Genomic DNA, 56,669 nt, shown 5'->3' with positions numbered 1-56,669 from the left:
GGTAGCTCGCGACCGCCGGGATGCGGGAGCGGCCCTGGCCCGACTGCCGGGGATCGAATTGCGGGCTGTCGTTCTTCAGGAGCTTGTCGAGATTCCAAACCACCGCGTCGGCGGTGAATTCCGAACCATCATGGAATTTCACGCCCTCGCGCAATGTGAAGAGCCATTTGGTCTTGTCGCTTTCGTCGGCGCTCCATTTCGTGGCAAGACCCGGCGACAATTCGGACGGCTTGTCGGCGGATGAGAGGTCCCAGTTGATGAGCGCATCATAGACCGTGTAGCCCATGAAGCGCTGGCCCTCGCCGCCCTGGTCGGTCTGACCGGTGGTGAGAGGGATGTCGGACGCGGTCATCCCGATGCGCAGGACGCCTTGCGCTGACGCTTGCTGTGCGGCGCCGGAGAATACCAGTGCAGCCCCGAGCGCGACGATACGGAAACCGATCATAGCCCCTCCACGACGGTTAGCACTTGCGGCGGCCGCCGCTCCGTTCCAGTGAAAGAGCAAGGCTTGTGCCAAGCGAAATGGAGGACGCGATGCGGCTGTTGCTTCTCAATGCGAATGCCAGCCAGTCCATTACCGATCTGGTGGTGGCCGCCGCCCGGCCGCTCGCAAAGCCCGGCACTGAACTGATCGGCGCAACCGGGCGTTTCGGGCCACGCTATATCGGCACCCGCGCCGCCTATGCGATCGCCAGCCATGCGGCGCTCGATGCCTATGCCGCATTCGGGCACGGCGCAGACGGGGTGGTGCTCGCCTGCTTCGGCGATCCCGGCCTCGGCGCGCTGCGGGAGGTTGCATCGGTGCCGGTTCTCGGAATGGCGGAGGCAGGATGCCTTGCGGCAGCGCGAGGCGGGCGCCGTTTTGCCGTTGTGACCGGCGGTGAGCGCTGGATCCCGATGCTGACCGAATATATCGGCGCGCTCGGCCTGTCGGCGCAGCTCGGCGGGGTGCATGCCGTCGCACCGACCGGCGCGGACATCGCCGCCGACCCCGACGGCAGCGTCGCGCTCCTCGCGGACGGATGCCGGACCGCGGTGAAACGTTTTGACGCGGATGTGGTCGTGCTCGGCGGGGCGGGTCTCGCACCGATCGCCCCGCGTGTCGCGGCGATGCTCGATTTTGCGGTGGTTGACGGGCTTGCCGCGGCGATCACGGCGGCCGAGGCCGCGGTTTCATCTCCCGACCCGTCCGCATTCCCGGATCGTCTGACCGATCCGCTGCCGGCGGTCGGGCTGACACCGGAGCTGAACGCGCTGCTGCAGGCGCCAAATCGCTCGACCTGAATACGAGCAGAATGGCAGCACCGCGCTCATCGCGCGGTGCTGCCGTACTTCAAAGTCAGTTCATCGTCATGGTCGAGAAATCGACGAACCAGCTCTTTGGCTGAACGAAGCCCTTGATCTTGGGCGACATGGCGCGCGGTCCGACGTCATGCGCGACATAGAGAAACGCCGCTTCGTCGACCGAACGTTCATGCAGCGCAGCCAGCGCCTTGTCGCGCTCCGCCGGATCGAAGGCGACACGCACGGCCGCGACCAGCTTGTCGTATTCCGGGTCGTTGATGAACCCCCAGTTGTTCGAGACCGGAGGCGCCATCTTGGAATCCAGGAACCGGATCATGGCGAAGAACGGATCCATCGCCGCATAGGTCACGTTGGTGGCGTGCGAGCCGCGGGCGGATTCGTCCTTCGCACCCTTGCGCCAGTTGGTGAACAGCGTGTTCCATTCGATCACGTCGAGCTCGACATCGAAGAAGCACTCCGCGAGGCTCTGCTGGATGAACTCGTTCATCGGCAGCGGCAGCATCTGGCCGGAGCCCGACGCCGAAGTCTGGGTCTTCACCTTCAGCCGCTTGGTCTTGGAGAAGCCGGCTTCGGTCATCAGCTTGCGGGCCTGTTCCGGATCGTACTTGATCTGGAATTTCGGATTGCCGCGCCACGGATGACCGGGCTCGAAGGTGCCGCTGGCCGGCGCCATCAGCCCGCCGAGCAATCCGTCCTTCATCGCGTTGCGATCGATGCAGAGATTGGCGGCCTTGCGGACGCGGATATCGTTCCACGGCGAGCCCTCGATCCGGCTGAACTGCCACGGCCAGACATGCGGCTGCTCGTTCGCATGAATGACGAAGCCGCGCTGCTTGATCTGCGGCAGCGCGTCGGGCGACGGATTTTCAATCCAGTCGACCTGCCCCGACAACAGCGCCGCGGTGCGGGCATTGGCTTCCGGCATCGGCAGAAGCACGAGCTTGTCCACCTTGGGCCGGCGGGCCGGATTCCAATACGCATCGTTCTTCACCAGCTCGAGCCGTTCACGCGGCACGAACCGGTCCATCTTCCACGGGCCTGTGCCGGACGCATTGCGCGCGAAGGCATCCCAGGCCTGCTTCGCCTTTTCCTTCGGATCAGTGGCGCTGGCCGCGTCATAAAGCTTCTGCCAGTGCGCAGGCGACGCCATGAACAGATTCGTCAGATTGATCGGCAACAGCGATTCCGGCGCCGATGTCGTCAGTTCCACGGTCATGTCATCGATCTTGCGGGCGCTGCGCAATGTCGGCATGCGCGAGGCGGTGACGCCGACCTGGCTGGCGTCGAAATGCGGCGCGTCCTGCTTCAGCACCTTCTCGACATTCCAGACCACGGCATCGGCATTGAAATCGGAGCCGTCGTGGAATTTCACGCCGGGCCGCAGCTTGAAGATCCATTTGGTATTGTCGGTGGGCGACACCGCCCATTGCGTCGCAAGACCGGGGATGATCACGCTCGGCTTTTCAGCCGAGGACAGATCCCAGAGGGTCAGACCCTCATACATGGTGTTGCCGGTGAAGCGGTTGCCTTCGAACCCCTGGTCCGGCTGGCCAAGGGTGCGCGGGATATCCGCCGCGGTCATGCCGATCCGCACCGTGGACTGGGCGGAGACCGGGCTGGCAAACACAGCCAGCACACTCGCAACGGCGAAAGCCGGACCGAATTTCAGAACAGACAGTGATCTCAACATGTTTCTCCCCTGGGACGCGAACCGTTGGAAGGCTGACAAGTCGAAGCATCAAGGAATGTGCCAGTTGCGAAAACGCGCTCCGGCACGCGGCAGACGGCACCTTGGCCGCGAGGCTATGCAGCGCCTGCCTATTGATTGAGCAGAGTGTAGAGAAAGCGCGGCGGACAACAAGCCGGATCGCTGAAGGCCTGATCAATTTCAGCGCCGACCCCAAGGCCTGGCGGGCAAGCGCGGAGAACGGGAGGGACGCAGCACCGCTTCCGGTGCGGCATAACCGCCCGTCCGGCTATCCCGGCAGGCTGGCGCGCTGGCTTTACAACGGTCCGGATCCCTTGCGCGGCGCTTGAGACCATGTTCGGGTTGGACCTATACCCGCCGCCCCGTCCCGCGAATTGATGCCCGGTCACCCTGTCTCATGAACGAACGAACCGCGTCGCCGCACACTCTCGGTAACCTCGCGATCGATCCGGATCGGCTTTGGGATGACATCATGGAGACTGCGGCGTTCGGTGCGACCGCGAAGGGCGGCATCTGCCGCCTCACGCTCAGCGAGGAGGATCGCAAGGTTCGCGACTGGTTCAAAGCGCGCGCGGAATCACTCGGATGCCACGTCACGGTCGACGACATGGGCAATATGTTCGCCCGGATGGAAGGCGGCCGCAAAGATATTCCGCCGATTGCGATGGGGAGCCATCTCGACACCCAGCCAACCGGCGGCAAGTTCGACGGCGTACTCGGCGTGCTGTCCGCACTCGAGGTGCTGCGCACGCTGCGCAATGCCGGTTACCAGACCTACGCCCCAATCGAGGTGATCAATTTTACCAATGAGGAAGGCTCGCGGTTTGCACCGGCCCTGATTGCGTCAGGCGTGTTCGGTGGAGTGTTCGACCGCGCCTATGCGGTGGCGCAGACGGACCGCAGCGGCGTGACATTCGGCGAGGCGCTGGAAGGCATCGGCTATCGCGGCCACGAGCGCTGTGGCGACCATGCGCTGTCCGCCTATTTCGAATTGCATATCGAGCAAGGCCCGATCCTCGAACGCGAGAACTGCGACGTCGGCGTGGTGATCGGCGCGCAGGGCGTGCGCTGGTTCGACGCCACCATGATCGGGCAGGACGCCCATACCGGGGCGACGCCGATGACCATGCGAAAGAATGCACTCGTCGGAACCGCACGCATGATCGAGGCGGTGGATCGCATCGCGAAACACCATCCGCCTTTTGCGGTGGGGACCGTGGGCTCACTCGAGGTCAAGCCGAACTCACGCAATGTCGTGCCGGGCGAGACCTTTTTCACCATCGACCTTCGTCACCCGGAAATGCCGGTGCTGGAGGACATGGAGGCAGAGATTCGCCATGCGTTCGATTCGACATTGCGCGAGCTCGACCTCACCGGCACGCTGACACGCATCTGGGAACAGCCGCCGGTGGCCTTCGATGCAACGTGTCTTGATGCAATCCGCAGCGCCGTCGCGCGCACCAGCTTCACCGCGCGGGACATCGTGTCGGGCGCCGGCCACGATGCGGTGTATGTGTCGCGCGTCACACCCTCGGCAATGATCTTTGCGCCGTGCAAGGACGGCATCAGCCACAACGAGGCGGAATTCTCTTCGCTCGAACAATGCGGCAAGGCCGCCCAGGTACTGTTGCTGAGCGTTCTGGAATACGACAGGCAACTGGCTGCGGCGAACACCAGGTAGCGGCCACAAAAAACTTACGCGGCAGCGTCATCGATTATCCTCTGCCGCCACGGCTTTTTTGTTTACGCCTTTGCGAAGCGCAACGGTATTCAGCTTCGTGTTGGCAGCCTTTTCCTCGTTCAGATTCGTGGTCAGGAAGCGCACCACATCGTCGTGGCCGAGTTCTTCGGCCCAAGCGATGAGCGTACCGTAACGGGTCATTTCATAATGCTCGACGGCCTGGCAGCTGGCGACGATGGCCGCATCCAGAACCGACTTATCGGCAACCTCGCCAGTGATCTCGTCCCCTTCCTTCAGGATGCCGTCGATCGCAGGGCACTGAGTACCCTTCGGCGTATGACCGAGTTTCTTGAAGACCTGATCGAGGTGCTCGATCTGCTTTTCGGTTTCCTCCAGATGAGCGCGCAGCCCGGCGGACAGATCGCGGTTGGTAGCAAGCTCGATCAGCTTTGGCAGGGCTTTGGTGATCTGCTTCTCGGCATAATAGATGTCCTGGAGCCCATGGATGAAAAGATCTTCCATGCTCTTGATGTCTTTCGTGAAGATTCCCATCGCTGCGCTCCCGGGTTGAAGGATTCAGAGCGACGAACGCCCGGCGCCGGCACATGTTCCGGGCAATCCCTCAGACGATCGGAGTCCGGACGCTCGGCGATTGCATCAGGAGACGGTTGTTGCCGCGGCCGGACCTGCCGACGCAGTCGGTCAGATGACGTTGACCGCACGAAGCGAGTGCTCCGTGAGCGGCCAGTGTCGACGCCTCCGATGAGCGCGAATTCGGGAACGTCCTGTGGACCGCAGTGTTGGCCCTGCGGATGGCTTCCATCCGTGAACCGCACAGGGAGATCACGATGATTCGCAAAATTGCCCTTATTGGAGCCGCGACCCTTTTCTCGATTTCGCTAGCCGCCGCTCAGTCCAGCGGACCGTCTTCGACCGCAGGCGGCGCACAAGGCACGTCGAAGTCTGGTGAGCTGGAAAAGCCGGCTGGCGGCATGCCCTCCGGCAACATGAAAGCAGCGCCGAAGAGCACGACCGGCGCAGGTCGCTCGGGCGAGAGTTCGCCCAGCTCGACCGCAGGCGGTGCGCAGGGAACCACTAAAGGCGGCCCGAACACGCCGGGCGCGCGCTAATCCATCCCTCAAATTAAACAGCGCAGGGCCCCGGCAACGCCGGGGCTTTCGCTCTGCAGCATGCGCAAGCCGCATTTCGACGGTGCGCGCAGAACAGGGGCGACAACGCGACCAACGGAAAGGCCAACCAAGTATCCGACCACCGTCACAAATACCGCTTCAGCTCCGCGGCCGCCTCTTCCGGCTTGCGCTTGAGATTGAACGGCGCGACGAAACGGCCCTCCTTGTCCATGAGATAGACCAGCGCGGTGTGATCCATGGTGTAGCCGCCGCCATCGAGCGGGATCTTCTTGGAGTAGACGCGATAGGCCTTCTCCATCGCTGCCACCGCGGCCGGATTGCCGGTGAGTCCGCGCAGCCGCGGATCGAAGCTCGACAGATATTCCTTGAGGATCGCCGGCGTATCGCGCTCCGGATCGACCGAGACAAAATAGGCCTGCAACTTGTCGGCGTCGCGGCCGAGCGCCTTGTAGAGCTGCGTCATGTCGAACAAGGCGGTCGGGCAGATATCCGGGCAATGCGTGAAGCCGAAGAACATCAGCGAGGGCTTGCCCTTCAGGTCGGCCTCGGTCACGGGCTTGCCGGTCTGGTCCACCAGACTGAACGGGCCGCCGATCGCCGATGGCGCCGGGATCGGGGTTGGCAGCCTCCCGGCCACCATGAAAATCGCCACGGAGAAGATCGCCAGCCCGCCCAGGAAGGCAGCAATGACGGTGACGATGCGCGTGGTCTGCTGGGTCATTGGCGGGTCACCTAGGCGAGACGGAAACGGCTCAGAAACACGCCGCAATCCCCGCGCGCACGATTTCGAAAAACACCGTCGTCCCGTAATAGACCCACAACGCGCAGGCCAGGGCAACCAATGCGCCTAACGCCAGTCCCACCGCGAGCAGCGGCCAAGAGAGGCGGCCAGAAGCCGCGTTCGGCAAGGTTTCGGACATGACAGCCAGATAAGCGCAGTGGGGGCCCGGATCAACTCCTGACGCGCAGGCGCAGAAAGGGAGCATCCGTAAGTGTCCGGTGCCGGTAGACCAAGGCTCCCAGGCATAACGAACCGGGGCCGGCAGCGGTCAATCCGGATGTCCGGCTCGCCGCCTCGCGACGCGCTCGATCGGGAAAGGGATCACCGTCACTGTCTCCGGCAGCGGCTCCTCCGCTTCGACAACCTGCCAGTTGGCCAAGCGGATGATATCGGCGACCGACATTTGCGGGCTGACGTCGGTGATGTCGCTGTATCCCACCCGGGTCTGGCACCCATAGCGATCAATCAGCACGGCGATGGCGTCACGGCAGAAAATGCGGCGCGCGTCGATCAACCCGTGCGCGGTCTCGACCATGCCCGGACTGCGGCTGCTGGCGAGCGCGCACAGCTTCGCCTTGACCCGTTCGGCGCGCGCATCGGTGAATGAGAGGACAGCACCCATGCCCGCCAACGCAGGCGCCGCCATGGCGGTTCCGTCGGCTGGCGGTGTGCCGAAACGGCACGATCAGTGCCGGCGCGGCCTTGCCTCGCCCCCGCCGGCACCCTGTGGCTGGTCGGTCTTTTCCAGCACGATATGGCCGAGATTGGCGATCACGTCCGCGAGCAGGGCCGCACGATCCTGCGGATCGGCCATGGTCACGAGATCTGCCAGCACCTCGGTCACCTTGGCCGCGATGGCCCCGAGATCGGCGCCGTCGCGCGTCAGCTCGGGCTCGAGCAGGTCATGGATATCGCAGTGGATACAATCGGACACGGCACAGCTCCTCGCGCCGGGTGGCGGATATCGCACTATACGCCGTGATGTCCACCGTGACGAATGGCAGCGCGTTCATGATGAACGCTGGCGCCTGGAGTGGCCCGTCCGGCTGCAGCCGGGACGGGCCGGGGGATCGTCAGCGGCTCGAACCGCTGGTGGCGGCGCCCTGGTCCTGCTTCAGCTTGCCGCTCATGTTGACCACCGGCTGCTCGCTCTTGGTGCTCAACTGCCGGATCGTCTTGGCGTCGAGGTCCAGCGCCTTGAGGTCGACCATGCGGATGGTCTGGTCGTCATAGGTCTTGTAGTAGTAGCGCTGTGCCTGCGGATCGCGCGCCACCGTCATCTGGGTGTAGTCGGAATAGACAACGCCGTTCACAACATCACGCGACACGCCGATCGGAATGTCGAAATTGTTGAGGATGTGGAACACCTGATCGATGCCCTTTCCGGCATTGTCGGCCGGGCTCGCGGTGGCGCTGAACACGGCAGCGCGGATGAAGCGCGCCGGCGGGGTGAAGTCACCCGGCAGGCCGAGCATGCCGGTGCCCTGGCCGAGCGCCTTGAAGGTATCGCCATCGATCTTCAGCGGCGGCACGTCGCGCGGATTGAGCGCGATGTAATTGCGCAGGTTGGTCATGTGCCAGTCGAAGGACGGTGAGTTCGTCAGCGTGCCGAGCGCATTGTCGTGCACCTTGAGCTTGCCGCCGACCGGCTCGATGACGAGACTCGCGCCCGTCTTGTCGTAGACGATATAGTGGAATGGCGGCGCCACCGGGCCCCAGCCGTCCAGAACGGTCGGCGTGATCACCACCGCGCCGCTTTCGACCGCCTTGCGCACCTCATCGACCGAACCGAATTGCGTCAGCAGCCAGTTCGGGAAGTCCGCCGGCGACAACCCCTTGCTCTGGTTCTCGGGCGTCACTGCGGCATATTCCGCGAAAGTCGGGAAGAAGAACGTACCCGCGGCGAGGCCGGCCTCGTTGATGCCGTCGAGCAGACGCGGATTGCCGAAGGCGGCGATCCCGGTCGCGCCATATTTCACCGTGTATTTGAGACCGTCGCCATTGGGCGTCACACCGGTGTACTGATATCCACGCGGGATCACCGCGATCGAGGTCTCGACCGGCGTGCCGAATTCCAGCGTGCGTCCATGCACGATCGCACCATCCTTCATCCTCAGCATGATGCCCGTGCAGGCCGAGACCTGCTGGGCGGTCAGTGCGAGGACGGCGGCGGCGATGGCGGTCAGGCCAAGTCTTCCATTGCGGCGCATGGCTTCGTCCCTTGGTTCAAGACATGAATTCGGGGGGTTCCTAAAGCGGGCTGCCTTAAGGGCCCCTAAAGCGCAACGGCCTCAGTCCCGCTTGGGTTAAGCGAGGATGAGTGCGGCGACGCAACATTGACGCAATATCGCGCGCCACGCGCTCCCGCGCGGGAACAGGCCTCGTTGCCGAAGCTTTATCCTCCGGAAACCCGGAGGAAGACCCATGACCTACGATCCGGATCGTGACGCCCGTGCTCCATCCGACGTCAGCCCGAACGAGCGGCCCTATTCGCGCCAGGGCGCGGGCCTCAGCACCGCGCTGATCCTGGGCCTGCTGGCCGCCTTTGTGGCTGTCGGCATCTGGTTCTATGCGAGCCCGGACGATCCGGCCGTCGTCACCGACAATCGCCCCGCCGAAGAGCGATCGACCACGGGGGCCGGCACCCAGCCGCTCCCGCAAACGCCGACGCCGCCGATTGCACCGGCGCAACCGGCTCGGTAATGCCAGGCCAAAGGAACCGAGACACCCGGCAGATGTTGTCGCTGAATTAGCGCTCGGAGTGAAGCAAATGGCAGCCCAGCCGAATCAAGACCCAGTCGAGATCAGCGACAATCCTCCGCTGCCGGGGGAGGTGGAGCGAGATCGCACTGACGTCCGCGTGGTATCACTCCTGGGCGCAGTCGCGCTTCTCGTGGCGGTTGGAATGTGGTTCTACACCAAGGACCGGGAAATGATTGCCGGCGACGGCACCACGGTGCAGCAGACCACCGGAACGCGGTCGCAGGATGCGCCGTTGGAGCCGCGAGCATTACCCGGTGCGACTACCACCAACCCGCTGGCTCCGTCTGCGCCCAACCAGTGACGTAAGTCCTGTGTCGCGGCGTAGACGCAGCGATCGGCAATGTGAATCTCAAGACAACAGCGACGCTCAGCGACAGCTCACACCGCGACGTCATCGGGCAGATGTTCACCCGCTGGAATCGTCGTCTTGCCGTTGAGCCAATCCTGTTCGACCGCAAGGATCAGCAAACTCTGCCGCATCCGCAACAGCCGATCTCGCTCATCGCCGCTGGCGCGCGGATCGACAGCCTGATCGTAGCATTCCATGGCCCATCGGCGCAGATCCGCAGAACTGATGGAATTGATTGGCTTCTGCATGATTGCGTACTCCTCGGCAAACGTAAGACAAACAAACGTCAGGCAAGAGCACGACCGGTCTCCCAAGCGCCGACAACCCGATTGTTCGTCCCGGCGACCCGCACAAGGTAGGAAAGCTTCGCGTCGATCCCAAGTCGAAAATTTGGCGTGCATGCGACATGCGCCGCCGAAACTATGTCAAATGACACATACTGTCGTCGCGTCATTGATTTAAAATTTTCGACTAAAAATTTTTCGCGGTGCCGGCTGCTTCCTTTGCCGATGCTTTGCGCGTCCGCCGACATTGCAACGATACACATTGCTTTGAGTGTCAAAGGCCTCGCGCGCCGGCGTCGCGGCACGGCTGGCGGCTGAGCTGCAATCCACTGTGGGAAGACTGGAGCGGGCGAAGGGAATCGAACCCTCGTATGCAGCTTGGGAAGCTGCCGTTCTACCATTGAACTACGCCCGCGCGCGCCGACCATAGCGAAACCGCCTGCCCTGCCGCAAGCCTGCCGCGTCCATCACGGAAATCCCGGCGCCAGCAGCACCAGGCCCGACAGCAGCAGCAGCACCAGGATCACACGGCGGAAGCCCGCTTCGTCCAGCCGGCCGTAGAGATGCACGCCAAGCCAGATGCCCGCGGCGACCGGCAGGAGGCCGAGCCCAAACAGCACCAGCAAATCGCGCGTGATCGCGCCCTCGACACCAAGCCCGATCGCGGTCATGACGAAAGCCGCAAGAATGACCGGCTGGAAGATGGCGCGCTGCGCCTGATACGGCACGCCGCTGAGCTGACACCAGATCACCACGATCGGGCCGGCGAGGCCCGTCAGTCCGCCGAGCGCGCCATTGAAAAAGCCGATCGCCCCGTCGGCCGGAAGGTTGGCGCGCAGCGGCGCGAGCCTTGGCCGCATCATCCCGTAGATGCTGTAGAGCACCAGCAGCACGCCCACCGCGCGACGCACGATGGCCGGATCGAGATGCGCCAGCAGCATCACGCCGAGCGGCACGCCGATGGCGCCGCCCGCGATCAGCGGCAGGACGCGGCGCAGGTCGACCACGCGGCGGAATGTCCAGACGCCGTGCGCCTGAACGAACAGCCCGTAGGCGACGATCAGCGCCGTGGTCTGCACCGGCGTCAGGATATGCAGCCACACGCCCGACACCACGAGCCCCATCGCGAAGCCGGCCAGCCCGGTGGTGACGCCGCCGATAAAGGCAGCGAGCAGAAACAGCGAAAGGGCGAATGGATCGAGCGGCAGCAAGATCAGCTTCGGAAATGCTTCGACAGCTTCAAGCTCTGCGCCTGATAATTCGAACCGATGCCCTGTCCGTAGAGCGTGTCAGGCCGCGCCATCATCGCCTCATACACCAGGCGGCCGACGATCTGGCCATGTTCGATGATGAACGGCACCTCGCGCGAGCGCACCTCGAGCACCGCCCGCGCGCCGCGCCCGCCTGCGCCGGCATAGCCGAAACCCGGGTCGAAAAACCCGGCATAATGCACACGGAATTCGCCAACCAGCGGATCGAACGGCACCATCTCGGCGGCGTAGTCGGGCGGCACCTGCACCGCCTCCTTCGACGCAAGAATATAGAATTCGTTCGGATCGAGGATCAGGCTCTGGTCCGCGCGCGCATTCATCGGCTCCCAGAATTCGGCGACGTCGTAACCGTTGCGCAAATCGACATCGATCAGGCCGGTATGCCGCTTGGCGCGATAGCCGATCAAACCGCCCGCGAAATCGCCGGACAGATCGACGCCGACGGCGACGCCGTCGGTGAGGTCGGCATCGTCGGCATCGACCAGCCGCTCGCGCTCATGCAGCGTGGCCAATTGCGCGGCGTCGAGCACACTGTCGCCGCGGCGAAAGCGGATCTGCGACAGCCGCGAGCCCTGCCGCACCAGCACCGGAAAGGTGCGCGGCGAAATCTCGGCGTAAAGCGGCCCCTCATAACCGGCCGCAACCTGATCGAAGCCGCGCGAGCGATCGGCGATCACGCGGGTGAACACATCGAGCCGGCCGGTCGAACTTTTCGGATTGGCGGTGGCGGAAATATCGGCGGGCAGCGACAGGCTTTCCATCAGCGGCACGATATAGACGCAGCCCGTCTCCAGCACCGCACCGCCGGTCAGATCGATGCTGTGCAGGCGCAGCGCATCGATACGCTCCGCCACAGTCGCCTGCGAGCCGGGCAGGAAGCTGGCGCGCACGCGATAGGCCACGGGACCGAGCCGCAGATCGAGCGAGGCCGGCTGCACCTGGCCGTCGGCATAGGCGGCGGACGGACGGATGGACCCAGCCTCGGTCAATTTGAGGATCGACCGGTCGGGAAGAATTCCGCTGCCGCTTCCGTCAAAGGTCCGCGCCAAGCGCTCCGTCTCCATTCGCACCATCGCTGCCCGAGCCCCGTTCGCGCCCGCGCAAGCGGGAGCCCAGAAAAAGTGTAGCTCTGGGTCCCCGCTTCCACGGGGACGCACGGGACTTCACGGGTCTAGATGATGATGCCGGGACCGCAAAGGCGCGATCCGCGCCTGTCCCCCATTATCCTGAAAAATGGCGCCTCAGCGGGCGTGCGCGGTCAGGGTCGAGCGGGTGGCCGCCTCCGCGATGGCGCCGCCGAGCAGCTTGGCCAGACAGCCATAGCTCCAGTCGTTCATGTGCAATTCGTCTTCCGAGATGAACGCCTCGAACGGAATGCGAGCGACCTGACGCCAGTGCCGCATCACGGCGAAGCGGCGGAACAGGTCGACATGCTGGGCCTTGGCCGTGGTCGCCAGCAACTCGACCATCGTCCCCGCGTCCTTCTTGGCCAGCACCTTGGGCGCGAATTGCGGATCGATCAGCACCACGTCGGCGCCCGACGACTTCATCCGGCGCAGGCCTTCGAGAATATCCGAGCGAACCGTGGGGATCGGGCTGTCGCGCAGCACGGCGTTGGCGCCGACCTGCCACAGGATCAGGTCCGGCCGCTCCGACAGCACGCCGTCGTCGAGGCGCTTGATCATGTCGCTGGCTTCCTCGCCATTGACGCCGCGATTGATGACGCTGATCCGATGGGCCGGGAAGCGGGCTCCAAGTTCGACCGCAAGCCGCGCGGGATAGGACTTGTCAGGCGCGCTCGCACCGGCCCCCGCAGTCGACGAAGAGCCGATCGCCACGATCTTGATAGGCTCTCCGGCCGCAAGCCGGCGGCCGGTTCGCGCCAGCGGGTTCGTCAGCCGCGTGACATCGTCAGGCGCGGCGCAGGGCGGCGGTGCCGCGGGCGCGGCCGGCGTCACGGCGGCCAGACTCGGCGTGCGGTCCTCCGCGTGAGCAGTGCCGGCGCCGAGCGCCAGCAGCGCGGCGATCAGGGCAAACGATGTCGGAAGACGAAAAGGGCGGGCAAACGCGCTCACTGGGTCGGTCTCGCTTTGATGCCGTCAAGATTGGACGCCTCGACCACCAGCGACGCCAGCGCACGGCCGAGGCAATCATGCACCTTGTAGGCGGTCGCCAGATCCTTGGTGGCAAGGTTGAGGTCGAAATTCCCGTTGTCGTTCCAGTAGCGCATGATCTCGCGCCGGTCGAACAGCGGCACCTCGCGATCGCGCGCCACCACCTGCATGATGTCGGCATAGTTCGACAGCGAGATCATGGTTTCGGTGCGCGGGCTGTACTGCATGTTCATGAGGATCAGGTCGGCACCGGCATCCACGATATGGTTGATCCCATCGTCGAGTGAAGTGCGAAAGCTCTCCGGGTCCACCCCCCGCATCGCGTCCACCGTGCCTGTCTGCCATATCACCAAATCGGGCTTATGGTCGAGCAGCGCCTTTTCCAGGGCCTGGCTCATGTCCGCGGCCGTCTGGCGCGATTTCGCAAGTGCGATGACCTTGATGTCCACGCCCGGAAAACGCTTGCGCAGCGCCTGTTCCAGCTTGCCGGGATAGGCCTTTCCGACCCCGTCGGGTCCGGGCATCACCGAGGAACCGGAACCGATGACCAGCACGGTCAGGCGCTTGTCCTCCTCCACCACTTTCCGAACATGGTCCAGCTTGCTCTCGCCGAAAAGGATATAGCCCGGCACCTCGCAGGGGTCGGACTCCGGAAGCGGCACGGTCACCGTATCGGACGTTTGGGGCTGGTCGGCTGGGGCCTGCGGCTGAATCTGGGCGTGCGCCGGGCCGGAGGCGGCGACCAGAACGAGCGCAAAAACCGTAAAAATCAATGCCCTCATGCCTCGCCTCCTAGCGAGGGTTTGGCGCCAGCGTCAACCGCGCGGGCGGCGACCTTCCGTGCCGTCGCCGCTTTGTACCACGACAGCAACCAGGCCACGGCGACCATTATAAAAATGCCTAACAGGCTGACCAGTACCTGCATCAGGATGCCGGGCGAGATTTCGACCAGCGCAAAATGGCCCGCGAAGGCCAGAAACACCCCCAGGCAGAAAATCTCCAGCGAATGCTGCCCGCACAGGATCGCCGGGTAGGCCCAGCGGGACCGCAGCGGCGGCCAGTCGCGCGGCACGAAATAGACCGTGACCGCCGCCACCGCCAGGAAATGCGCGAAGCGCAGCACGTCCAGGTTGGTCTTGTCGATGGGATAGATCTGCTCGGCGAGCCAGCGCGGCACGTAGGGCGCCAGCCGCGGAATATGCCAGGTCAGCGTGATCAGGAACGCCACGGCCAGATAGGCAATCGCGACGGTCAGCGTAATCCGCGACTGCAGCAGCCACTTGAGCTGCCCGGCGCCGCCCAGCCCGCACCAGGCCCCGAATACGAACAGGAGCTGCCAGGCCAGCGGATTGAAGAACCAGTGGCCGCTCGGATAGGCCGGCAGGTTCCAGCCGAACTCCCAGGTCAAGGCATAGAGCAGGACCGACAGCGCCAGCGCGATCGTCGGCCGATTCAGCAACAGCCACAGCACCGGCGGGAAACAGGCCATCAGCACGATGTAGAGCGGCAGCACGTCCATGTTGACCGGCTTGAACTTCAGGAGCAGCGCCTGAACCAGCGTCACGTCCGGCTGCTGCAGAAATTCCAGGACGTTCATTTCTTCCGCATAGAGCGGGTTCTGGAAGCCGCGCGCCACGTAGGCGATCTGGCCCATATAGATCACGAACAGAAAGATATGCGCGACATAGATCTGCCAGGCGCGTTTGAGGATGCGCGCGCTCGACACCACGAACCCGTAGTTCCGCATCGCCTGCCCATAGACGAAGGCGGCGGTGAAGCCCGACACGAAGATGAAAATTTCGGTGGCGTCGCTGAAGCCGTAATTGCGGATCGTGATCCAGGCGACGATATTGGACGGGATATGGCCGAGAAAGATGAACCAGAGGGCGACGCCACGAAACAGGTCGAGCCGCAGATCGCGGTCGGTCGGTATCGCTTTCGCCATTGCGGGTTCGTTCACACCAATCCGTTCGCGTCAGACATTCGCCGAGCGTGGTCCGGGTTGCAAGTCGCGAATTGAAGCTGTTATTGATCGCTGAATCTGGGCCGGACGCAGGATCGCATGTACCGCGCCACCACACGCAATATTGAAGTCACCGTGACGCCGCGGTTCATGTCCGATCGGTCGGCGCCGGAGAAGAGCCAGTTTTTCTGGGCCTATACCATCGAGATATCGAATAACGGCGGCGAGACAGTCCAGCTCAAGACCCGCTACTGGCACATCACCGACGCGTTCGGGCGCGTGCAGGAAGTACGCGGCGCGGGTGTGGTGGGTGAGGAACCGGTGATCCCGCCGGGCGAGAGCTTCGAATATACCAGCGGAGTTCCATTGCAGACCCCCTCGGGGATCATGGCCGGACGCTACGGCATGGTCACCGAGGAAGGCGAAAATTTCGACATCGATATTCCCGCCTTCTCGCTCGACTCGGTGCACACGCCGCGCACGATCAACTGAGCGCGAGCTCGGCGCGGAAACAGCGTCAGGCCACGCCCTCCACCGCCCGCACCCGCGCACCCGGCGCGATCGTTTGCGGCGCCTTGTTGAGGGTCTCGATCGCAAAGCCCGCCGCGGCCTTGTAGCCCGCCATGAACTCGGCGCGCTCCTGCGGCGGGATCACGTCGTCGATATTGTCGAAGGTTCCGCCGCAGCGCTCGTCGACCATGTTGAGCAGCCCGAACGGACCGGCGCCGCGATTGCGCAGCACCAGTTGCGAGATCGGCCCGCACAGCTTCGCATCGAACGCGGCCAGCGCCTCGGCCGTCGCGCCTTGCTCGACCATCGCCGCCCCCAGAAGGCGCGCGTCCATGATTGCCTGGCTGCCGCCATTGGAACCGGTCGGATACATCGCATGCGCGGCATCGCCGAGCAGCAGCACCGGGCCGTCGCGCCAGGTCGGAACCGGGTCGCGATCGATCATCGGATTTTCGAACACCGCTTCGGCATTCCGCAGCAAGGCCGGAACGTCCAGCCAGTCCCAGACCCAATCGTCGAAATGCCGCACGAAATCGTCGGTCTCGACCTGCCGGAACCAGCCGCTCTGCTTCCAGCCCTCGGAATTGTCCAGCGTGACCTCGGCGATCCAGTTGATCATCGACAGCCCGGTCTGCGGATCGGGATGCGAGATTGGATAGAACACCACCCGCTCGCGATGGGTGCCGAGGCCGACGAAGGATGCGCCCGATCGGATCGGCTTGCCCCAGGTGGTGCCGCGCCACATGATCGCGCCGCCCCAGTGGATCGGCGGCTGGTCGGGATGCATCTGCGCCCGGATCGCCGAGTGGATGCCGTCGGCGCCGATCAAGAGCGCGCCGCGCGTCTCCGAAGTCGAACCGTCGGCATGTTCGATCAGCGCGGTGACGCTGCCATCGGCATTGTTGCGATAGCCGTTGACCCGGCTGCCGAGCCGCACCGCCTGCGGCCCGATCCGCGCAACCACCGCATCATGCAGCATCATGTGGAACAGCCCGCGATGCACCGCATATTGCGGCCAGTGATAGCCGGCCAGCAGCCCGCGCGGTTCGGAATAGATGTCGTTGCCGTTGAGCCCGACCAGCGCCCATTCCTTCGCGGGAAGACCGACGCGGTCGAGATCGGCCTGGGTGAAGCCGAGATCGTAAAGTTCGCGCACGGCATTGGGCTGCATGTTGATGCCGACGCCGAGCGGGCGCATCTCGCGCACCGCTTCGAACACCACGCACGGCACGCCGATCTGATGCAGCGTCAGCGCGGTCGCAAGCCCGCCGATGCCGCCACCGGCGATGATCACTGGATTGTCGCTCACGCACCCCACCCGGTCTGGAACTCTCACAGCCCTTCCTCTAGCCGCTGGACGGCGGCCGGGGCAACCCGGGGCGTCGGGTCCGCCGCAGCCGGGCGCCCCGACTGGCCTTGCCGGCCGACATCAAGCGCGGGATGATCAGGCCAGACGCCCGCATGAACGCTCAGTGGAGACATCGAAAATGAAAGCTGTTCTGGCCGCCCTGATCGCGATCTTTGCAGGCACCGCCGCCTTTGCCGGCGATACCGTTGGCTACAAAGTCGACGGCGCGGATTTCGAAGGCTATTTCGCCAAGGCCACCGGACCTTCCAAGGGTCTCGTCCTGGTGATCCATGACTGGGACGGTCTCGGCGGTTACGAGCAGAAGCGCGCCGACATGCTGGCAGACATGGGCTACGACGCCTTCGCCGTCGATCTGTTTGGCAAAGGCAATCGGCCGGCAACGCTCGAAGCCCGGATGGCCGAAACCGGCAAGCTCTACAAGGACCGCGAGAAGATGCGCAGCCTGCTGCTCGGCGGCCTGTCGGAAGCGCAGAAGCGCAGCCAGGGCAATGTCGTCGTGATGGGCTACTGCTTCGGCGGCACGGCCACGCTCGAACTCGCGCGCTCGGGCAAGGCCGACAAGGTCAAGGGCTATGCCAGCTTCCACGGCGGCCTCGCGACGCCGGCGGGCCAGAGCTATGCCAAGGACACGCCGCCGATCTTCGTGGCGCATGGCGGCGCCGACACCATCATCAAGATGCCCGAGGTCGCAGCGTTCGTCGAAGAGCTCGAAAAGACCGGCGTCAAATACGACCTCGAGGTTTATTCCGGCGCCCCGCACGCCTTCACGGTCTTCGGCGCGCCGGTTTACCGCGAGCATGCCGACAAGAAATCCTGGGCGACGTTCCAGGATTTTCTGAAAGCAAATCTGGGCGGCTGATCACCCTCTCTTGTCTCGCCCCGCGACGGCGGGGCATCCAGCCTGCCAATGCCGACAATTTGCATTTACCGGATAGCCGGCCGAGCCTGTCATTGTTCCACTCTTCGCGCGGACCCGTTGGCGGGCGATGACAACGTGTGCAACGCGTCCTCATTCGCAGCACCATACTTCGCGCCGACTTCACCCGGCGCGAAGTCACAGGTGCGATTGCAGAATTCGCAGGTAACGGCAAAACAATTTCAGCAGAGATGTCGAAAGCTCGGCAGAGTGCAGCCATCCGGCGGCGACCTCTCCGTCACCATATCGGCCGTCAGAAACTGAAGGTCGACATTATCATGACGCCCAACCGCGGTTCGGTCTTGTAGCGGATCGAGTCACCAGCCGGCAGAGGCTGATTCGCAACCAGGCCGTCGCCGAGAACCTTCCCGTTAGGACTGACGCGCAGACCGACTCCGAAATTCCAGCTCGCCGTCGAAGTCGCAATGTTTGGCAAAAGATTGGGATGACGCATGCCCACCATCCATCCCATCGCATATCCGCTGATCGGGCTGTTTGCATTGGGGGCTGAAGCGCCTCCACCACCCACTTCAATCGCCACGAAGGGTCCATGTGCCAGTTCGGTGCAGTTATATGGGCTTCTGCCTTTTGAAGTGCAGGAATCTTTGCCATCGAAGCCGAATAGATAATCCCTCAGGAAATAATGCGCCTCCAACACAAAACTGACGCTGACGTTGCTTGTGCTGTCTTCGACTCGAACGATGTTGTTTACGACCGATGCTGTGTTTACGCGATTGCCGCCCACATCGAAGTTTGTGGCAATCCCAAGCCCCCAACCAAATCCAGCCCAATCCACGACTTTTGGCTGGACCTGGACTGGCACTGCCACCGGTACCGGGACTTCGACCACCTTCGGTTTGTCCGCCGCCTGCTGTGCCGACGCATGGTCAGTGATCGAGCAATCCACAACGAGACATGCCCCGATTGCATAAGCAAGTTGTTGGATTCTGCTTCGCTTCCGCAAGAATTGCCAAAGCATTTAGATCTCCCATTAACGTGGGAGGCGAACGCCTTTCGATACTGCCCGCAGATTTCGCGAAAGCGGTACGTGTCGCTACGCTGCCGTCAACAATATGGATTTCAAGCCGCCACCCCACTTAGCCACCCCTGTGGCAGGGAAATACTATTTTAGGTTGCACAACCAATGATAGCAAAACGGAACATTTTCCCCCGAATCCACATTGAAATAATTTACGTTTTCAATCGATAGCGCGCCGCCGCAACACACGTTAAAATTGCTCGGCACCCGGCAGGGCACTACGCCAAAGCTGGGCCGTTAACGCGCACCGAGGGCGTTCGTTAAGCCTGACGTAACTCGACGACGCAACAACGGACACCTAATTGTCTCGCTGCTGATGGTCATGACTGGCCTCGGCGCTGCGATCCGACCCGACTAATTCAACATCAAGTGTCTGGCAGACGACTGACGGGCATCACGCCTCATTCAGCGTCTTTCCCAATGCCGCGCTGTATCGCTTCTCATGCCCCACCCTTCGCACCGACTTCACCCGGAGCGAAATCATAGGTGCGATTGCAGAACTCGCAGGTGACCGCGATCTTGCCGTCTTCGACCATGTGATCGCGGTCGTCCTGCGAAAAGCTCTTCAGCATCGCCTCGACACTGTCGCGCGAGCATGAGCATTTCGCTTCGACAGGCGCGCTGTCGAAAACGCGCACGCCGCGCTCGTGGAACAGCCGGTAGACCAGCCGTTCGGTCGAGATGTCCGGATCGATCAGTTCGATATCCTCGACGGTTTCGACCAGCGCCTTGCCTTCGACCCAGGCATCATCCTCGTCCGGCGTCTCAATGGTGACACCCTCCGGCACGTTGCCGGGATCGAGATCGGGCATGCGCATGCGCTCGGGCGATTTGGGCAGAAACTGCAGCATGATGCCGCCGGCGCGCCAATGCGTGGTGCCGCTGTCGCCCGCGCGCATTTCCTCTGCGACCGCCAGCCGGATGCGCGTGGGGATCTGTTCCGAGCGCAGGAAATATTCATGCGCGGCATCTTCGAGCGAGCCGCCTTCCAGCGCCACCAGCCCCTGATAACGATTCATGTCGCCGCCCTGGTCGATGGTCATCGCGAGATGGCCGCGACCGAGCAACTCGCCGCCCGAAGCCTTGCCTTCGGCGATCGCTTCGGCGACGCGCGCCTTGTCAAAACGCGCGCAGGCGCGGATGCGGCCGCCGGTCACATAGTCGACCACCAGCATGCGCACCGGCCCGTCACCCTGCGTCTGCATGATGAAGCGGCCGTCGAATTTCAGCGAGGACCCGAACAGCGCGGCGAGCGCGACCGCCTCCCCGAGCAGCTTCGCAACCGGCAGCGGATAATCGTGACGGATCAGGATCTCGTCCAGCGCAGGCCCGAGCCGCACCACGCGGCCACGCAAATCGAGCGCCGACACTTCGAACGGAAGGATGGTGTCGTCGGCGGTGTGGGGCGAAGGCGTTCGGGTCGGGATGTCGATGGTCATGGGCGGGGCACTGAATCTAGAAGTTGAACCGCTCGTCCCCGCGCAGGCGGAAAACCAGAGCTGGAAAGGCTGGATTCCCGCTCTAAGCGGGAATGAACGGAGATTGAGCCAGTCAGCCTACCGCGCGCTGGCGTTCAGGCACCAAGTAAGAATGCCCTTCTGCGCATGCAAGCGGTTCTCGGCTTCGTCGAACACCACCGATTGCGGCCCGTCCATGACCGCATCGGTGACTTCCTCACCGCGATGGGCCGGCAGGCAATGCATGAAAATGGCGTCCGGACGCGCCTTCGCCATCAGCCTGGAATTGACCTGATAAGGCTGCAGCAGGTTGTGACGGTTGGCCTTGCTGGCCTCGTCGCCCATCGACACCCAGGTGTCGGTGACCACGCAATGGGCGTCGCGCACCGCCTCGTCGGGATCGGTTCCGACATGAATGGCCGCGCCCGAGCTTTCGATCCAGTCCAGCAGCCATTGCTGCGGCTTCAGTTCCGGCGGGGTCGCGATGTTGAGGCGGAAATCGAAGCGCTCGGCCGCGTGCATCCACGAGGTCAGCACGTTGTTGGCGTCGCCGGTCCAGGCGACGGTCTTTTTCTTGATCGAGCCGAGATGCTCCTCGAAGGTCATCACGTCGGCCATTACCTGGCAGGGATGCGATTGCTTCGTCAGCGCATTGATGATCGGCACGGTGGCATATTGCGCCAGTTCGGTGACCAGATCGTGTTCGAGCGTGCGGATCACGACCGCATCGACGAAGCGCGACATCACCCGTGCGGTGTCCGGAATGGATTCACCGCGGCCGAGCTGCATCTCCTGTCCGGTCAGCGTGATGACATCGCCGCCGAGCTGCTTCATTCCGACCTCGAACGAAATGCGCGTGCGGGTCGAGGGCTTGTCGAAAATCATCGCCATCGTCTGACCGGCGAGCGGACGCTTGCGCCGGCCGCGCGCCTTCTTCATCGCGCGTGCGTCCGCGATGATTGCGCGCAGGTCGGCGGGCCGGATGTCGATCAGGTCGATGAAATGGCGGACGCTGCGCCGGGCGTTGCTCTTTGCCATCAGACTGGAGCCGGGCTGACGGGCTTGGCCGCATGCGCAAGCTTTTCGCAGGCGCGTTCGATCATCGCGATGCCGTCGGCGACGCCGGCCTCGTCAAGGATCAGTGGCGGCAACAACCGCACGACGTTGTCGCCGGCCGCGATCGCCAGCATCTTTTCGTTGCGGAGCGCCGTGACCATGTCGCCATTCGGCACGACGCAGACCAGACCAAGCAGCAGCCCCTCGCCGCGCACATCGGCAATCACCGACGGAAAGCGATCCTTCAACTCGGCAAGCCGCTGCTTCAAGAGAAGCGACATCTTGCGGGTATTCTCGAGGAAGCCGGGCGCCAGCACCACGTCCAGCACCGCATTGCCGACGCGCGTCGCCAGCGGATTGCCGCCGAAGGTCGAGCCATGGGTGCCGGCGGTCATGCCCTGGCCGGCTTCCGCAGTCGCAAGGCAGGCGCCGATCGGAAAGCCGCCGCCGAGCGCCTTGGCCAGCGCCATGATGTCGGGCGCGATCCCCGCGTGCATGTATCCGAACAATTCGCCGGTGCGGCCGATGCCGGTTTGCACCTCGTCGAACACCAGCATCAGGCCGTGCTCGTCACACAGCTTGCGCAGTTGGCGCAGGAATTCCGGCGGCACCACGCGCACACCGCCCTCGCCCTGGATCGGCTCGATCAGGATCGCGGCGGTGGTGTCGGAGATCGCCTTCTTCGTCGCTTCGAGATCGGCGAACGGCACCTGGATGAAGCCGCCGGCCACAGGGCCGAAGCCTTCGAGATATTTCGGCTGCCCGCCGGCAGCGAGCGTCGCCAGCGTGCGGCCGTGGAAGGCGCCTTCATAGGTAATGATGTCGACGCGCTCGGGATGACCGGAGACGGCGTGATATTTGCGCGCGGTCTTGATCGCACATTCCATCGCCTCGGCGCCGGAATTGCAGAAGAAGACGAGGTCCGCGAAGCTTGCGGCGCACAGCCGCTGTGCCAGGCGCTCCGCTTCCGGAATCCGGAACAGGTTGGAGACGTGCCAGACTTTCTGCGCCTGGTCGGTCAGCGCCTCGACCAGCACCGGATGCGCGTGACCCAGCACGTTGACCGCAACGCCCGATCCGAAGTCGAGATAGCGCTCGCCATTGGTCGCGGTCAGCCAGGCGCCCTCGCCCCGCTCGAAGGCAAGGTCGGCGCGGTTATAAGTCGGCAGAAGATTGGAGACCACGGCAGAACATCCGGCAGAAACTGGACCGGCAATGTCAGAGCATCAGCAGACAATGCCGGAGCCTAAACGAAATGTGCCGCCCCCGCGGGCGGCACTGCAACCGGCATTCTAGGGGCGGGCCGTAGGCTGTCAACCGAACCGCCCGGCCACGCGATGCCGCAGCGCTTCGAATAAGGCGGGGAAAACCTTGCGCTCTCCACAGCGACGATGGGTGCGCAGGGGGGGCGGACTCTTGCGGGCGAGTCCAGCGATTGTGTAGTGTCGCCCCTGTCAGATACGACATCTCGTGCGGCGGACAGGCAAGTAAGTACATCTGCGTGTGTGGCGTCCCGCTGGCAGCCTCAGGCTGTCCGGCGACGGGAAAGGATTCTGCGGACGGTATTCCCCTCCGCGGGGCAACAAGGAGAAACCCATGACGTGGACCGACGAACGGGTCGAGCAGCTCAAGAAGCTCTGGTCCGACGGCCTCTCGGCCTCCCAGATCGCGGCCGAACTGGGCGGGATCACCCGCAACGCGGTCATCGGCAAGGTGCATCGTCTGGGGCTCTCCGGCCGCACCAAGGCGCCGTCGTCCAGCGCGCCGCGGCAGCGAAAGCCGAGGGCGACCCATATGTTACGGGTGTCTCGTCCCGCCGTTCGCGGCAATACCGCGCTGGCCCAGGCCTTCGCCTATGACTACGAGATGGACGTCGAACCGGCCCAGGTCGAGAATGTCGTGCCGATCGGACAGCGCCGCACGCTTCTGGAACTGAACGAGCAGACCTGCAAATGGCCGATCGGCGACCCGGCGACGTCGGAATTCTATTTCTGCGGCGGTCCGTCCGTTAATGGTCTGCCCTATTGCGCCTACCACTCGCGTATCGCTTATCAGCCGCCGGCGGCGCGGCGGGACAAGCGCTCGGCAGGCGGGCGCTGACGCGCTCGCGCAGGGCGCCGCGGCGACCGGATCGACCAGACCAAGTCGGACAAGGTCAGATCAGGTGAGGTCCGCGCGCCCGAAGCGATCGTCGATCGCATAACCGGAGCCGCGCACGGTGCGGATCGGATCCCCGTCGCGGCCACGGTTGAGAGCCTTGCGCAGCCGCCCGACATGCACATCGACGGTACGCTCGTCGATATAGACCTCACTGCCCCACACGCCATCGAGCAATTGTTCCCGGGTAAACACGCGGCCGGGGCGCTCCATCAGAAATTCCAGAAGCCGGAACTCGGTCGGCCCGAGCTCTACGTCGCGGCCGGCGCGGGAGACCCGCTTCTTGACGCGATCGAGTTCGATTTCGCCCAGCGTCAACACGTCGGCCAGCCGCTCCGGCCGGGATCGCCGCAGCAGCGCCCGGATCCGTGCCACCAGTTCCGGGACCGAGAACGGCTTGACGATATAATCGTCGGCGCCGGTCGAAAGCCCGCGCACGCGCTCGCTCTCCTCGCCGCGCGCGGTCAGCATGATGATCGGCAGCGACTTGGTCTCGGGCCGCGCCCGCAGCCGCCGGCAGAGTTCGATGCCGGACAGTCCGGGCAACATCCAGTCGAGCACGACGAGATCGGGCGTGCTCTCGCGCAGCCTGGTATCGGCATCGTCACCGCGCGCGACGGTCTCGACGTCGTATCCTTCGGTCTCGAGGTTGTATCGCAGCAGCAGCGACAACGGCTCCTCGTCCTCAACGATCAGGATGCGCGCGGTCTGAGCGTTCATGTCGCTGCTTCCGTTCATCCCTGCGCCGCCTGCGCCGCCAATGGCGCAAAGCTGGTGGTATCGGCCTTCGGGCGTTCGGAAGTGATCGGCTCGCCCTTGATCATGTAATAGACGGTCTCGGCGATGTTGGTGGCATGGTCGCCCATCCGCTCGATATTTTTTGCCGAGAACAGGAGATGGATACAGAACGTGATGTTGCGCGGGTCTTCCATCATGTAGGTGAGCAATTCGCGGAACAGCGAGACGCACATGGCGTCGATTTCCTCGTCACGCTTCCACACATCCATGGCCTCGTCGACGTCGCGGGCGGCATAGGCGTCCAGCACGCGTTTGAGCTGGGTCAACACCAGAGACCCCATATGGTCGACGCCGCGGATGAGCTTCAGCGACGGATATTCACCCTCGAGGTCGAGTGCGCGCTTGCCGATATTCTTGGCGAGATCGCCGATGCGTTCGATTTCGTTGGCGACCCGCAAGGCGCTCACCACTTCACGAAGGTCGATGGCCATCGGCTGGCGGCGCGCAATCGTCAGGATCGCGCGCTCCTCGATCTCCCGCTGCAGCGCGTCGATCTGGGCATCGGCTGCGATCAGCTTGTTTGCGAGATCGATGTCGCGGCGGGTCAGCGCCTGCACTGCGTCCGCGATCTCCTTCTCGGCAAGGCCGCCCATTTCCGCAACCATGCGGTTGAGCTCCTGCAGATCGACGTCGAACGCCTTGGCGATGTGGTCAGCCATTGTCTTGGTCCTTGTCTGCAGCCGGTCAGCCGAAGCGGCCGGTGATGTAATCCTGGGTGCGGCGATCGCCCGGCGTCGTGAAGACGGTCTCGGTCGGGCCCTCCTCGACAAGAATGCCGAGATGGAAAAACGCGGTCCGCTGCGACACGCGGGCTGCCTGCTGCATCGAGTGCGTCACGATGATGATGGTGAAATTCCGCCGCAACTCATCGATCAGTTCCTCGATGCGAGCGGTCGCGATCGGATCGAGCGCGGAGCATGGTTCGTCCATCAGAATCACTTCAGGACCGACCGCAATCGCCCGCGCGATGCACAGCCGCTGCTGCTGGCCGCCTGACAGGCTGGTACCGGAATCGTCCAGACGATCCTTGACCTCTTCCCATAGCCCGGCGCGCTTCAGGCTGGATGTCACGATCTCGTCGAGTTCGGATTTCGAACGAGCGATCCCGTGGATGCGCGGACCATAGGCGACGTTTTCGTAGATCGATTTCGGGAATGGATTGGGCTTTTGGAACACCATGCCGACACGCGCGCGCAGTTGTACGACGTCCAGCGACTTGTCGTAAATATCGAGGTCGTCGATATCGATCTTGCCGGTCACCCGCGCAACCGGGATGGTGTCGTTCATCCGGTTGATGCAGCGAAGGAAGGTCGACTTGCCGCAGCCGGACGGGCCGATGAAAGCCATCACCGACCGCGCCGGGATATCCACGTTGACGTCTTTCAGGGCGTGCTTGTCGCCGTAATAGACGTTGACGTTCCGCGCCGTGACCTTGGGCTTGGCCTGCGTACCGGCGATATCGATCGCAGCGGCCGAGGCGGCGGGTTGAACCATTGCGTCCATAGCCAGCATCTCCTAACTCCCAATGACTTACCAGCGCCGCTCGAAGCGTTTGCGCAAGAGAATTGCGGTCCCGTTCATAAGGAACAAGAACGCCAGCAGCACCATGATCGCGGCTGCCGTTCGCGCCTGGAAACCGACTTCCGGCAGATCCGACCAGAGATAGATCTGGACCGGCAACACAGTCGCGGCGTCGACAATGCTCGTTGCAGGCTCGACGATGAAGGCGACCATGCCGATCATCAAGAGCGGCGCCGTCTCGCCGAGCGCGTGCGCCATGCCGATGATCGTGCCGGTCATTATTCCGGGCATCGCCAGTGGCAGGATGTGGTGGAAGATCGCCTGCTGTTGCGAGGCGCCGACACCCAGCGCCGCCTCCTTGATCGAGGGCGGAACCGCCTTGAGCGCGGCACGCGAGGCGATGATGATAGTCGGCAATACGAGCAGTGCCAGCACCAGTCCACCGACGAGCGGCGCCGATCGCGGGAGTCCGAAGAAATTCAGGAACATCGCCAAGCCCAGCAGACCGAACACGATCGACGGAACCGCCGCGAGGTTATTGATGTTGACCTCGATGACTTCAGTGATCCGGTTCTTGGGGGCAAATTCTTCGAGATAGATGGCGCCAGCGACACCGATTGGGAGACACAGCACGAGGGTTACAGCGAGCGTGAGCAGGGAGCCCACCAGCGCACCGCGAATACCAGCCAGTTCCGGCTCGCGGCTGTCGCCCGCAGTAAAGAAGCGCCAGTTGAAGCGGCTCTCGATAACGCCTTTCGCCTTCAGGCTCTCGAGCCAAGTGACGACGCGATCGTTAACCCGGCGGCTCGCCTCGGGCGTCTCATAAATCACGACCTGCCAGCTTTTCGGAGTCGCCGGGTTGGCGGACGTCAGCGGAATGACAGCCTCGCCCTTGATGGATCCCGAACTGACCTCCGCGACTTTCACGACGCCGCCATTGATGGCGACCAAAAGGCTCGGAAGACGCTCGTTTAGCGTTTCCGGTGCGGATGCGTTCGAATAGCGGGCGCGCATCTCTGCAACACTATCGAGCAATTCCTTGGCGCGGCTTCCGAGAGACGTCGCCTCGTCGGCCGCTGCGGCGATCTGTCCCTCAAGCGTTCCGATGCGACCGGCGTCGTTCGATGCCCTCGCGGCTGCAAGCGTGGTTTCCAGTTCCGCCTTGCGCGCGACGGCGCGGTTCGACAAACCCTGCAGCCGCTCCGCCTCCGACTGCTCGGCGCGGGCACGGGTGGTCAGACCTTGCTTCACCAGCGCAAGCGTGTTGGCGAAGTCGCTGGACGTGGAAGTGATTTCGATCTCGCCGTTTGTAGCGCTGGGTGTGGCCGTCCCGACCCCGGGCGTCCTGGCAATCCGGGTCCCGATTCCCTTGAAGTAAAGGTCAGCGTCCGATGACATCAGCACCGGAACGGTGATCGTTTGACCGATCAACGCGGGATCCGCAACAACGCGTTCCCTCAGATAATCGGCGGCGCCAGATGACAGGAGACCATCCAGCTGGCGGCGCTGGATTCGATCCTTTGCATCGGGAAACTCGGCACGCAATGCGTTGCGCACCAGTGCCTGAAAGTCGCCCGCCCTGATATCGGCCGGATTGCGCGAGCCCTTGGGGTCGATCTCCGCCGCATCGACGGTGATCTTCATCATCATCACATTCTGCGTGAATGCCGGGTAGCCTTTGATCACGATGTCGGTCAGCACCACGACCAGAAAGAGAGCCGTTATGCCGATCGCGGCGAGACCATAGAACCGGAAGCGGCTCTCGGCGCGATAGCGGGCCTTGATGCGCGCGCGAGCAGCGTCGGTTCCAAGGTCGATCGAGCGGACGCCCGGAAGGCTGGTGTCAGTCATATTGTTCCCGATACCGTTTTACGATCTGCATCGCGATGACGTTGAGCGTCAGCGTGAAGAAGAACAGGACGAAACCGAGCGCGAAGGCGGCAAGCGTCTTTGCACTTTCAAATTCCTGGTCGCCCACCAGAATGGTCTTGATCTGCACCGTGAAGGTGGTGACCGCCTCCAGCGGGTTGAACGTAAGATTGGCGGCGAGCCCGGCAGCCATCACCACGATCATGGTTTCGCCGACCGCGCGGCTGATTGCCAGCATGAATGCCGAGACGATACCGGGCAGCGCCGCCGGCAGCACGACCTTCTTGATGGTTTCGGAGTGGGTTGCGCCCATCCCATAGGAGCCGTCGCGGAGCGATTGCGGCACCGCGTTGATGACGTCATCCGACAGCGACGACACGAACGGGATGATCATCATGCCCATCACGATGCCCGCGGCGAGCGCGCTTTCGGAGGCGACATTGAGGCCGAGCGCTTCGCCCGCGGTGCGCACCCAGGGCGCCAGGCTGAGCGCGGCAAAGAAACCGAGCACCACGGTCGGGATGCCGGCCAGGATTTCGAGGAGCGGCTTCGCCCAGGCCCGGAACCGCGGCGTGGCGTATTCCGCCATGTAGATCGCGGCAAACAAGCCGATCGGCCCGGCGATCAGCATCGCGATGAACGTAATCAGAAGCGTGCCGGTGACCAGCGGAATAATGCCGAAGGCGCCGGACGAGCCGGCCTGGTCGGCCCGGATCGCGGTCTGCGGAGACCATTGCGTCCCGAATATGAAATCGAGCGGCGAAACCTTCTGGAAGAAGCGCACGGTCTCGAACAGCACCGAGAACACGATGCCGATGGTGGTCAGCACCGCGACGCAGGCGGCGGCCAGCAGCACATATTTGACGATGGTCTCGACATGGTTGCGGGCGCGGAACTGAACCGACAGCATACGCAGGCCATAGGCAAGACCCAGCAAACCAAAAATCCAGCCGCCGCCGACGATGATGGTATTGGTCCATGAACGAAGCGACGCATAAACGTCTGCTGCGTTCTTCAGCGCCACGCTCGGCTGGCCGGAATAGCGGCCGGATGCCACCGCGATGATGTCGCGCAAAGCGGCGCCGCGCTTCAGATCGTCGTCGAGCAATGCCGGATCGAGCGCGCTGATCGCCTGCGTGTTCACAATGCGGTCGGCGATCGGCACTGCGACCACCAGGATCAGCAACATCGGGATCAGAATGCTGATGACGACAAACGAGCCGTGATAAGAGGGGCGCGAATGCAGCGAGGCTGATCGTTCGGCAGTCGCGGCGCGCGACCGGCCGAACAGATATCCGACGACGACCAGTACGGCCAAGCCCAGGAAATACAGCGACGTCATCGCCTCAACCCTTCAACAGACAAAACAGATGGTATCGGCGGACTTCTTTCGGCCGCCTGAAGAGAGAGGGCGGTCGCGCATGGCGACCGCCCCTGTCACGTTTTGTCAGGAACCGAGCGCATCGAGAGAGACGGGTTTCATCTCTATGATGGCCTTGCGTACCGCATCGGCTTCCGCCTTTGGCAGCGTGACGAGGCCCTTCTTGGCCAGATAGCCATCTTCACCCAGAGCCTTGGGCGAAACGTACTCGGCCGCAAACTTATCGATACCAGGCACGACGCCAACGTGCGCCTTTTTGAGGTAGACGAACATGCGGCGCGAACCCGGATACTTGTCGGCGGTGATGGTGTCGAATTCCGGAACGACGCCATTCAGCGGCACGCCGCGCAGCTTGGCCGAGTTCTCTTCAAGGAACGAGAAGCCGAACACGCCGAATGCGTTCTTGTTCTGATCGAGCTTGGCAACGATCAGGTTGTCGTTTTCGCCGGCTTCCACATAGGCCCCGTCCTCACGCAGGGTTTTCCACACGCGGTCGAAAGCCTTCGGGTCAGACTTCTTCATCGCAGCCAGCGCCGGAATCTGCTCAGCGCCCTTTTCCAGCAGCAACTCGTGGAAAGAATCGCGGGTGCCGGAGGTCGGCGGCGGGCCAAGCACTTCGATCTTGGTGTTCGGCAGCGACTTGTCGATGTCCGACCACATCTTGTTCGGGTTCGGGATCAGCTTGCCGTCGGGACCGGGCACTTCCTTGGCAACTGCCAAAAGCAACTGCGGCAGGGTCAACTTGACCGGGGTGCCCTGCTTCGACTGAGCGACGGTGAGCCCGTCAAACCCGATGTTGATCTCGACGACGTCCTTGACGCCGTTCTTCTGGCACATTTCCAGTTCGCTCTTCTTCATGCGGCGCGAGGCATTGGTCGCGTCCGGGTGCTCGACGCCGACACCGGCGCAGAACAGCTTCATGCCACCGCCGGTGCCGGTGGATTCCACGACCGGGGTCTTGACGCCACCGGTCTTGCCGAGTTGCTCGGCAACGGCGGTGGTGAACGGGTAAACGGTAGACGAACCGACGATACGAATCTGGTCGCGGGCCTCGGCGGCACCGGCGAACATCGCACCGGCCGCCACGAGCGCAAACGCGCCGGCGAAGGTCGTATGTTTCAAGGTCTCTCTCCTTCGTTATGTGCCGGGCGGGAGCGGGTGTCGCTGAAGGCTGGGGGAAGCCCGTCCGGTCGCCCCGGTCACTAGGGGTGACATGCCGAAGCTTCTATGACGCCTGGATGACAGCTGGATGACAGCGCAACCGACTGATATTTCATCCGATTTTTCGCTGAACCGGGCTGACGCCTGTGGACATCGGCATCCGGACGGTAAAAGTCGCGCCTTCCCCAGACCGGCTTTCGATGGTCAGCCGGCCGCGATGCCGGTTCATGATGTGCTTGACCAGGGCCAGCCCGAGGCCGGTGCCGCCCTGCTCGCGGCTTTCGGCAACGTCGACCCGATAAAACCGCTCGGTGAGCCTGGGCAGATGCTCCGCCGCAATGCCCGGCCCGTAATCGCGTACCGACGCCACCGCTTCCTCGCCGCCGCTGACCGCGAAGGCACGCGACAGCGTGATCTCAACGCGCTTGCCCGAGGCGCCGTATTTCAGCGCGTTTTCGACCAGATTTTCGAATACGCGAGTGAGTTCGTCGCGGCTGCCGGACACGATCAGCGGCTCCTTCGGCGCGTCGATGGTGATGGCGACGTCGCGATCGCGGGCGAGCATCTGCAGCGAATCGACCACCTGACGCACGATCGGCAGCAATTCGACCGGCGTTTCCGGGCGCACATGGGCGGAAAGTTCGATCCGCGACAGCGACAGCAGGTCGTCGATCAACCGGGCCATGCGCTTGGCCTGCGCCTCCATGATGTCGAGGAACCGCTCGCGCGCCGCGGTGTCGTTACGGGCCGCGCCCTTCAGCGTCTCGATAAAGCCCGACAATGACGCGAGCGGCGTGCGTAATTCGTGGCTGGCATTGGCCACGAAATCGACCCGCATTTCCTCCACCCGGCGTATCGCCGTCAGGTCGCGGAAGGTCAGCAGCAGCCGGGTTGTCGTGTCCGACACCCTGTCGGAGCGGAGCGGCGTGACGAAGACCTCGAACCATCGCTCGGATGGCACCCGTTCGGAGAATTCGGCGCGCTCGGGTTTACGCCCGAGCGCAGCGCGCCGGATCGCGTCGATGACGTCCGGAATGCGAAGCGCGAGCGACACGGGCTCACCCCGGCGCAAGGCCGGAGCGATCGCACTCGCCGACGCGTTCATGGTCACGACCCGCCCGTCGGCTTCCATCAGCACGGTGGGGTCCGGCAAGGCCGCGATCACGTCGGTAATGAGGTGGTCGCCCGGTTGCGCGGGCGCTGCCGCGGGCTGGACCGGCGCCAGACGCCGCCGGCTGCGACGGCTGAAATACCAGGCGGCGGCCAGCACCACCGCGATGGCCGGAATGCCGATCGCGGCGCTCAGATCACCGCGTGAAAGCGGAATGACAATCGCCACGACCGCAACCGCGGCCATCAGCCATGAATCATAACGACCGGCGCGAGATTCCGGCTCCTCGGCAACACGCCCCTGCTCACCGTTTCGTTCCATCGTCATTGGACGGCTTCCGGACGTGAGACTTTCCATCCGCCGCGTTTGCGTCGCTCGCGGGCGGCGACGCCAGCACGTCGACGGCAATGTCGCCGAGCGGCGGGACGCGGTTCGACATCATCCCCTTGATGATCTCGCGCGCGCCCAGGATCGCAAGCGCAAGCGCGAAGGGAATGATGTAATACAACAACCTGAACAGCAGCAAACTGGCGAGCAATTCTTCCCTCTCGAACTGCCAGAGCGCCAGCAGCATGGCGGCGTCGAACACGCCGAGCCCGCCGGGTGAATGGCTGGCAAAGCCGAGCAGTGTCGCGGATACGAAAATCACCGCCAGCATGATGAAATTGATGTGCGGCTGGTCCGGCAACAAGAGATACATGGCAGCGGCGCAGCAACCCAGATCGACGATGCCGATGACGATCTGAAGGAAGGTGAGCGGCCCGCCCGGCAGCGTCACCTGCCAGCCGTCGCGGCCGATCGTGCGTGGCCGAACCCAGACCCAGATCACATAGGCGGTAAGCACCACGATGGTGATTCCCGCCAGCGTCCGGTTAAACCATTCCGGCAGGTGGTTGATGGCGCTCGCCGCCTCCGGCGCATAGAAGATGCCGAGACCGAGCACCGTCGCATTGCCGAGCCAGAATGTCAGGCCGGCCACGAAGCAGATTTTGGCCACTTCCACGGCGCTGACGCCGTGTGCCGAATAGACCCGGTAGCGGACCGCCCCTCCGGTAAAGGCGCTGGCGCCGACATTGTGACCGACCGAATAGCTGGTGAAGCCCGCGAGCGCCGCCGTCGAGTATGGCACGTCGCTGCGGCCGATCGTGCGGACCGCAAACAGGTCGTAGAAGGTCAGCGTGAAATAGCCGAAGCCGACGAACAGCGCCGCCAGCCAGAAGTCCTTGGGGTCGGTCGCCCGGATCGCCTTGAAGACCTCAGCGATATCGATGCCGCGCAACATGCGGTAGAGAACGACAGCGGCAACCGCAATGATGAGGACGCTGAGCGCAAACCCTATCCGGTGCCAGCCGATCTTATCGCTGATAAAGCGCGCCATCGCGCGCAGCATTTCAAGCATACAGAACCCCGCAGGCCCCCGGTCGTTCTGATTTTTACCGGGCCGCGGCGAGGGTACTAGCAGAAGTCCGGGGATGCAGGCAAAGGCGGCAAGAAACCGCACGATTGCGGGCCTTGACGGCCCGCAATCGGACGTGACGCAATCCGCTCCACTAGCGCGGCGGAATCTGGATCAGCTCGGCCAGCTGCTCCTTGGTCAGTTCATTGGCGGTGAACTTGAGCGCGACCGCATCCTTCACAATGGTGTCGAGACCCGTAATCTGGTCTGGATCGACGGACGATTTCGGAAAGAAGTCGTCGCGGGTGCGGCGGGCCTTGGCCTCCGGGATCTTCAGCCAGTCGGCATAAACCTTCAGCCCGGCATCCGTGTACATGAAGTCGATGGTCTCACGATAAGCCTTCATGTAACGGTCGATCGCGCTCTTTTTCGCCTGCAGCACGGGAGCCGTGGTCGCCAGGAGGCGCACGGTTTGGCCCTTGAACGCGTCGGCATCATTGCCGGAGGCGAGAATACGAATTTGCTTCTGGTCGAGTTGATCGAGCCCGAAGGGCGGGGCCGCCCAACCGACATCGATCTGGCCGGACATCACCTGGGTCAGTGTGCCGGGAGGGCCACCGGTCGCCGTCGGCTTCGCCGACAGACCGTATTGCTTCATGAAGGCGGTAACGATGCCGTGGGTCGAAGAGCCATTGGTGGAATAGGCCAATGTCTTGCCGGACGTGTCCTTCAGCGACTTGATGGGCGAATCCGACTTCACATACCAGTAGAGATCGGAGGCTCCCGTCGTCTCGGCACCGATGATCCGCACCGGCGCGCCTTTCGAATAGGCGCTCAGCACGCCCATGATGCCGGCCGCAACGCCGATATCGACGCTGCCGGAAATCGTGGCCTGCAGCGTTTCGCCGGCCCCCTGGGTATAGACGATTTCGAGTTCGAGGCCGTGCTTCTTGAAGATGCCAGCAAGCTGGCCGACCTCCGAGATCGACGTGTCCCAGTTGCCGCGCTGACCGACCGCCAGCTTCAGCTTGTCCTGCGCGACTGATGGCTGCGCCCCAAACAGAAGGCCGGCAGCAACAAGTCCGAGCAGCGGACCGAACGTCCGTTTCTTCATTCATTCCTCCCAGTGCGATTTCGCCTTCTTGTCGAGACGTCGTGTATGGTCATTGAAGCCGCTGTTGCGGCGTTACGCAACCTTCTCCCGATCCTGATCGGACGGGACCGTAAAGCTTCGCCAGTTGGTCGATTTCGGCACGATGCCTTCGAATGAGCGGATCTTGCTCTGCGGCACGTGGGGTGTGGTGCGTCCGATCGCGACTCCGGTATCCTGCATCTGACGTGCCGCGTCGACCATCAGCTTGCGGAATTCCACCACCGCGAGATCGCTGGCGCCAAGCCGCTCCTTGGTGCGGTCGGCAATCGGACCCATGGTTTCCCACATCGCGATGTCCTGATTGGGAATGCCCTTGATGCCGGTGAAATCGCCGAGCCGCATGGCATTGCGGTCCTGCCGGTAGTTGTTGGCGCGCGTCCGCAGATTGTTGAAGCCGCGATCGAGATCGATGCCGGGCTGCGCAACATTGAATTTGCGCCAGACTTCCTGGTCGATCCCGGCCTTGTTCGCCCAGTCGGCGTCCTTGTCGCTCCAGGCGATGAAATGGAACACGGTGTTCTCGTCATCCGCCGGGACCAGCACGGTCGCAACATTGTATTCGTTGTTCGGCGGAATCAGCGCGGTGAACGGCGCGACATAGACCGTCACCCGCACGTAATCGTTCACATTGGCATTGGCGATCGGGCGGCGGATCGCCGCATAGTGAAAGCCGAAGCTGGTGCGCTCGACCTGCAGGCGTGGCGCCTTGTCGGTCGAGGGCCGCAGCCAATGCGTATCGACGGCCTTCGCCGCATCAACCTTGGCGGGCTTCATGTCGGAGGAATGCAGGCTCGACGAATGCGCCGAATCGATCTGCCCCTCCAGGATTTGCGCCCAGTTACAGCCGACATGGATCTTCACGATCGAAACCTGGGCATTCTGCGTCGGCGCGAAGGCCGGCGGCTCGAACTCCGGCATCGTCTCGGCGGGACCCATATAGGTCCAGACGAAGCCGCCCCATTCGCGCGCGGGATAGGCCTTGACCTTCACCTTCTCGGCGAAGCCGCTCTCCGGCGGCTCGGACGCCATCTCAACCACGTTGCCGTCCACGTCCATCTTCCAGCCGTGATAAAGGCAGCGCAGGCCGCATTCCTCATTGCGGCCGAAAGCAAGCGACACCCGGCGATGCGGGCAATACTCATCGATGATCCCGAGCTTTCCGTCGCTGTCGCGGAACACCACGAGGTCCTCGCCAATCAACCTGACCTTCAGCGGCGCGCCGTCGGGCTCCGCCACTTCTTCAATCAGGCAGGCCGGCATCCAGTGGCGGCGCATGATCTGACCCATCGGCGCGTCGCCCTCGACGCGGCACAGCAGGTCGTTTTCCTCTGCGGTCATCATCGGCTTGCCTCCCAAGCGTAGCTTCAAAGGGCCACCGACCGGGTTGGCCCCGGGAGAAAATATTAGCCCTCTAAGTTTTTATCCTATAGTCATTCCAGCCTGCTTGTCGAGTGGAGCGGATTTGACATTCGCCATCCGCGCGACCCAGGCTCAACAGGCGAATGTCAAATCCAAAGCTCCACTCGAATCCAATACTTGCTAGTGGTCCTTGATTCTAACATTCGCAAGAGAGCCTGCCGAGAAGGGATGCGAATGTTAGAATCGGACCACTAGACGGAGTGATGCGGCGATTGTGCATCGCACCAGAATTTGCGACCAGAAAGCTCCAGCGACCAGAAACCAGTTACTTGCAACAAGTCATCCCGCCATGAGTTCGATCCCGACAGCCGATATCCCCGTTCGCGTCACCCGCGCCGAAAAAATCGCCGACGGCATCCATCTTTACGAGATGCGCCGCAAGGACGGCGGTGAACTGCCGGCCTTTACCGCCGGCTCCCACATCAATCTTCACGTTCCGAACGGCTTGATGCGGAAATACTCGCTGTGCAGCGACCCGGCTGCGCGCGATCACTACTGCATCGCCGTCAAGCGGGAGGACAATGGCCGCGGCGGCTCGATCTATCTCATCGACCATACGAAGGAAGGCGACGAGTGGTTCATCTCGGCACCGGACAACGCCTTCGCCTTGCCGCAGCGCGGCGATCACTTCATCTTCATCGCCGGCGGCATCGGCATCACGCCGTTTATCGCGATGATTCATGCGTTGAAGAACGATCCGTCGAAGAAATTCAGGCTCTATTATTGTTCGCGGACACCGGACATGACCGCGTTCCGGGAGGAACTGAGCGCTCCCGAATTCAAGGGCAAGGTTTTCATCCATTACGATGGCGGCGACCCGGCCAAGGCCCTCGATCTCTGGCCAATCGTGGAGGAACGCAAAAACCGCGAGCATCTTTATTGCTGCGGCCCGCGCGGGCTGATGGAGGCCGTGCGCGACGCCACCGGCCATTGGTCGTCCACGGCGATCCATTTCGAAGCCTTCAGCGAAGCGGATGCGCGGCGGCCGGACGACACGGCTTTCAAGGTCAAGCTTGCGGCAAGCGGCGCAACCATCGACGTCCCCGCCGGGACGACGATCCTCGAGGCCATGCGGGCGGCCGGATACGACGTGCCGAGTTCCTGCGAAAGCGGCACCTGCGGCACCTGCCGCACCAAGCTGATCGCGGGTGAAGCCGATCACCGCGACCTTGTGCTGACGGACGCGGAACGGGACAGCCAGATCATGATCTGCGTGTCGCGGGCGAAGACGCCGGAACTCGTGATCGACCGGTAGCCCATCATGGCCGTGCGCCCCATCCGTCTCGGTATTGCAGGGCTCGGCCGCGCTTTCACGCTGATGCTGCCGACATTCGCGGCGGATCCGCGCATTACCCTCGCGGCTGCGAGCGATCTGAGACTGGAAGCCCGCCAGCGGTTCGAGGCTGATTTCGGCGCTCCGACCTACGACACGATCGAAGCCCTGTGCGACGATCCATCCATCGACGCGGTCTATGTCGCGACCCCGCATCAGATGCATGCCGCTCACGTTGCCATCGCCGCCACGCGCGGCAAGCACGTGCTGGTCGAAAAGCCGATCGCGGTCCGGCTCGATGAGTGCCGCACCATCATCGACGCCGTGCAGAATGCGGGTGTGCAACTCGTGGTCGGGCACAGCCACAGCTTCAATGCGCCGATCCTGCATGCGCGCAGGCTGATCGACAGCGGCGCCTATGGCGCGGTGCGCATGATCCACGCCTTCAATTACACCGACTACATGGTGCGGCCGCGCCGGCCCGAGGAACTCGACACCGCTCAAGGCGGCGGCGTGATCTTCAGCCAGGGTGCGCATCAGATCGACATCGTCCGATTGCTGGGCGGCGGCCGCGTGCGCAGCGTGCGGGCGATGACCGGGAACTGGGACGCCGCGCGACCGACCGAGGGCGCCTATTCGGCGCTACTCGGCTTCGAGGACGGCGCGTTCGCCTCCTGCACCTATAGCGGCTACGCGCATTTCGATTCCGACGAGTTCATGGGCTTTATCGGCGAGATGGGACTGCCGAAAGACCCTTCGCGCTACGGGGCGATGCGCAAGGCGTTGCGTGCGGCGTCGAATGCCGACGAGGAAGCCGCACTGAAGGCGGCCCGCAATTACGGCGGCGCCAGCTATGTGCCGGCGGGCGCCCCGCCGCCGGATCGCAGCCATCAGCATTTCGGGGTGTTCGTCGTGTCGTGCGAGTTTGGCGATCTGCGGCCGACGCCGGACGGAGTCATGATCTACGGCGACGACGCGGTCGGGTTTGATCCGGTGCCGGTTCGCGACATTGTTCGCGCCGAAGTCATCGACGAATTCTACAGCGCGGTGGTTGAAGGCAAGCCGCCGCTGCATGACGGCGAATGGTCGCGCGCGACGCTGGAGGTCTGCCTGGCGATCCTGGAGTCGGCGGAGGCCCAGACCGAGATCATGCTGCGTCATCAGGTCGGGTTGCGCGGAGCGGTCCGATGAGCGAGCGCAAACGCGGCGGTACCGAGAACATCCTGAAACATTGGCGCGAGGCTGTGCCCGACGATCGCCTCGCGCACCTCGTCAAGGACGCTACAAGGGCACTTCTACGAGCATTACAGATGCGCCTGACCGCGCATGACGTGTCGCTCGGGCATTGGACCTTTCTGCGAATTCTGTGGGAAAAAGAAGGACTTACCCAACGTGAGCTGAGCGATGAGGCCGGCGTCATGGAGCCAACCACCTTCTCGGCGCTCAACGCGATGGAGAAACTCGGCTACATCTCCCGCCGCCAACTGCCCGACAATCGCAAGAACGTTTATGTGTTTCTGACGCCGAAAGGCCGTCAACTGAAGGATAAGCTGGTGCCCTTGGCGGAAGACGTGAACCGGATCGCGGTCGCAGGCGTTCAGCCCGAGCATATCGCGGCCACGCGGCGGACTCTGCTCGCCATCATCGAAAATCTCGCCCGCGATGATGCGGCCTCCGGCGACCCGGAGCGCCGTATCCCTTCGACGCGAGAACTCGCCTCCCGCGTCGCGGCCGGCGGCAAGCGCAAAGCCTAGCCCCGCGGCAGCAGCACCTCGACACCGAATTCCTGCGCGGACGGCAGCAGCCAGGACCAGAAGCTGCCCGCCATGCTGCGCGGTACCGCAAGATGCACAGCGTCGTCGACATCGGCCCACCAGATTTGGACGCCGATCCCGCCTATCGCGGTGACGATCGTGTCACCCCGGCGAAATGCTCTGTCATGCAAGTCGACCGGGCATCCCTTCCCAAGCACGTCGCGCACATGCGGCCCGTTTAGGCGCAGGACCGCACGGGCGTCGGTTTGGTCGGTGACGGCGGCAATGCCGGCAAGCTCCAATGAAAGTTCGGCCGGCATCTGCGGGCGCACCGACACCGCGAGCCATTGCGACGGCCCCGACCAGAGGAGGTCGAGCGACACACCGCACACGGCGTGCGGCGTATGCGGCGGCCGGAGCGCGTAGCGCTCACCCAACACGCGTTTAAGGTCTGCGTCACCCTCATGCGATCCGATCACGAAGGCCCAAGAAAAATCGTGCCGTGGCGTGATGATGACGCCGGTCTCGGCGCGGTCGGCGCCCGACCGACCCGGGCGGACAATGGCGTCCCAGACGCCGATCCGTTGCCACGATGTTGCCCGCTCAGACACGCAGCCGCTCCTCTTCGGGATCGACGAAGACCGGCGAACACACCTCGACATCGAAGGCGGCGTCGCGCAACGGATCGACGCAGCGAATGCGCTCGCCAAGCCGCTCCGGACCCCTGCTCAGAAAGCCAAGTCCGATCCAGTGTTTCAGCGTGGGCGAATAGGCAACCGAGCTCATGAAACCTTCGTCATTGGCGGCGGTCGCAGGCCTGCCGGATGCGACGAAATGCGCGCCGGCGCGCAGGCGGTCTGTGGGGTCGACGGGACGAAAGCCGACAAAGCGCGGCCGCCCTGGATCGAGCAATGCCGGCCGGGCGGCCATCACACGGCCGATATAATCCTTCTTTCGCGACATCATCTTGTCCAGACCGAGGTCGCGTGCGGTCGTCTGCCCGTTGAGTTCGTTGCCGGCGACATGCCCTTTCTCGATGCGCATCACACCAAGCGCTTCGGTACCGTAAGGATGGATGCCGTGAGGCTGGCCCGCATTCATGATCGCGTGGATCGCCGCGTCGCCGTAGGATGCCGGCACCGCAAGCTCATAGGCAAGTTCACCCGAGAACGAAATCCGGAACAGCCGCGCCGCGATGCCGCCGCCGACAGTCACCTGACCGGACGCCAGATAAGGAAAGGCGGCATTGGAGATATCATGCTGTGGATCAATCACGCCGCGCAGCACGTCGCGCGAACGCGGCCCCGCGATCGCATATTGCGCCCATTGTTCGGTGACTGAGACTATCCGGACATCGAGCGAGGGCCAAAGCGCCTGATGACAGAACTCAAGATGCTGCATCACCCGTGCGGCGTTCGCGGTTGTCGTCGTCATCACGAAATGAGTGTCGGCCAACCGCGCGGTGGTGCCGTCGTCCATGACGAAGCCGTCCTCGCGCAGCATCAGGCCATAGCGGGCCTTGCCGACCGCAAGACTGCTCCAGCCATTGATGTAGACGCGGTTCAGAAACTCTGCCGCGTCCGCGCCCTGGATATCGATCTTCCCCAGTGTCGACACATCGCAGACGCCAACGCCATTGCGCACCGCATCGACCTCGCGCACCACCGCGTCGAGCCAGTCTTTATCTCCGGCCTGCGGGAAATACTGCGCGCGCAGCCACAAGCCGGTCTCGACGAACACGGCACCCCGCTCGCGCGCCCAGTCATGCGAGGGAGTGAGGCGATACGGGCGGAAGTCCTTGCCGCGATGGTGTCCCGCCAGCGCGCCGATTGCGACCGGCGTGTAAGGCGGTCGAAACACCGTGGTGCCGGCGCGCGCGATGTCGACGCCGCAGAGCGCCGCCATCATCGCATGGCCCGCAAGGTTCGAGGTCTTGCCCTGGTCCGTCGCCATGCCAAGCGTCGTATAACGTTTCAGATGCTCAACCGCGCGGAAGCCTTCGCGATGTGCGAGTTGCACGTCGGAGGCGGTCACGTCGTTCTGAAAATCGACAAAGGCTTTCCCTTTGCCGGCCGGCGCTGTCCAAACCGGCGAACACGCATGCCGCTCCGGTTCTGTCGTCACCTGCGGCAACGGCTGCCCAGCGAAACCGCAATCGCCGGCGGCTGCCGCCCCCGCGGATCCGCCCTGCTCGATCGCTCGCGCCAAACCGAATTCGCCGTTTGCGGAGCCAGCAACCGACAGGCCGGGCGGCAATTGTTGTGACGGAAGAAACGCATTTCGCGTCTCGTCCCATACCGGCTTTCCGCCAAGATGCGTGGTCAGATGGATCGCTGGATTCCATCCGTTCGACATGGCGACCAGATCGCAACGCAGGCGCTCGACCTTGCCGGACTCATGCAGCACATCGAGACCCGTGACAACGGTGCGGCCATGCACCGACTGCGCTTGTGCGCCAAGAATGAAGCGGATTCCCGCCTTATCGGCCGCCTCGCGCAAGACCGGATTCACCTCACGGCGCGCATCCACGATCGCGACGATTTTGCCGCCGGCAGCGCTGAAATCATGCGCGGTGCGCCAGCCGTCGTCGCCAGTCGTAACGACAACGCAACGATGCCCGGGAAGCACGCCGAACCGATTGACGTAAGCACGAACAGCGCCCGCCAGCATGACGCCGGGGCGATCGTTGCCTCCGAAAACAATCGGCCGCTCAATCGCTCCAGATGCGAGAACGGCCCGCTTCGCGACAATCTGCCAATACCGCTGGCGCGGCTGGAACGGCGGGGGCGAAGCAAGATGGTCGGCGACGCGTTCGATCGCGCCGTAGGTGCCCCCATCATAGACGCCGAACACCGTGGTGCGCGGCATGATCCGCACTTCGGGCAACGACCTAAGTTCGGCGACGACCGAAGCTACCCATGCCTCAGCGGGAGCTCCATTGATGTGTTGGCGTTCGGACAGGAGGCTGCCGCAGAGTTCGAAGCCCTCGTCGCACAGCACGACGCGCGCACCGGAACGTCCGGCCGCGAGCGCAGCCGCCAGGCCCGACGGTCCTGCCCCAATCACCAGCACGTCGAAATGCAGGAAAGCCTTCTCGTAATGATCGGGATCCGCCTCGTCTGCGGCACGCCCAAGCCCCGCAGCGCGGCGAATCATTGGCTCGTAGAGCTTTTCCCAAAATCGCGCCGGCCACATGAAGGTCTTGTAGTAGAACCCTGCGCTCATGAATGGCGACAGCGGCGCCGTCATGGACAACAGATCGAAGCGCAGCGACGGCCAGCGGTTTTGTGAGGTGGCTTCGAGCCCTTCGTAAAGCTCTATCGTGGTCGCACGCGTATTCGGCTCGCGGCGGGCTCCGCTGCGCAGTTCGACGAGAGCGTTCGGCTCCTCGCTGCCCGCGGACAGAATGCCACGCGGCCGGTGATATTTGAACGAGCGCCCGACCAGCCGCACGCCGTTTGCGAGCAGCGCCGACGCCAGCGTATCGCCGTGAAAGCCCCCATAGCTTTTGCCATCGAAGGTGAAGCGCAGAGGCCGCGACCGGTCAATCCGTCCGCCGGAGGGGAGACGGTAAGCCATCAGGCCCCTCCCCGCTGCGGGGCCAGCGTCTCTTGGCGCGCGCTTGTCACGCTCTTGATCGCATGCGTGCGCGTATCGCGTTCCACCACCAGCCAGGCATGGCATCCGGCGCCGTGATACCAGTATTCGCGAAACAGGCCCGCCGGATTGTTGCGCTGATAGACATACGCGAACATGTGGTCGGCATCGGCGTCCATACCATCCGGCCGCACCGGATCGGCGTCACCAAGGATCGTGAATTCGCGCCGGTCGCGTTCGCCGCAATAAGGACAAGAGATTCTCATTGCGCGCCCTAATGCAGATTGGCCTGGGCGCCAACGCCCTTCTCGTCGATCACCGCGCCGGAGGCGAAGCGATCGAGGCGATAGGCACTCGCCACCGGATGCATCTCGTCGCGCGCAATCAGATGCGCGAAACAGAAGCCCGACGCTGGCGTCGCCTTGAAGCCGCCATAGCACCAGCCGCCATTGAGATAGAGACCATCCACGGGCATACGGTCGATGATCGGGCTGCCATCCATCGACATGTCCATGATGCCGCCCCAATGACGCAGCACGCGGATGCGTCCCAGCCCGGGCCATACCGCCATCGCGCCTTCCATCACATCCTCGATGACCGGCAGGTTTCCGCGCTGCGCGTATGAATTGTAGCCGTCGATATCGCCGCCGAACACAAGCCCGCCCTTGTCGGACTGGCTCACGTAAAAATGCCCTGCGCCGAATGTCATGACGGTATCGATCACAGGCTTCAGACCTTCCGAGACGAAAGCCTGCAGCACATGGCTGTCGATCGGCAGCCGGAAGCCCGCCATCGCGGCGAGCCGCGATGTGTTGCCGGCGACGGCCAATCCGACCTTGCGCGCGCCGATAAAGCCGCGCGTCGTGTCGACGCCGGTCACGCGGCCCGATTCGATGCGGATGCCGGTAACCTCGCAATTCTGGATGAGATCGACACCACGCTGGTCAGCGGCGCGGGCATAGCCCCATGCCACCGCGTCATGCCGCACCGTGCCGCCGCGGCGCTGCACAAGCCCACCCTGAATCGGGAAGCGTGCATTGTCGAAATCGAGAAACGGCACGAGCGCCTTGACGCCATCCCGGTCCAGCAATTCGGCGTCGACGCCATGCATCCGCATGGCATTGCCACGACGCGCATAACCGTCGCGCTGCGCGTCGGAGTGATAGAGGTTCAGGATGCCGCGCTGGCTCACCATCGCGTTGTAATTGAGGTCCTGCTCCAGCCCCTCCCAGAGCTTCATCGAGTGTTCGTAGAACGGGATGTTGCCCGGAAGCAGATAGTTCGAGCGGATAATGGTGGTGTTGCGCCCGACATTGCCGGAGCCGAGCCAGCCCTTCTCGACAACGGCGATATTGGTAAGGCCGTGCTCCTTGGCGAGGTAGTAAGCGGTCGCGAGCCCATGACCGCCGCCACCGACGATGATGACGTCATAGGAGGCTTTTGGCTCCGGCTCGCGCCAGACCGGCTGCCAGCCGCGATTGCCGCGGAGCGCCTGCGAAAAGATGCTGAAGGATGAATAGCGCAAGGAGGTTTGCCGCCGATGCGCGGCTTACGCCGCGTCCGCCATTGATCACTGATCGCCCGCGTGATTATTGTCCAGGCACGACGTTTTCTTGTCCAATAGCGCCACCCTCGCTGAATTCAAAACTAAATCCCGGTAGTCCATGCAGGCTCCTGCCCCCCACCGGATCGGTTTCCTGCTGATCCCGGGCTTTTCGCTCCTCTCCTATGCCTCCGCCGTGGAACCGTTGCGTGCCGCGAACCGGCTGTCCGGCCGCTCGCTCTACAAGTGGCTTCATGTCTCGTCACAGGGCCGCGCGGTTGAGGCATCGAGCGGTCTTGGGATCGCAGCAGACCACCGCGTCGGCGACGATTGTCCCCTCGACATGATTCTCGTCTGTGCCGGCGGAAATCCCGCACTTCATCGCAACGCCAGCACTCTGTCCTGGCTCAGGAAGCTGGCGCGGCGTGGTGTGCGGGTCGGCGGCATATCCGGCGGGCCATACATTCTGGCGCGTGCCGGACTCCTCGATGGATTTCGCTGCACGATTCACTGGGAGCATCTGGCGAGTTTCGAGGAGCAATTTCCGCAACTCGACATACGGCGCAGCTTGTATGAGGTCGACCGCGGCCGCCTCACCTGTGCCGGCGGTATTGCCGGCTTTGACATGATGCGCGCCATCATCGCCGCCGAACACGGATCGGCTCTCGCCACCGCGGTCAGCGAATGGTTCCTGCAGACCCAATTGCGTGCCGGCAGCGGTCCGCAGCGCCTGACGCTGCGTGAGCGTTATGGCGTCGCGCACCCGAAGCTTCTCGATGCACTCAGAGCGATGGAAGATTCAATCGACAACCCAATGTCTCGGGCCGCGCTTGCGCGCGCCGTCTCGCTTTCGGTGCGACAACTTGAGCGGCTGTTCGCGGGTCATCTTCGCACCACGATCGGCGATCTTTATCTGAAGATCAGGCTCGACCGTGCGCGGACGCTGGTTCACGAAACCGCTCTACCGCTCCTTGAGGTTGCCATTGCCTGCGGCTTTGCCAATGGCAGTCACTTCTCGCGAGCCTATCGCAAGCGCTTCGGCGTCTCTCCGAAACGAGATCGCCAGTCGGCGGAAATCTCGGCTGACGCAGGCTCAGGACAGGCCTCGTCTCGCAGCAAGGCGCGGCCAGCCACGGTCCTGAAGTCCCGAGCGAAACGGTTATCGACCTGAACGAGCCTTCGGCAACACAAATATCTGTCCGGGATAGATCAGATCCGGATTGCGGATCTTGTCGCGGTTGGCACCGAAAATCACCGTGTAACGCTGGCCAAGGCCATACTTGGCCTCGCTGATCCGCCAAAGATTGTCGCCGCGCACAATCAGCCTTGTATCGATGCGGGGAATGACAACGGCATCGCGGCGCTCCTTGGTCTTTTCCGCGATCCGCGGCGACATCGTTGTGGCCACCTTTGGCTCCGGCTGTGGCGCGGCAACGATTGACGCCGGCGACTGGCCGGCCGGTACATCAGGCTTGCTGGCTTGGACGGCGCGTGTACTCGGTTCAGCGGCAGATGTGGCGACCTGGGCTTGTCCTGGGGACGCTGCGGACTTCGACTGCGGTGCACTCACAACAGCGGACTGTGACGGCGACCCGGGCGAGGCGGGCTGCGGCGGCGACGCTTGGGACGTCACAGCGGGCGCTGCCGCTGACGGCCCGGTTGCGGGCGGTGTTGATGCCAGTGGTGCTGCCGGGAGTTTCTCTTGCGTGACCGCGGGTGCTTGCGACGGTGAAACGAGCGATCCTGCAGGCGCAGGCTCCCGCTCGGGCTCTCGTGATGCAATCACCGATTCCGGAACAGCAGGTTTTGCTGGCGTCTGTGACGGCGCCGCCACCGTCGCGGGAGCGCGGAACGGCATTTCCGCACGCGATATGACGCTATCCGCAGCACCCATTTGCTCCAGCCGGATGCGATAGTCGCCCGGCCTTACACCGCTTTGAATCGAAAACGACACACGCCCCTCCGCCGAGGCCGTGCCCATCGCGATGTAACCATCATTCATATAAAGGCGGACGCGCGAGCCCGGCGCAGCCCGGCCGGATACGAACAGACCACCGCCCGCTTCAGCCTCTACAGATTCGATCCGCAGGTCGGCCGATTTCGACGCCATACCATCCTGCGGCTTTGAGGCTTCCGAGGGCGCAGACGGAGACACTGCCGCGGCAGGTGGCGCTGTCGAGGACGATGGCGGAGCCGCGGCAGGCGATTTGGGAGCCGTGAGCGCCGCAACCGGCGTCTGGTCGCTTGGAAGCAACGCGACCGCCACCGGGCTTTTTGACACCATCACCTTGCCATCGGGCGCTGTAGCACGCAGCGTCAGGTCATACTTTCCCGGCGGCAGCGGCTTTGGAACGAAGACGAATGCGCCGGATGAATCTGCGGTCGTCCGGTCATGGACTTTCCCGTCCGCAAGAAGCTCGACCGATGAGTTCGCGAGCGCGCGACCCGCAATGACAGCCTCGCCATTCGGCTCGACCCGCGCAACGTCGAATGACGGCGCCGGATCCGTACTTGCCGGAGGCAATGGAGACGAAGGCGCGAGCCGGTCGCCGAGGTCCTTGATCGTTTTGTTGGCCTCGGTGATCGCTGAAGCAGGCTTCTCAGGCGCCGGTGCCGATACGACAGGCTTGGGCTGGTCGGCCGGACCTTTGCTCGCGGTCGGGAACGGCAGGCCGGCAAACCGTCCGGACGCAATCAGCCACCACACCAGGGCAGCAAGACCCACCAGCACCACCAAGGAGATCGTTACGCCGCGGGCCGCGAAGGTCCGGTTCATGGGCAATCCCTGCCTGCTTTCGTTCAGCCGCCGATTCTAGAGCAATTGCGTGATCGTGGAAACCGCCACGAGTCGGTGCAAGCCTTGCTTTCCAGATGTCAGCCGCAAACTCGCGACGGCCCCCTTCTTTGGACCATCGCAGAAGAGCTTTCGAACCAAGCGCCGAACCGCTCGGGCCGATCTGCTCACAGGTCTTCGATCAACTCCGACGGCCTCTGAAGGTCCGGTTCGTTCAAGTTTTCAAGCATGGCCGCACGCACGCCATCACGGAGTCGGACGGCTGCGGAAAAGTCACGACCATCCGGTGCCAAAGGCTCGCCGACCGCCACGCTGACAGGGGAAAACCGAGGCCACCATTGATCGCCTTGCAGCATGCGACGGGTACCGCGAATGGCGACTGGAATCACCGGCAGACCGGCTTCGCACGCAACCTTGAAGGCGCCCAGACGAAATGGCAGCAGCCCGGGCTGCGCGGTAAACGTTCCTTCCGGAAACACGACCAGCAGACGCCCTTCTCTTGCCATCGCGCCCATGCGTTCGGCATCGGCAACACTCGCCGCAACGTCATGCCGTTCGACGAAAATCGCCCCCAGCCGGCGCAGAAACGGGCCCGCGACGATCTGGCCGGCAAGCTCGCTCTTTGCGGCATAAAGCGGCTCGCCCGGAACTGCCGCAGCCAGGACGAGCGCGTCAGCGTAGCTCGAATGGTTCGCGGCAAGTACCGCATGTCCCCGTGCCATCGCCTCGCGATTGGCCACTCGGCACGGCGTGCCGACCAGCACAAGAGCGAAGCGGCAAAAAGTCCGGACAGCGGACCACCGCCACGACCGTCGCGGCAGAAGCATCACTGCAAACCAGGACAACGCCGCCGCGAGTGCGACCACCGTCCACCACCACCCGGCATAGAAGACAACGGCAAATGAGCGCGCTTGATTGGTCAGAAATGCCAGAAACGCTTTCAGTCCGATCCGGACACGCTGTTCAGAAAGGCTGCGCCGCCGCGCCCCGAGCTTTCCGTTCTCGTAGAGGGCCTTGGCGGCGCTCCGGCGAACCTTGCCGTTCTCGGTTCGCGGGATGGTATCCGGCGCGCCAATGACAATATCGTCGACCGGCTGCCCCAGGATCAATGCGGACAGCTCTCGGATATTTTGACGCAGCAGATCGATAGAAGCCTGGTCATCCGTGTTCGCTTCGACCGCGACGACAATCCGCTCCGTTCCCGTCGCACGATCGGCCGTGCCGAACAGCACGACGCCGTTCCGTACCACCGACGGCAATTGCGAAATCGGCTCTTCGAGTTCCTGCGGATAATAATGCCGGCCCGCCCTGATCACGATGTCCTTGATACGGCCGGTGATGAACAGCTCTCCGTTGGCGATATACGCCTGATCACCGGTGTCGACCCAACCATCGTGAAACAGCTCGCGCGTCTTCTGCTCGTTTTCGAAATAGCCAGACGTTGCCGAGGGTCCGCGGAATTCCAACCGCCCGGTGACGCGCTCCCCGACCTCGTTGCCAGCCTTATCCACGATCCGGATGTGGTGCGACGGAAGCACGCGTCCGCAACCGACGAGTTCGAGCGGATTTGGATCGCCGTCGGTTGCCGGCTTTGCAATCCCGTCATGGCTCAACGCTTGCCGGTCGACACGATCGATCATGGGCCCGCGGCCAAGCGGCGGAAACGTCACGCCGACGGCATTCTCGGCCAGCCCGAAGGCCGGCGACATCGCCTCCCTGCGAAAGCCATAAGGAGCAAAGCGCTCGGTGAAATGCCTGATCGATGCAGCGCTCACCGGCTCGGCGCCATTGGCGACCATGCGCAGCGAGCTGAGATCGAGCCCCTTGATATCGTCATCCTGAATCTTGCTGGCGCACGTCTCGAACGCAAAGTTTGGCGCTGCCGAAAGCGTTGCGCGGTAGCGATGGATCGCCCAGAGCCAGCTTTCGGGATGCGCGAGAAACGTCAGCGGCGACATGATGTAGAGGCGCGTACCGAAATAAAGCGAGCCAAGCCACGCGCCAATCAGCCCCATGTCGTGATACAATGGCAGCCAGCTGACGAAAACATCGGTCGAGCTTCCGTGCATCGCCTCGCCCATGGCCCGGATGTTGGCGAGCAGATTGGCGTGGCTGAGGATGACTCCTTTCGGATCGCCCGTGCTCCCTGACGTATATTGCAGCAATGCAGTTTCGCGCGCATCCGCCGCAGCAACCGTCATGATCGATTGCGCAGACCTGAGATCCGCAACACTGAGCGCGCCTTCCATGGTCGGAACGTGCGGCTTGATTGACGCAGCCAGCGTCTTCCCGCGTTCCGTGGTAATCAGCAGCCGTGCGCCGCAATTGCGCAGGATTCCCGACTGCCTTTGAACATGCTCTTCGAGTTGCGAGAGACGCGCCGGAGGATAGATCGGGACGGGAACCGCGCCGGCATAGAGAGCACCGAAAAACGCGACGAAAAAATCCGTCCCGGTGGGCAGCATGAGCGCAATGCGGTCGCCGCGGTTGATCTTCCGCGCCTGAAGACCGGCCGCAATCTCCCGTGCCGTGCGGGCCAATTCGCCATAGCTCAGTGTTGCCGGCTCCGCCCCATCCTGCAGATAGGTCAGGTGCGGCCGCTCCGGATGTTGCGCGGCGTGCCATTCCAGCGCCTCGACCAAGGTTCCGGCAGTGTCGGGAGCGGCAACCGGCGGCAGCGCTTCGACGGGCGGCGAGACTTGGACCGCGACACTGGCTCCTGTCGTGGAACCACGCAGCGCGTTGAGAAGGTCGCCGACGGTCTCGGCCTCGTTCAGCGTTCCTTCGGGCAGCCGTATCCTGAAGGCCTGCTCTATGCGCATGAGCAATTCGGCGCGGCTCAGGCTGTCGAGCCCGAGATCGCGGTCGAGACGGCTCCTTGCAGAGATGTCGACGTTTTTCTGCGGCTGGATCTCACGCAGTAGCGTCCGCACAATCTCGATGAGAGCGGTTTCCACCTCCGACGAGTTTTGCAGCGCCATCTTGGCTTTATAGCATCTGGAGCTCGCAGATTGTTGACGCGGATCAACGCCCCTCGCTTGCGAAACAGGGGGGTCAATTGTGGCAGCCACGTCCCCTCCCGGCACGCAAAGGTCGCCGCCAGTATTTGAGGGAGCGGGACGCGCGGCGCGGGCGCACGCGCTGCAGCAATGCTCACAGCTCGTAGCGCAGCAAGTTGGGCCATGCCAATGGAAGCTGCATCCTGCCTATCAATGGGGCAGCCCTCAGGCGCACAGGCCAAAAACTCGACCCATTGCAATCTTGATCGGCTGGCACGCAGCTTGCTAAAACGTTGCTTAAAGACGTCAGTACACTGACGATTGTTTCTTGCACGCCGCGACACGCTGAATGGGCCACACACATGATTGAAAATTCTCCCTTCGACATTGTGATCAGCGGCGGACACGTGATCTGTCCCGCATCCGGCATCAACGGCGTGATGGATGTCGCGATCAGGGGCGGCCGCATTGCCGCGGTGCAAAAGGACATTCTGCCGAGTTCGGCGAAGACCGTGATGGATGCCAAGGGCAAGCTGGTCCTGCCGGGTCTCATCGATACCCACGGCCATGTCTATCAGTATGTCACTGGCCGCTTCGGCATGAATGCCGACATGGTCGGCGTCGATTCGGGCGTCACCACGGTGATCGATCAGGGCGGCCCGTCCTGCATGACGCTGCCGGGCTTCCGCAATTTCGTGGTCGAGAAATCCAAGACGCGCGTGCTGGCGTTTCTGTCGGCCTATCTGGTCGGCGGACTGGAAGGGCATCTCTATCCCAATCTCTACAGCCCTGACGGCGTGGATATCGACGCCACGGTGCTGTCGGCCAATGCCAACAAGGATATCGTGCGCGGCATCAAGGGCCATGCCGAGATTGGCGGTTTCGCACGCTGGGGCATCAAGGTGCTGGAAATGTCGGCTGAAATCGGCCGCCAGACCGATCTGCCGCTTTACGTCCATTTCGGGCAGCTCTGGGGCCTGCCGGAAAGCGGCGCCAATGGCGAGGATGCCGACACCATCATCGAGCGCGTGATCCCGCAATTGCGGCCTGGCGACATTCTCGCGCATCCGTTCACGCGCCATCCCGGCGGCTTCGTCAATCGAGAGGGCAAGGTGCATTCGGTAATCCAGGCTGCGCTCGATCGCGGCCTGAAAGTCGATGTCGGCCATGGCAGCCATTTCTCGTATCGGCTGGCGCGCAAGGCGCTCGAAGCCGGTATCGTGCCCGATACGCTGGGCGCCGACATGCATGGTTACAACACGCACGTGCCCGCTCCGGCCGGGACGCCGGGCGAGCACCCGGACGACGAGAATCATCCGTTCGCCGGACAGGCGAAATTCAGCCTGACCCAGGCGATGAGTTCGATGATGGCGCTCGGCCTCACGCTGGAACAGGTGGTGCCGATGGTCACGACGCATCCTGCGCAGATGGTGGGCCGCTCCGACGAGCTCGGCTCGCTGGAACCCGGCCGCATCGCCGACGTCACGGTGTTGTCCGACCTGCGCGGCCGCTTCCGGCTGCATGACAACGAGAAGACCGAAGTGATCGCCGAACGCCTGCTGCAGCCGGCCTTCTGCCTGCGCGCGGGCGAGCGCTTCGAGGCCACCGCGCCGATCCTGCCGATGGCCGTGGCCGCCTGACCGCGTCAGCGGGAGACTGACAGGGGAGCGAGACGATGCTGGCGAGAACCATACCTGGCCGGGTCATCAGCGATGAAATCGTCGCCGCCGGCGCGCCATGGTATCGCAAGATCCCGAAAGGCACGATGCTGCGCATTGTCGACCTGGAAGGCTGTCAGGCCGTCGACACCCTGATCTTCGATGCCAACCGCAGCGACGTGCGCTACAATGCGCCGAATACGGTCAAACTCGCCAAGAGCGTCTACGTGTCAAAGGGCGTCGTGTTGTACGACGACCTGGCGCAGCCGCTGATGACTGTAGTCGAGGACATGGTCGGACGGCACGATACGCTGGCCGGCTGTTGCAGCCGCGAGATCAACACAGTTCGCTACGGCCAGCCGGGCAAATGGAGCTGCCGTGACAATTTCCTCGGCACCCTCGCCGAGCTTGGCATGAACGGCCGCGACATCCCGCCGAACATCAATTTCTTCATGCATGTGCCGGTCGATGGCGACGGCGGCATATTCATCGACGAGGGATTGTCGAAGCCGGGAGATTATGTCGATTTGCGCGCAGAGAAGGACGTGCTGGTCGTCATCTCCAACTGCCCGCAGGAACTGAACCCATGCAGCGGCGGCCGACCGACGCCGATCCAGCTGACCGTCTGGCAGAGCGGCCATTAGCAGCATGCCGCAAACCACCACCTTCACCGCGTTGGCCGTCGAAGACCCGCGCTCGAACTGGGCCTCGCTGGCGCAGGCGCAGCGCGATGCGGCCTATGACAACAACGGCGCGGTCGCCGATAGTCCGGCGCTGATCGAGAAGCGCAATGCCGGCTCGGCGATCTATCGCAAGGCCCGTCCGCAAGGTCTCGATATTCCGTATGGACCGCGCGAGCGCAATCGCTGGGACCTCTATCCGGCAAGCAATCCCGGTGCACCCTGCCTCGTCTTCATTCACGGCGGCTATTGGCAGCGCAATACACGCGAGGACTTCGCGATGTTCATGGCCGGCGTGCAGGCGCACAGCTGGTCCGCGGCATTGCCGGGGTATTCGCTAGCGCCGGACGTGAAGCTTTCGGACATTGTTGCGGAGATCCGAACATCACTCGACTTGCTACGGGCCGAGGGCCCGCGGCATGGCATTTCCGGGCCGGTCATTCTCTCGGGCTGGTCCGCCGGCGCGCATCTGACGGCGATGGCGCTGGACCATCCACTGGTCGCTGCCGGACTTGCGATTTCTGGCGTGTATGACCTCGAAGCATTACGCGACACGAAATTGAATCAGGCGCTGACCCTGACCGATGGCGATATCGCGTCCCTGTCGCCGTTGCGGCTGCCGGTGGTGATGAAGCCGATGGCCATCGCCTATGGCACCGCCGAGGTGCCGGCCCTGGTCAACGACTCCCGGAATTTGCATGCATTGCGGGCCATGGCGCATGCTCCGGGCGCGTTGCTGCCGATCGTTCGCGCCAATCACTTCAATATTCTAGATCACCTGACCGATCCGGACGGGGAGTTGACCCGCGCAGCGCTTGATCTGGCGAGGCCGCACATCACGGCGCAAGGCGGCAAGGCAGCGTGATGACGGGCGCCGCTCAAGGATACGGTGTCGGTCGACCGGTTCGCCGCAAGGAAGACGACCGTTATTTGCGCGGTAAGGGCGAGTTTGTCGGCGATATCAAGCTCGCCGGTATGCATGAACTTGCTTTCGTTCGCAGCCCGCTGGCGCATGCGCGAATCCGTGGCATTCGCAAGCCGGAAGGCCAGGAAAAGAATGTGTTCGTGGCCTCAGACCTCGTCGGCATCAGGCCGATTGTCGCCAATTCGGGTTTGCCCGGCTTCAACCCATCCTCGCAGCCGGTCCTGGCGCAGGACAAGGTACGCCATGTTGGCGAAGCTATCGCTGTCTGCATTGCGACAACACGCGCCGAGGCAGAAGACCTCGCGGCGGCGGTCGAAGTCGATTTCGAAGAACTACCGGCGGTGGTCGACATGCTCGCCGCGCGCGCGCCCGGGGCACCACTGGTGCACGAACACTGGGGCCACAACGTCTTTCTGGAAAGCCGCGTCGAGGCCGATCTGTCGGAGATCAAAAAGACCGCACCTGTGGTGGTCCGGCGCACGCTGCGCACCGCGCGGCAATGCATGTCACCGCTCGAAGGCCGCGGCGTAGTCGCGGTTTACGATCGGCGCCTCGATCAGATCGTCCTGTACACCTCAACGCAGATTCCGCATATCATCCGCACCGGTCTCGCCGGATGCCTTGGCGTATCCGAGGAGAATGTGCGAATCGTTGCCCCGGATGTCGGTGGCGGCTTCGGCTACAAAGGGATGCTGCTGCCGGAGGAAGTGTGCGCCGCGTTTCTGGCCAAACGACTTGGCCATCCGGTGCGCTGGCTGGAAGACCGGCGCGAACAACTTGCCGGCAATGCCAATTGCCGAGAGCATCACTACGATATCACCGCCTATGCCGACAACGACGGCAGATTGATCGCGCTGGATGCTGCGGCGACGGTCGATACCGGCGCTTATTCGATCTATCCGTTCTCCGCCTGTCTCGAATCCGCTCAGGTCGCGAGCATCCTGCCGGGCCCGTACAAGTTCGACGCCTATCGCTGCATCACCTGGTCGTCGGCGACGAACAAGCCGGGTCTGGTGCCCTATCGCGGCGTCGCCCGTGCCGGCGTCTGCTACGCGATGGAAACCATGATCGATGCCATCGCTTACGCCGTGAACAAGGAGCCTTACGAGGTCCGCCTGCGCAACCTGGTGCAGCCGGACGAGATGCCGTTCAACAACATCACCAACAAGCATTTCGACAGTGGCGATTATCCGGAATGTCTGCGCCGCGTCGTCGAGGCGATCGATCTGCCGGCGATCCGCAAACGGCAGAAAGACGCCGGTGCATCGCATGTGCGCATTGGCGTCGGCTTTTCGATCTTCTGCGAACAGGGCGCGCATGGCACCTCGGTCTATTACGGCTGGGGCATCCCGATGGTACCGGGATTCGAACAGGCGATCGCGCGCCTGACGCCGGATGGCGGACTGGAATTGCGGGTCGGCATTCAGTCGCATGGACAGGGACTGGAGACGACGCTGGCTCAGATCGGCCACGAGGTGCTCGGCATTCCGGTCGAACGCATCCGCGTCGTGCATGGCGACACCGCGGTGACGCCTTATTCGACGGGAACCTGGGGCTCGCGCTGCATTGTCATGGCCGGCGGTGCAGTCGCCACCGCCTGCAAGGAACTTGGCGAGCGGATCGCACGCATCGGCGCGCATCTGCTGCAGGCGCCAGTTGAGAATGTCCATGTTGGCGGTGGACTGGTCTCGACCGGGATTGCCAGCGTGCGCATCGATGAAGTCGCTCGCACCTGGTATCTGCGGCCGCAGGAATTGCCGAAGGATGTGAATCCGGGCGGGCTGGAAGTCACCAGCGGCTACAAGACCGTACGAGACACCGGTACCTTCAGCTATGCGGCGCATGCCGTCGTGGTCGCAGTGGACACCGAGATGGGCGACGTGACCATTCTCGATTATGCGCTGTGCGAAGACGGCGGCGTCTTGATCAATCCGATGATCGTCGACGGTCAGGTCTGTGGCGGCGTGGCGCAGGGAATCGGCACCGCTTTGTATGAGGAAATGCCGTTCGACGAGAACGGTCAGCCGCTCGCGACCACGCTTGCCGATTACATGCTGCCTGGCGCCACCGAAGTGCCGATGCTGCGCATCGATCATATGGAGACACCCTCGCCCTACACCGCGTTCGGGCAAAAGGGCATCGGTGAAGGCGGCGCGATCGGCCCACCCGCCGCTATCGCGAATGCTGTGAACGACGCGCTTCGGCCGCTCGGCGTCGAGATCAACGAACTTCCGATCACGCCGCATCGGGTGCTGTCGGCGCTGGCCGCTGCACAAAAGCAGGCGGCCGCATGAAGCCTGCCGCCTTCACGCTCGAACAACCCACAAGCGCCGCGTTGCTGATGCAATCGCAGCAGGGACGCATCATGGCCGGCGGGCAGTCGCTCGGGCCGATGCTCAATCTGCGCGTCTCGCAGCCCGCGCATGTCGTGGCCATTGGCCAGATTCCGGAATTCGCAACGGTCGAGGACACCGCCGACGCCGTCATCATCGGTGCCTGCGTCACGCATGCCGCTATCGCCGACGGACGCGCGCCCGATATCGGCAAGGGTATCCTGCCGGCGATCGCGCAGGGCATCGCCTATCGCGCGGTGCGCAATCGCGGCACCATCGGCGGCTCGCTCTGCCACGCGGACCCCGCAGCCGACTGGCTCTGCACCCTGACGGCACTTGGTGCCGCCGTAATGACGCTTACAGCAAATGGCGGGCGCAACATCGCACTCACCCGCTTTGTCACCGGTCCGTTCCGCAATGCGCTTGAGACCGGCGAAGTCGTGCAGGCGGTACGAATCCCCAGAGTCTCGCAGGATGCACGCTGGGGCTATTACAAGGCCTGCCGGAAGCCCGGCGAATTCGCCCACGCCATGGCCGCCGTGCTGATCGACCCGGCGCGCAATATCCGACGCGTGGTCATCGGCGCCGTCGGTAGCGCACCTATCGTGCTGGACGGAGCGGATGTTGGGCCTGACACGGCAGCACGCGCGCTGATGCAAAGCGGCCTCGACAAGATCGGCCGCAACATGCAACTCGCAGCCCTGCGCCGCGCCATGGAGCAAGCGGCATGACTGTGCGGTTCAACGTCAACGATGTCGCGGTCGAGGCCGATATCGCTCCGCGCACCCACCTCGCCGACTTTTTGCGCGAGGATCTGCTGCTGACCGGCACGCATATCGGCTGCGAGCATGGCGTCTGCGGCGCCTGCACCATCCTGATCGACGGCGAACCGGCTCGCTCCTGCATCACGTTTGCGGCGACGTGTGCGGGACGCGACGTGAAAAGCATCGAGGGCCTCGAGGACGATCCGGTCATGGCCGCCTTGCGTGCGGCTTTCACCGACGAGCATGCGTTGCAATGCGGCTATTGCACGCCCGGCATGCTGGTCACGGCGCGCGATATCGTGCTGCGTCTGCCGGACGCCGACGAGGATCGTATTCGGCTGGAGCTGGCCGGGAACCTCTGCCGCTGCACCGGCTACAACGGCATCGTCCGCGCCATTCGTCACGTCCTGCAGCATCGGCCGAACGTCGCCGCACGCGTGCCGGCTGCTCTGGCCACAGGCCGCTTTCAGCAATTCTCACCTGACGAAGCCGTCCCCACCATGACCGCGCCAGCGCATGCCATCGGCAACGGTGACGGCCTGAGCCAGACACTGAGCATCGCCGCACCCGCCGAGCAGGTCTGGGCCGCACTGCGCGATCCGTCGCTGATCGCAAGTTGCCTGCCGGGCGCAACGGTGACCGCGCGCGACGGCGACAGGATCAAGG

General features: G+C 63.5%; 52 protein-coding genes, 1 tRNA gene and 2 pseudogenes (2 of these 55 only partly in view). 18 read left to right on the top strand and 37 right to left on the bottom strand.

Annotated features, from left to right (window positions below):
- Positions 1–445: the 5' portion of an ABC transporter substrate-binding protein gene (locus AC5I5I_RS19420; protein ID WP_495975685.1), read on the bottom strand. 1,157 nt of this gene lie to the left of the window's left edge; the window shows 445 of its 1,602 coding nt (coding positions 1–445); it begins with the start codon at positions 443–445; its stop codon lies off the left edge, out of view.
- Positions 446–534: 89 nt separating this feature from the next.
- Here AC5I5I_RS19420 and AC5I5I_RS19415 point away from each other — a divergent pair, with 89 nt between their 5' ends.
- Positions 535–1,284, top strand: a complete 750-nt coding sequence (locus AC5I5I_RS19415) for an aspartate/glutamate racemase family protein (RefSeq protein ID WP_495975683.1) — start codon at positions 535–537, stop codon at positions 1,282–1,284.
- Positions 1,285–1,339: 55 nt separating this feature from the next.
- On the opposite strand, the gene AC5I5I_RS19410 is transcribed toward AC5I5I_RS19415, so the two are convergent.
- Positions 1,340–2,995, bottom strand: a complete 1,656-nt coding sequence (locus AC5I5I_RS19410) for an ABC transporter substrate-binding protein (RefSeq protein WP_495975681.1) — start codon at positions 2,993–2,995, stop codon at positions 1,340–1,342.
- A 415-nt stretch (positions 2,996–3,410) separates the two neighbouring features.
- Here AC5I5I_RS19410 and AC5I5I_RS19405 point away from each other — a divergent pair, with 415 nt between their 5' ends.
- Complete coding sequence (locus AC5I5I_RS19405) at positions 3,411–4,694, top strand: Zn-dependent hydrolase (protein ID WP_495975679.1); 1,284 nt, start codon at positions 3,411–3,413, stop codon at positions 4,692–4,694.
- Between the two features lie 27 nt (positions 4,695–4,721).
- Here the strand turns inward: AC5I5I_RS19405 and AC5I5I_RS19400 are convergent, their stop codons facing one another.
- Positions 4,722–5,246, bottom strand: a complete 525-nt coding sequence (locus AC5I5I_RS19400; protein WP_495975677.1) for a YciE/YciF ferroxidase family protein — start codon at positions 5,244–5,246, stop codon at positions 4,722–4,724.
- 260 nt (positions 5,247–5,506) lie between these two features.
- Here AC5I5I_RS19400 and AC5I5I_RS19395 point away from each other — a divergent pair, with 260 nt between their 5' ends.
- Positions 5,507–5,824: a hypothetical protein gene (locus tag AC5I5I_RS19395; RefSeq protein WP_495975675.1), complete on the top strand. Its 318-nt coding sequence runs from the start codon at positions 5,507–5,509 to the stop codon at positions 5,822–5,824.
- A 145-nt stretch (positions 5,825–5,969) separates the two neighbouring features.
- On the opposite strand, the gene AC5I5I_RS19390 is transcribed toward AC5I5I_RS19395, so the two are convergent.
- From AC5I5I_RS19390 to AC5I5I_RS19370, 5 genes are all read right to left on the bottom strand, one after another.
- Positions 5,970–6,566: an SCO family protein gene (locus AC5I5I_RS19390; protein WP_495975673.1), complete on the bottom strand. Its 597-nt coding sequence runs from the start codon at positions 6,564–6,566 to the stop codon at positions 5,970–5,972.
- 31 nt (positions 6,567–6,597) lie between these two features.
- Positions 6,598–6,765, bottom strand: coding sequence for a hypothetical protein (locus tag AC5I5I_RS19385; RefSeq protein WP_495975671.1), 168 nt, complete (start codon positions 6,763–6,765; stop codon positions 6,598–6,600).
- 129 nt (positions 6,766–6,894) lie between these two features.
- Positions 6,895–7,272: a hypothetical protein gene (locus AC5I5I_RS19380; protein WP_495975669.1), complete on the bottom strand. Its 378-nt coding sequence runs from the start codon at positions 7,270–7,272 to the stop codon at positions 6,895–6,897.
- 39 nt (positions 7,273–7,311) lie between these two features.
- On the bottom strand, positions 7,312–7,560 hold the full coding sequence (locus AC5I5I_RS19375; RefSeq protein ID WP_495975667.1) for a hypothetical protein: 249 nt from the start codon (positions 7,558–7,560) through the stop codon (positions 7,312–7,314).
- A gap of 139 nt (positions 7,561–7,699) precedes the next feature.
- The gene (locus AC5I5I_RS19370; protein ID WP_495975665.1) at positions 7,700–8,836 is read right to left on the bottom strand and encodes a linear amide C-N hydrolase; all 1,137 of its coding nucleotides are present in this window, start codon (positions 8,834–8,836) and stop codon (positions 7,700–7,702) included.
- A gap of 214 nt (positions 8,837–9,050) precedes the next feature.
- Here AC5I5I_RS19370 and AC5I5I_RS19365 point away from each other — a divergent pair, with 214 nt between their 5' ends.
- Positions 9,051–9,329: a hypothetical protein gene (locus tag AC5I5I_RS19365; protein ID WP_495975663.1), complete on the top strand. Its 279-nt coding sequence runs from the start codon at positions 9,051–9,053 to the stop codon at positions 9,327–9,329.
- Between the two features lie 67 nt (positions 9,330–9,396).
- Positions 9,397–9,690: a hypothetical protein gene (locus AC5I5I_RS19360; RefSeq protein WP_495975661.1), complete on the top strand. Its 294-nt coding sequence runs from the start codon at positions 9,397–9,399 to the stop codon at positions 9,688–9,690.
- A gap of 77 nt (positions 9,691–9,767) precedes the next feature.
- Here AC5I5I_RS19360 and AC5I5I_RS19355 read toward each other — a convergent pair whose 3' ends face one another.
- The 7 genes from AC5I5I_RS19355 to AC5I5I_RS19325 all read right to left on the bottom strand — a co-directional run bounded on the left by AC5I5I_RS19355 (position 9,768) and on the right by AC5I5I_RS19325 (position 15,352).
- Positions 9,768–9,986, bottom strand: coding sequence for a hypothetical protein (locus AC5I5I_RS19355; protein WP_495975659.1), 219 nt, complete (start codon positions 9,984–9,986; stop codon positions 9,768–9,770).
- A 377-nt stretch (positions 9,987–10,363) separates the two neighbouring features.
- Positions 10,364–10,437: transfer RNA gene (locus tag AC5I5I_RS19350), tRNA-Gly, on the bottom strand.
- Positions 10,438–10,489: 52 nt separating this feature from the next.
- Positions 10,490–11,233: a sulfite exporter TauE/SafE family protein gene (locus AC5I5I_RS19345; RefSeq protein ID WP_495975658.1), complete on the bottom strand. Its 744-nt coding sequence runs from the start codon at positions 11,231–11,233 to the stop codon at positions 10,490–10,492.
- Positions 11,234–11,235: 2 nt separating this feature from the next.
- The gene (locus AC5I5I_RS19340) at positions 11,236–12,357 is read right to left on the bottom strand and encodes a 2'-deoxycytidine 5'-triphosphate deaminase (RefSeq protein ID WP_495975656.1); all 1,122 of its coding nucleotides are present in this window, start codon (positions 12,355–12,357) and stop codon (positions 11,236–11,238) included.
- 177 nt (positions 12,358–12,534) lie between these two features.
- Positions 12,535–13,368, bottom strand: a complete 834-nt coding sequence (locus AC5I5I_RS19335) for an SGNH/GDSL hydrolase family protein (RefSeq protein ID WP_495975654.1) — start codon at positions 13,366–13,368, stop codon at positions 12,535–12,537.
- Positions 13,365–14,189: an SGNH/GDSL hydrolase family protein gene (locus tag AC5I5I_RS19330; protein ID WP_495975653.1), complete on the bottom strand. Its 825-nt coding sequence runs from the start codon at positions 14,187–14,189 to the stop codon at positions 13,365–13,367. Before AC5I5I_RS19330 ends, AC5I5I_RS19335 begins: the two co-directional genes overlap by 4 nt.
- Positions 14,186–15,352 (bottom strand): OpgC domain-containing protein, encoded by a 1,167-nt coding sequence (locus tag AC5I5I_RS19325; protein ID WP_495975651.1) that lies wholly within the window; start codon positions 15,350–15,352, stop codon positions 14,186–14,188. Before AC5I5I_RS19325 ends, AC5I5I_RS19330 begins: the two co-directional genes overlap by 4 nt.
- Positions 15,353–15,469: 117 nt before the next feature.
- Between AC5I5I_RS19325 and apaG the strand changes: the two genes are divergently transcribed.
- The gene (gene apaG / locus AC5I5I_RS19320; protein ID WP_495975649.1) at positions 15,470–15,862 is read left to right on the top strand and encodes a Co2+/Mg2+ efflux facilitator ApaG/CorD; all 393 of its coding nucleotides are present in this window, start codon (positions 15,470–15,472) and stop codon (positions 15,860–15,862) included.
- Between the two features lie 25 nt (positions 15,863–15,887).
- On the opposite strand, the gene AC5I5I_RS19315 is transcribed toward apaG, so the two are convergent.
- Positions 15,888–17,189 (bottom strand): flavin-dependent oxidoreductase, encoded by a 1,302-nt coding sequence (locus AC5I5I_RS19315; protein ID WP_495975647.1) that lies wholly within the window; start codon positions 17,187–17,189, stop codon positions 15,888–15,890.
- Between the two features lie 178 nt (positions 17,190–17,367).
- Here AC5I5I_RS19315 and AC5I5I_RS19310 point away from each other — a divergent pair, with 178 nt between their 5' ends.
- Positions 17,368–18,108: a dienelactone hydrolase family protein gene (locus tag AC5I5I_RS19310; protein WP_495975645.1), complete on the top strand. Its 741-nt coding sequence runs from the start codon at positions 17,368–17,370 to the stop codon at positions 18,106–18,108.
- A gap of 310 nt (positions 18,109–18,418) precedes the next feature.
- Here AC5I5I_RS19310 and AC5I5I_RS19305 read toward each other — a convergent pair whose 3' ends face one another.
- From AC5I5I_RS19305 to AC5I5I_RS19290, 4 genes are all read right to left on the bottom strand, one after another.
- Entirely contained in the window at positions 18,419–19,144 is a 726-nt protein-coding gene (locus AC5I5I_RS19305) for a hypothetical protein (protein ID WP_495975643.1), read from the bottom strand.
- Positions 19,145–19,644: 500 nt separating this feature from the next.
- Positions 19,645–20,643 (bottom strand): Hsp33 family molecular chaperone, encoded by a 999-nt coding sequence (locus AC5I5I_RS19300; protein ID WP_495975641.1) that lies wholly within the window; start codon positions 20,641–20,643, stop codon positions 19,645–19,647.
- Between the two features lie 117 nt (positions 20,644–20,760).
- Positions 20,761–21,699: an ornithine carbamoyltransferase gene (argF, locus tag AC5I5I_RS19295; RefSeq protein WP_495975639.1), complete on the bottom strand. Its 939-nt coding sequence runs from the start codon at positions 21,697–21,699 to the stop codon at positions 20,761–20,763.
- Entirely contained in the window at positions 21,699–22,901 is a 1,203-nt protein-coding gene (locus AC5I5I_RS19290) for an aspartate aminotransferase family protein (protein ID WP_495975638.1), read from the bottom strand. The genes argF and AC5I5I_RS19290 overlap by 1 nt, the downstream gene beginning before the upstream one ends.
- 412 nt (positions 22,902–23,313) lie before the next feature.
- Between AC5I5I_RS19290 and AC5I5I_RS19285 the strand changes: the two genes are divergently transcribed.
- A complete protein-coding gene (locus AC5I5I_RS19285; protein ID WP_495975636.1) occupies positions 23,314–23,817 on the top strand; it encodes a GcrA family cell cycle regulator in 504 nt (167 codons plus the stop codon).
- Positions 23,818–23,877: 60 nt separating this feature from the next.
- Here AC5I5I_RS19285 and phoB read toward each other — a convergent pair whose 3' ends face one another.
- The 11 genes and pseudogenes from phoB to AC5I5I_RS19230 form a co-directional block, all read right to left on the bottom strand.
- On the bottom strand, positions 23,878–24,594 hold the full coding sequence (gene phoB, locus AC5I5I_RS19280) for a phosphate regulon transcriptional regulator PhoB (protein ID WP_495975634.1): 717 nt from the start codon (positions 24,592–24,594) through the stop codon (positions 23,878–23,880).
- A 14-nt stretch (positions 24,595–24,608) separates the two neighbouring features.
- Positions 24,609–25,331 (bottom strand): phosphate signaling complex protein PhoU, encoded by a 723-nt coding sequence (gene phoU / locus AC5I5I_RS19275; protein WP_495975632.1) that lies wholly within the window; start codon positions 25,329–25,331, stop codon positions 24,609–24,611.
- Between the two features lie 25 nt (positions 25,332–25,356).
- The gene (pstB, locus tag AC5I5I_RS19270) at positions 25,357–26,166 is read right to left on the bottom strand and encodes a phosphate ABC transporter ATP-binding protein PstB (RefSeq protein ID WP_495975820.1); all 810 of its coding nucleotides are present in this window, start codon (positions 26,164–26,166) and stop codon (positions 25,357–25,359) included.
- A 36-nt stretch (positions 26,167–26,202) separates the two neighbouring features.
- Positions 26,203–27,009 (bottom strand): annotated as a pseudogene (pstA, locus tag AC5I5I_RS19265) (phosphate ABC transporter permease PstA); the annotation flags it as partial.
- A 549-nt stretch (positions 27,010–27,558) separates the two neighbouring features.
- A pseudogene (locus AC5I5I_RS19260) lies at positions 27,559–28,044 on the bottom strand (DUF3333 domain-containing protein); the annotation flags it as partial.
- Positions 28,037–29,404, bottom strand: a complete 1,368-nt coding sequence (pstC, locus tag AC5I5I_RS19255; RefSeq protein WP_495975630.1) for a phosphate ABC transporter permease subunit PstC — start codon at positions 29,402–29,404, stop codon at positions 28,037–28,039. The pseudogene AC5I5I_RS19260 and the gene pstC, both read right to left, overlap by 8 nt.
- A 105-nt stretch (positions 29,405–29,509) precedes the next feature.
- Positions 29,510–30,565 carry a PstS family phosphate ABC transporter substrate-binding protein gene (locus AC5I5I_RS19250; protein WP_495765201.1) on the bottom strand — a complete coding sequence of 352 codons (1,056 nt, stop codon included), beginning with the start codon at positions 30,563–30,565 and terminating at the stop codon, positions 29,510–29,512.
- A gap of 151 nt (positions 30,566–30,716) precedes the next feature.
- Positions 30,717–32,042: an ATP-binding protein gene (locus tag AC5I5I_RS19245; RefSeq protein ID WP_495975628.1), complete on the bottom strand. Its 1,326-nt coding sequence runs from the start codon at positions 32,040–32,042 to the stop codon at positions 30,717–30,719.
- Complete coding sequence (locus tag AC5I5I_RS19240) at positions 32,020–33,114, bottom strand: lysylphosphatidylglycerol synthase domain-containing protein (RefSeq protein ID WP_495975626.1); 1,095 nt, start codon at positions 33,112–33,114, stop codon at positions 32,020–32,022. Before AC5I5I_RS19240 ends, AC5I5I_RS19245 begins: the two co-directional genes overlap by 23 nt.
- 151 nt (positions 33,115–33,265) lie before the next feature.
- A complete protein-coding gene (locus AC5I5I_RS19235; protein WP_495975624.1) occupies positions 33,266–34,225 on the bottom strand; it encodes an ABC transporter substrate-binding protein in 960 nt (319 codons plus the stop codon).
- 72 nt (positions 34,226–34,297) lie between these two features.
- Positions 34,298–35,605 carry a Rieske 2Fe-2S domain-containing protein gene (locus AC5I5I_RS19230; RefSeq protein WP_495975622.1) on the bottom strand — a complete coding sequence of 436 codons (1,308 nt, stop codon included), beginning with the start codon at positions 35,603–35,605 and terminating at the stop codon, positions 34,298–34,300.
- A 367-nt stretch (positions 35,606–35,972) separates the two neighbouring features.
- Here AC5I5I_RS19230 and AC5I5I_RS19225 point away from each other — a divergent pair, with 367 nt between their 5' ends.
- The 3 genes from AC5I5I_RS19225 to AC5I5I_RS19215 are packed head-to-tail and all read left to right on the top strand — an operon-like array spanning position 35,973 to position 38,710.
- Positions 35,973–36,938, top strand: a complete 966-nt coding sequence (locus tag AC5I5I_RS19225) for a PDR/VanB family oxidoreductase (protein ID WP_495975620.1) — start codon at positions 35,973–35,975, stop codon at positions 36,936–36,938.
- 6 nt (positions 36,939–36,944) lie between these two features.
- Positions 36,945–38,147 (top strand): Gfo/Idh/MocA family oxidoreductase, encoded by a 1,203-nt coding sequence (locus tag AC5I5I_RS19220; RefSeq protein WP_495975618.1) that lies wholly within the window; start codon positions 36,945–36,947, stop codon positions 38,145–38,147.
- Complete coding sequence (locus AC5I5I_RS19215; protein ID WP_495975616.1) at positions 38,144–38,710, top strand: MarR family winged helix-turn-helix transcriptional regulator; 567 nt, start codon at positions 38,144–38,146, stop codon at positions 38,708–38,710. Before AC5I5I_RS19220 ends, AC5I5I_RS19215 begins: the two co-directional genes overlap by 4 nt.
- Here AC5I5I_RS19215 and AC5I5I_RS19210 read toward each other — a convergent pair.
- From AC5I5I_RS19210 to AC5I5I_RS19195, 4 genes are read right to left on the bottom strand one after another with little or no spacing between them, the layout of a single operon-like run.
- Positions 38,707–39,321: a sarcosine oxidase subunit gamma gene (locus tag AC5I5I_RS19210; protein WP_495975614.1), complete on the bottom strand. Its 615-nt coding sequence runs from the start codon at positions 39,319–39,321 to the stop codon at positions 38,707–38,709. The genes AC5I5I_RS19215 and AC5I5I_RS19210 overlap by 4 nt on opposite strands.
- Complete coding sequence (locus AC5I5I_RS19205; protein WP_495975612.1) at positions 39,314–42,289, bottom strand: sarcosine oxidase subunit alpha family protein; 2,976 nt, start codon at positions 42,287–42,289, stop codon at positions 39,314–39,316. The genes AC5I5I_RS19210 and AC5I5I_RS19205 overlap by 8 nt, the downstream gene beginning before the upstream one ends.
- Positions 42,289–42,573, bottom strand: coding sequence for a sarcosine oxidase subunit delta (locus AC5I5I_RS19200; protein WP_495975610.1), 285 nt, complete (start codon positions 42,571–42,573; stop codon positions 42,289–42,291). The genes AC5I5I_RS19205 and AC5I5I_RS19200 overlap by 1 nt, the downstream gene beginning before the upstream one ends.
- Before the next feature lie 8 nt (positions 42,574–42,581).
- Positions 42,582–43,832, bottom strand: coding sequence for a sarcosine oxidase subunit beta family protein (locus AC5I5I_RS19195; protein WP_495975608.1), 1,251 nt, complete (start codon positions 43,830–43,832; stop codon positions 42,582–42,584).
- A 139-nt stretch (positions 43,833–43,971) separates the two neighbouring features.
- Between AC5I5I_RS19195 and AC5I5I_RS19190 the strand changes: the two genes are divergently transcribed.
- Positions 43,972–45,021, top strand: coding sequence for a GlxA family transcriptional regulator (locus AC5I5I_RS19190; RefSeq protein ID WP_495975606.1), 1,050 nt, complete (start codon positions 43,972–43,974; stop codon positions 45,019–45,021).
- Here AC5I5I_RS19190 and AC5I5I_RS19185 read toward each other — a convergent pair.
- Together AC5I5I_RS19185 and AC5I5I_RS19180 are read right to left on the bottom strand one after the other, a co-directional pair.
- Positions 45,010–46,626 (bottom strand): LysM peptidoglycan-binding domain-containing protein, encoded by a 1,617-nt coding sequence (locus tag AC5I5I_RS19185; protein WP_495975604.1) that lies wholly within the window; start codon positions 46,624–46,626, stop codon positions 45,010–45,012. The genes AC5I5I_RS19190 and AC5I5I_RS19185 overlap by 12 nt on opposite strands.
- A gap of 185 nt (positions 46,627–46,811) precedes the next feature.
- On the bottom strand, positions 46,812–49,625 hold the full coding sequence (locus tag AC5I5I_RS19180) for an AMP-binding protein (protein WP_495975602.1): 2,814 nt from the start codon (positions 49,623–49,625) through the stop codon (positions 46,812–46,814).
- Positions 49,626–50,005: 380 nt separating this feature from the next.
- Here AC5I5I_RS19180 and AC5I5I_RS19175 point away from each other — a divergent pair, with 380 nt between their 5' ends.
- The 6 genes in view from AC5I5I_RS19175 to AC5I5I_RS19150 are tightly spaced (at most 35 nt apart) and all read left to right on the top strand, a layout consistent with a single transcriptional unit that may run on beyond the window.
- Positions 50,006–51,283, top strand: coding sequence for an amidohydrolase/deacetylase family metallohydrolase (locus AC5I5I_RS19175; protein ID WP_495975600.1), 1,278 nt, complete (start codon positions 50,006–50,008; stop codon positions 51,281–51,283).
- A gap of 35 nt (positions 51,284–51,318) precedes the next feature.
- Positions 51,319–51,945, top strand: a complete 627-nt coding sequence (locus tag AC5I5I_RS19170; protein ID WP_495975598.1) for a DUF1989 domain-containing protein — start codon at positions 51,319–51,321, stop codon at positions 51,943–51,945.
- A gap of 4 nt (positions 51,946–51,949) precedes the next feature.
- Positions 51,950–52,846, top strand: coding sequence for an alpha/beta hydrolase (locus AC5I5I_RS19165; RefSeq protein ID WP_495975596.1), 897 nt, complete (start codon positions 51,950–51,952; stop codon positions 52,844–52,846).
- Positions 52,846–55,200, top strand: coding sequence for a xanthine dehydrogenase family protein molybdopterin-binding subunit (locus AC5I5I_RS19160; RefSeq protein WP_495975594.1), 2,355 nt, complete (start codon positions 52,846–52,848; stop codon positions 55,198–55,200). Before AC5I5I_RS19165 ends, AC5I5I_RS19160 begins: the two co-directional genes overlap by 1 nt.
- Positions 55,197–55,970 carry an FAD binding domain-containing protein gene (locus tag AC5I5I_RS19155; protein ID WP_495975592.1) on the top strand — a complete coding sequence of 258 codons (774 nt, stop codon included), beginning with the start codon at positions 55,197–55,199 and terminating at the stop codon, positions 55,968–55,970. The genes AC5I5I_RS19160 and AC5I5I_RS19155 overlap by 4 nt, the downstream gene beginning before the upstream one ends.
- Positions 55,967–56,669: the 5' portion of a 2Fe-2S iron-sulfur cluster-binding protein gene (locus tag AC5I5I_RS19150; RefSeq protein WP_495975590.1), read on the top strand. Its footprint extends 413 nt past the window's final position; the window shows 703 of its 1,116 coding nt (coding positions 1–703); its start codon is at positions 55,967–55,969; the stop codon falls past the right edge of the window. Before AC5I5I_RS19155 ends, AC5I5I_RS19150 begins: the two co-directional genes overlap by 4 nt.

It is taken from the genome of Pseudorhodoplanes sp. (genome assembly GCF_059499825.1).
Note: the sequence above shows the minus strand (reverse complement) of the source record. Positions and strands in the feature narration are given on the sequence as shown.

Excerpts from the sequence above, each read along its gene's own strand:
- AC5I5I_RS19285 (WP_495975636.1), top strand. The coding sequence starts at position 23,314 with ATGACGTGGACCGACGAACGGGTCGAGCAGCTCAAGAAGCTCTGGTCC.
- AC5I5I_RS19360 (WP_495975661.1), top strand. The coding sequence starts at position 9,397 with ATGGCAGCCCAGCCGAATCAAGACCCAGTCGAGATCAGCGACAATCCT.
- AC5I5I_RS19185 (WP_495975604.1), bottom strand. The coding sequence starts at position 46,626 with ATGAACCGGACCTTCGCGGCCCGCGGCGTAACGATCTCCTTGGTGGTG.
- AC5I5I_RS19385 (WP_495975671.1), bottom strand. The coding sequence starts at position 6,765 with ATGTCCGAAACCTTGCCGAACGCGGCTTCTGGCCGCCTCTCTTGGCCG.
- AC5I5I_RS19300 (WP_495975641.1), bottom strand. The coding sequence starts at position 20,643 with ATGACCATCGACATCCCGACCCGAACGCCTTCGCCCCACACCGCCGAC.
- AC5I5I_RS19225 (WP_495975620.1), top strand. The coding sequence starts at position 35,973 with ATGAGTTCGATCCCGACAGCCGATATCCCCGTTCGCGTCACCCGCGCC.
- AC5I5I_RS19240 (WP_495975626.1), bottom strand. The coding sequence starts at position 33,114 with ATGCTTGAAATGCTGCGCGCGATGGCGCGCTTTATCAGCGATAAGATC.
- AC5I5I_RS19310 (WP_495975645.1), top strand. The coding sequence starts at position 17,368 with ATGAAAGCTGTTCTGGCCGCCCTGATCGCGATCTTTGCAGGCACCGCC.
- AC5I5I_RS19245 (WP_495975628.1), bottom strand. The coding sequence starts at position 32,042 with ATGACGATGGAACGAAACGGTGAGCAGGGGCGTGTTGCCGAGGAGCCG.
- AC5I5I_RS19380 (WP_495975669.1), bottom strand. The coding sequence starts at position 7,272 with ATGGCGGCGCCTGCGTTGGCGGGCATGGGTGCTGTCCTCTCATTCACC.
- AC5I5I_RS19180 (WP_495975602.1), bottom strand. The coding sequence starts at position 49,625 with ATGGCGCTGCAAAACTCGTCGGAGGTGGAAACCGCTCTCATCGAGATT.
- pstC (WP_495975630.1), bottom strand. The coding sequence starts at position 29,404 with ATGACGTCGCTGTATTTCCTGGGCTTGGCCGTACTGGTCGTCGTCGGA.
- AC5I5I_RS19175 (WP_495975600.1), top strand. The coding sequence starts at position 50,006 with ATGATTGAAAATTCTCCCTTCGACATTGTGATCAGCGGCGGACACGTG.
- AC5I5I_RS19200 (WP_495975610.1), bottom strand. The coding sequence starts at position 42,573 with ATGAGAATCTCTTGTCCTTATTGCGGCGAACGCGACCGGCGCGAATTC.
- AC5I5I_RS19235 (WP_495975624.1), bottom strand. The coding sequence starts at position 34,225 with ATGAAGAAACGGACGTTCGGTCCGCTGCTCGGACTTGTTGCTGCCGGC.
- phoU (WP_495975632.1), bottom strand. The coding sequence starts at position 25,331 with ATGGCTGACCACATCGCCAAGGCGTTCGACGTCGATCTGCAGGAGCTC.
- AC5I5I_RS19395 (WP_495975675.1), top strand. The coding sequence starts at position 5,507 with ATGGCTTCCATCCGTGAACCGCACAGGGAGATCACGATGATTCGCAAA.
- AC5I5I_RS19410 (WP_495975681.1), bottom strand. The coding sequence starts at position 2,995 with ATGTTGAGATCACTGTCTGTTCTGAAATTCGGTCCGGCTTTCGCCGTT.
- AC5I5I_RS19415 (WP_495975683.1), top strand. The coding sequence starts at position 535 with ATGCGGCTGTTGCTTCTCAATGCGAATGCCAGCCAGTCCATTACCGAT.
- AC5I5I_RS19330 (WP_495975653.1), bottom strand. The coding sequence starts at position 14,189 with ATGAGGGCATTGATTTTTACGGTTTTTGCGCTCGTTCTGGTCGCCGCC.
- AC5I5I_RS19170 (WP_495975598.1), top strand. The coding sequence starts at position 51,319 with ATGCTGGCGAGAACCATACCTGGCCGGGTCATCAGCGATGAAATCGTC.
- apaG (WP_495975649.1), top strand. The coding sequence starts at position 15,470 with ATGTACCGCGCCACCACACGCAATATTGAAGTCACCGTGACGCCGCGG.
- AC5I5I_RS19190 (WP_495975606.1), top strand. The coding sequence starts at position 43,972 with ATGCAGGCTCCTGCCCCCCACCGGATCGGTTTCCTGCTGATCCCGGGC.
- AC5I5I_RS19305 (WP_495975643.1), bottom strand. The coding sequence starts at position 19,144 with ATGCTTTGGCAATTCTTGCGGAAGCGAAGCAGAATCCAACAACTTGCT.
- AC5I5I_RS19340 (WP_495975656.1), bottom strand. The coding sequence starts at position 12,357 with ATGGAGACGGAGCGCTTGGCGCGGACCTTTGACGGAAGCGGCAGCGGA.
- pstB (WP_495975820.1), bottom strand. The coding sequence starts at position 26,166 with ATGGTTCAACCCGCCGCCTCGGCCGCTGCGATCGATATCGCCGGTACG.
- AC5I5I_RS19405 (WP_495975679.1), top strand. The coding sequence starts at position 3,411 with ATGAACGAACGAACCGCGTCGCCGCACACTCTCGGTAACCTCGCGATC.
- AC5I5I_RS19365 (WP_495975663.1), top strand. The coding sequence starts at position 9,051 with ATGACCTACGATCCGGATCGTGACGCCCGTGCTCCATCCGACGTCAGC.
- AC5I5I_RS19370 (WP_495975665.1), bottom strand. The coding sequence starts at position 8,836 with ATGCGCCGCAATGGAAGACTTGGCCTGACCGCCATCGCCGCCGCCGTC.
- AC5I5I_RS19220 (WP_495975618.1), top strand. The coding sequence starts at position 36,945 with ATGGCCGTGCGCCCCATCCGTCTCGGTATTGCAGGGCTCGGCCGCGCT.
- AC5I5I_RS19325 (WP_495975651.1), bottom strand. The coding sequence starts at position 15,352 with ATGGCGAAAGCGATACCGACCGACCGCGATCTGCGGCTCGACCTGTTT.
- AC5I5I_RS19355 (WP_495975659.1), bottom strand. The coding sequence starts at position 9,986 with ATGCAGAAGCCAATCAATTCCATCAGTTCTGCGGATCTGCGCCGATGG.
- phoB (WP_495975634.1), bottom strand. The coding sequence starts at position 24,594 with ATGAACGCTCAGACCGCGCGCATCCTGATCGTTGAGGACGAGGAGCCG.
- argF (WP_495975639.1), bottom strand. The coding sequence starts at position 21,699 with ATGGCAAAGAGCAACGCCCGGCGCAGCGTCCGCCATTTCATCGACCTG.
- AC5I5I_RS19155 (WP_495975592.1), top strand. The coding sequence starts at position 55,197 with ATGAAGCCTGCCGCCTTCACGCTCGAACAACCCACAAGCGCCGCGTTG.
- AC5I5I_RS19230 (WP_495975622.1), bottom strand. The coding sequence starts at position 35,605 with ATGATGACCGCAGAGGAAAACGACCTGCTGTGCCGCGTCGAGGGCGAC.
- AC5I5I_RS19205 (WP_495975612.1), bottom strand. The coding sequence starts at position 42,289 with ATGGCTTACCGTCTCCCCTCCGGCGGACGGATTGACCGGTCGCGGCCT.
- AC5I5I_RS19390 (WP_495975673.1), bottom strand. The coding sequence starts at position 6,566 with ATGACCCAGCAGACCACGCGCATCGTCACCGTCATTGCTGCCTTCCTG.
- AC5I5I_RS19215 (WP_495975616.1), top strand. The coding sequence starts at position 38,144 with ATGAGCGAGCGCAAACGCGGCGGTACCGAGAACATCCTGAAACATTGG.
- AC5I5I_RS19400 (WP_495975677.1), bottom strand. The coding sequence starts at position 5,246 with ATGGGAATCTTCACGAAAGACATCAAGAGCATGGAAGATCTTTTCATC.
- AC5I5I_RS19160 (WP_495975594.1), top strand. The coding sequence starts at position 52,846 with ATGACGGGCGCCGCTCAAGGATACGGTGTCGGTCGACCGGTTCGCCGC.
- AC5I5I_RS19165 (WP_495975596.1), top strand. The coding sequence starts at position 51,950 with ATGCCGCAAACCACCACCTTCACCGCGTTGGCCGTCGAAGACCCGCGC.